The sequence below is a fragment of the Actinomadura sp. NTSP31 genome, from assembly GCF_041951385.1.
Taxonomy (GTDB): domain Bacteria; phylum Actinomycetota; class Actinomycetes; order Streptosporangiales; family Streptosporangiaceae; genus Spirillospora; species Spirillospora napierensis.
In genome coordinates this window covers 1-57,671 of record NZ_JBGNUT010000001.1, presented here as the reverse complement: position 1 = coordinate 57,671, position 57,671 = coordinate 1, and the positions used below count along the sequence as shown (strand labels likewise).

The 57,671-nt window shown below is 72.0% G+C and carries 38 protein-coding genes (1 of these 38 running past the window's edge); 10 read left to right on the top strand and 28 right to left on the bottom strand.

The genetic code is table 11. The annotated features are described in order from the left end of the window. The 5 genes from ACA514_RS00190 to ACA514_RS00170 all read right to left on the bottom strand — a co-directional run. Window positions 1-6,053: the 5' portion of a LamG-like jellyroll fold domain-containing protein gene (locus ACA514_RS00190; RefSeq protein WP_375038872.1), read on the bottom strand. 2,575 nt of this gene lie to the left of the window's left edge; the window shows 6,053 of its 8,628 coding nt (coding positions 1-6,053); its start codon is at window positions 6,051-6,053; its stop codon lies off the left edge, out of view. Window positions 6,054-6,114: 61 nt separating this feature from the next. Further along, complete coding sequence (locus ACA514_RS00185; protein ID WP_375038871.1) at window positions 6,115-16,095, bottom strand: hypothetical protein; 9,981 nt, start codon at window positions 16,093-16,095, stop codon at window positions 6,115-6,117. After that, window positions 16,092-17,732 (bottom strand): phospholipase D family protein, encoded by a 1,641-nt coding sequence (locus ACA514_RS00180; RefSeq protein ID WP_375038870.1) that lies wholly within the window; start codon window positions 17,730-17,732, stop codon window positions 16,092-16,094. Before ACA514_RS00180 ends, ACA514_RS00185 begins: the two co-directional genes overlap by 4 nt. Before the next feature lie 791 nt (window positions 17,733-18,523). Next, entirely contained in the window at window positions 18,524-19,183 is a 660-nt protein-coding gene (locus ACA514_RS00175) for a formylglycine-generating enzyme family protein (RefSeq protein ID WP_375039372.1), read from the bottom strand. 169 nt (window positions 19,184-19,352) lie between these two features. Continuing rightward, window positions 19,353-20,225, bottom strand: coding sequence for an alpha/beta fold hydrolase (locus ACA514_RS00170; RefSeq protein WP_375038869.1), 873 nt, complete (start codon window positions 20,223-20,225; stop codon window positions 19,353-19,355). A gap of 146 nt (window positions 20,226-20,371) precedes the next feature. Here ACA514_RS00170 and ACA514_RS00165 point away from each other — a divergent pair, with 146 nt between their 5' ends. From ACA514_RS00165 to ACA514_RS00155, 3 genes are all read left to right on the top strand, one after another. Next, window positions 20,372-20,605 (top strand): hypothetical protein, encoded by a 234-nt coding sequence (locus tag ACA514_RS00165; RefSeq protein ID WP_375038868.1) that lies wholly within the window; start codon window positions 20,372-20,374, stop codon window positions 20,603-20,605. A 263-nt stretch (window positions 20,606-20,868) separates the two neighbouring features. Next, entirely contained in the window at window positions 20,869-21,252 is a 384-nt protein-coding gene (locus ACA514_RS00160; RefSeq protein WP_375038867.1) for an MMPL family transporter, read from the top strand. A gap of 50 nt (window positions 21,253-21,302) precedes the next feature. Further along, window positions 21,303-21,920 carry an NADPH-dependent FMN reductase gene (locus ACA514_RS00155; protein WP_375039371.1) on the top strand — a complete coding sequence of 206 codons (618 nt, stop codon included), beginning with the start codon at window positions 21,303-21,305 and terminating at the stop codon, window positions 21,918-21,920. Here the strand turns inward: ACA514_RS00155 and ACA514_RS00150 are convergent. Then, on the bottom strand, window positions 21,859-23,121 hold the full coding sequence (locus tag ACA514_RS00150) for an alpha/beta hydrolase (protein ID WP_375038866.1): 1,263 nt from the start codon (window positions 23,119-23,121) through the stop codon (window positions 21,859-21,861). The genes ACA514_RS00155 and ACA514_RS00150 overlap by 62 nt on opposite strands. Window positions 23,122-23,441: 320 nt before the next feature. Here ACA514_RS00150 and ACA514_RS00145 point away from each other — a divergent pair, with 320 nt between their 5' ends. Both ACA514_RS00145 and ACA514_RS00140 read left to right on the top strand, forming a co-directional pair. Further along, complete coding sequence (locus ACA514_RS00145; RefSeq protein WP_375038865.1) at window positions 23,442-24,188, top strand: IclR family transcriptional regulator; 747 nt, start codon at window positions 23,442-23,444, stop codon at window positions 24,186-24,188. A 315-nt stretch (window positions 24,189-24,503) separates the two neighbouring features. Continuing rightward, window positions 24,504-26,069, top strand: coding sequence for an MFS transporter (locus tag ACA514_RS00140; RefSeq protein WP_375038864.1), 1,566 nt, complete (start codon window positions 24,504-24,506; stop codon window positions 26,067-26,069). 770 nt (window positions 26,070-26,839) lie between these two features. Here the strand turns inward: ACA514_RS00140 and ACA514_RS00135 are convergent. Together ACA514_RS00135 and ACA514_RS00130 are read right to left on the bottom strand one after the other, a co-directional pair. Further along, window positions 26,840-27,433 carry a hypothetical protein gene (locus ACA514_RS00135; RefSeq protein ID WP_375038863.1) on the bottom strand — a complete coding sequence of 198 codons (594 nt, stop codon included), beginning with the start codon at window positions 27,431-27,433 and terminating at the stop codon, window positions 26,840-26,842. Between the two features lie 560 nt (window positions 27,434-27,993). After that, window positions 27,994-28,608, bottom strand: coding sequence for a TetR/AcrR family transcriptional regulator (locus tag ACA514_RS00130; RefSeq protein ID WP_375038862.1), 615 nt, complete (start codon window positions 28,606-28,608; stop codon window positions 27,994-27,996). 393 nt (window positions 28,609-29,001) lie between these two features. Between ACA514_RS00130 and ACA514_RS00125 the strand changes: the two genes are divergently transcribed. From ACA514_RS00125 to ACA514_RS00115, 3 genes are read left to right on the top strand one after another with little or no spacing between them, the layout of a single operon-like run. Next, a complete protein-coding gene (locus tag ACA514_RS00125; RefSeq protein WP_375038861.1) occupies window positions 29,002-30,555 on the top strand; it encodes an amino acid permease in 1,554 nt (517 codons plus the stop codon). After that, window positions 30,555-31,664, top strand: a complete 1,110-nt coding sequence (locus ACA514_RS00120) for an alpha-hydroxy acid oxidase (protein ID WP_375038860.1) — start codon at window positions 30,555-30,557, stop codon at window positions 31,662-31,664. Before ACA514_RS00125 ends, ACA514_RS00120 begins: the two co-directional genes overlap by 1 nt. Continuing rightward, window positions 31,652-32,035, top strand: a complete 384-nt coding sequence (locus ACA514_RS00115) for a RidA family protein (protein WP_375038859.1) — start codon at window positions 31,652-31,654, stop codon at window positions 32,033-32,035. The genes ACA514_RS00120 and ACA514_RS00115 overlap by 13 nt, the downstream gene beginning before the upstream one ends. A gap of 102 nt (window positions 32,036-32,137) precedes the next feature. Here the strand turns inward: ACA514_RS00115 and urtE are convergent, their stop codons facing one another. The 20 genes from urtE to ACA514_RS00015 form a co-directional block, all read right to left on the bottom strand. Continuing rightward, window positions 32,138-32,845, bottom strand: a complete 708-nt coding sequence (gene urtE / locus ACA514_RS00110; RefSeq protein ID WP_375038858.1) for an urea ABC transporter ATP-binding subunit UrtE — start codon at window positions 32,843-32,845, stop codon at window positions 32,138-32,140. A gap of 51 nt (window positions 32,846-32,896) precedes the next feature. Next, the gene (gene urtD, locus ACA514_RS00105; protein ID WP_375038857.1) at window positions 32,897-33,715 is read right to left on the bottom strand and encodes an urea ABC transporter ATP-binding protein UrtD; all 819 of its coding nucleotides are present in this window, start codon (window positions 33,713-33,715) and stop codon (window positions 32,897-32,899) included. Beyond that, a complete protein-coding gene (gene urtC, locus ACA514_RS00100; RefSeq protein ID WP_375038856.1) occupies window positions 33,712-34,824 on the bottom strand; it encodes an urea ABC transporter permease subunit UrtC in 1,113 nt (370 codons plus the stop codon). The genes urtD and urtC overlap by 4 nt, the downstream gene beginning before the upstream one ends. Continuing rightward, entirely contained in the window at window positions 34,821-35,699 is an 879-nt protein-coding gene (gene urtB, locus ACA514_RS00095; protein ID WP_375038855.1) for an urea ABC transporter permease subunit UrtB, read from the bottom strand. Before urtB ends, urtC begins: the two co-directional genes overlap by 4 nt. Before the next feature lie 91 nt (window positions 35,700-35,790). Next, on the bottom strand, window positions 35,791-37,014 hold the full coding sequence (gene urtA, locus ACA514_RS00090) for an urea ABC transporter substrate-binding protein (RefSeq protein ID WP_375038854.1): 1,224 nt from the start codon (window positions 37,012-37,014) through the stop codon (window positions 35,791-35,793). A 165-nt stretch (window positions 37,015-37,179) separates the two neighbouring features. Further along, on the bottom strand, window positions 37,180-37,899 hold the full coding sequence (locus ACA514_RS00085) for an urease accessory protein UreD (protein WP_375038853.1): 720 nt from the start codon (window positions 37,897-37,899) through the stop codon (window positions 37,180-37,182). Beyond that, window positions 37,896-38,603, bottom strand: coding sequence for an urease accessory protein UreG (gene ureG / locus ACA514_RS00080; RefSeq protein ID WP_375038852.1), 708 nt, complete (start codon window positions 38,601-38,603; stop codon window positions 37,896-37,898). The genes ACA514_RS00085 and ureG overlap by 4 nt, the downstream gene beginning before the upstream one ends. Before the next feature lie 88 nt (window positions 38,604-38,691). Further along, a complete protein-coding gene (locus tag ACA514_RS00075; RefSeq protein WP_375038851.1) occupies window positions 38,692-39,405 on the bottom strand; it encodes an urease accessory protein UreF in 714 nt (237 codons plus the stop codon). Continuing rightward, window positions 39,405-41,129 (bottom strand): urease subunit alpha, encoded by a 1,725-nt coding sequence (locus ACA514_RS00070; RefSeq protein ID WP_375038850.1) that lies wholly within the window; start codon window positions 41,127-41,129, stop codon window positions 39,405-39,407. The genes ACA514_RS00075 and ACA514_RS00070 overlap by 1 nt, the downstream gene beginning before the upstream one ends. Then, window positions 41,122-41,451 carry an urease subunit beta gene (locus ACA514_RS00065; RefSeq protein WP_375038849.1) on the bottom strand — a complete coding sequence of 110 codons (330 nt, stop codon included), beginning with the start codon at window positions 41,449-41,451 and terminating at the stop codon, window positions 41,122-41,124. The genes ACA514_RS00070 and ACA514_RS00065 overlap by 8 nt, the downstream gene beginning before the upstream one ends. Further along, window positions 41,448-41,750: an urease subunit gamma gene (locus ACA514_RS00060; RefSeq protein WP_375038848.1), complete on the bottom strand. Its 303-nt coding sequence runs from the start codon at window positions 41,748-41,750 to the stop codon at window positions 41,448-41,450. Before ACA514_RS00060 ends, ACA514_RS00065 begins: the two co-directional genes overlap by 4 nt. Before the next feature lie 204 nt (window positions 41,751-41,954). After that, window positions 41,955-43,250 (bottom strand): DUF6379 domain-containing protein, encoded by a 1,296-nt coding sequence (locus ACA514_RS00055; RefSeq protein WP_375038847.1) that lies wholly within the window; start codon window positions 43,248-43,250, stop codon window positions 41,955-41,957. Window positions 43,251-43,254: 4 nt separating this feature from the next. Then, entirely contained in the window at window positions 43,255-44,793 is a 1,539-nt protein-coding gene (locus ACA514_RS00050; RefSeq protein WP_375038846.1) for a GMC oxidoreductase, read from the bottom strand. 46 nt (window positions 44,794-44,839) lie between these two features. Further along, on the bottom strand, window positions 44,840-45,604 hold the full coding sequence (locus ACA514_RS00045) for an ABC transporter ATP-binding protein (protein WP_375038845.1): 765 nt from the start codon (window positions 45,602-45,604) through the stop codon (window positions 44,840-44,842). Then, window positions 45,601-46,383, bottom strand: a complete 783-nt coding sequence (locus ACA514_RS00040; RefSeq protein ID WP_375038844.1) for an ABC transporter ATP-binding protein — start codon at window positions 46,381-46,383, stop codon at window positions 45,601-45,603. The genes ACA514_RS00045 and ACA514_RS00040 overlap by 4 nt, the downstream gene beginning before the upstream one ends. Continuing rightward, window positions 46,380-48,416 (bottom strand): ABC transporter permease, encoded by a 2,037-nt coding sequence (locus ACA514_RS00035; protein ID WP_375038843.1) that lies wholly within the window; start codon window positions 48,414-48,416, stop codon window positions 46,380-46,382. Before ACA514_RS00035 ends, ACA514_RS00040 begins: the two co-directional genes overlap by 4 nt. 38 nt (window positions 48,417-48,454) lie before the next feature. Next, entirely contained in the window at window positions 48,455-49,717 is a 1,263-nt protein-coding gene (locus ACA514_RS00030; RefSeq protein WP_375038842.1) for an ABC transporter substrate-binding protein, read from the bottom strand. A 106-nt stretch (window positions 49,718-49,823) separates the two neighbouring features. Further along, on the bottom strand, window positions 49,824-50,903 hold the full coding sequence (locus ACA514_RS00025; protein WP_375038841.1) for a Gfo/Idh/MocA family protein: 1,080 nt from the start codon (window positions 50,901-50,903) through the stop codon (window positions 49,824-49,826). 194 nt (window positions 50,904-51,097) lie between these two features. Further along, window positions 51,098-52,369, bottom strand: coding sequence for an ROK family protein (locus tag ACA514_RS00020; protein ID WP_375038840.1), 1,272 nt, complete (start codon window positions 52,367-52,369; stop codon window positions 51,098-51,100). A gap of 128 nt (window positions 52,370-52,497) precedes the next feature. After that, entirely contained in the window at window positions 52,498-53,178 is a 681-nt protein-coding gene (locus tag ACA514_RS00015) for a TetR/AcrR family transcriptional regulator (protein ID WP_375038839.1), read from the bottom strand. A gap of 166 nt (window positions 53,179-53,344) precedes the next feature. Between ACA514_RS00015 and ACA514_RS00010 the strand changes: the two genes are divergently transcribed. Next, complete coding sequence (locus ACA514_RS00010; RefSeq protein WP_375038838.1) at window positions 53,345-54,583, top strand: FAD-dependent oxidoreductase; 1,239 nt, start codon at window positions 53,345-53,347, stop codon at window positions 54,581-54,583. A 389-nt stretch (window positions 54,584-54,972) separates the two neighbouring features. Next, the gene (locus tag ACA514_RS00005) at window positions 54,973-57,249 is read left to right on the top strand and encodes a hypothetical protein (RefSeq protein ID WP_375038837.1); all 2,277 of its coding nucleotides are present in this window, start codon (window positions 54,973-54,975) and stop codon (window positions 57,247-57,249) included. Window positions 57,250-57,671 lie beyond the last annotated feature (422 nt).

Below are 57,671 nucleotides of genomic sequence, written 5' to 3'. Positions count from 1 at the left end.
ATGAGTGCCGCGGCCAGCGTCCAGCCGTAAGGCGGCTTGCCGGTCGGCGTCAGGGTGCTCACCGATTGGATCAGCAGCAGCTCGTCCTCGCGCCAGACCGGGTCGGCGTACGGCGAGGGTTCGGTCAGTTCCGGCTGGCCGGACGGCCGGGGCGGGTAGAAGGGACGGCGCGGGTCGAAGGCCTGGCGCAGGGCGGCCGGGCGGCTGAGCCGGGCCGGGGTCTCGGGCAGCGCCGCGAGGACGCTCTGGAGCAGGTCGTCCTGCGGTTCGGGGGGCGGGTTCTGCGCGCGGAACCAGCTCTCCTCCAGCGACGCCGGGTCGAGCCGGGCGAAGCTGCGGCCGACCGCGGTGTCCAGGCCGGCGAGGGTGATGGGCAGCGGCGTGCTGTCGGCCCAGCCGCACAGGGCGAGGGCCAGGGCGGGCAGGGCGGTGGTGGGGGCGCTGCCGCGCAGGCGGGAGATGAGCAGCAGCGGGTCGGTCTGCAGCGGGCTGGGCTGCTGCCCGGCGGGCGGCTGGGCCAGGTCGCGGGAGGTGTCCTGCAGGCGTCCCAGGAACGGCATGGTCAGCAGCAGCCAGCGCGGGTCGGCCGGGTCGCCGGGCGCGTAGTCCGCCGGGCTGCTGAGCAGGGCGCCCTGGCTGCCGGTCGGGAGGTACTGCAGGGTCGTGGCCGCGCTGTCGGGCGCGGGCACGAGCCCGACCAGGTGGTGCCCGCTCGCCTCGATGAGCAGCGTGTCGCGGGGCAGCGCGTCGAGCGCCGCGCCCGGGTCGGCCAGCAGCGCCGACAGGCCGGCGGCCAGGTAGCCGCCGCTGACGCCGCCGAGCGGGCTGACGCCGGTGACGGGGTCGGTGGTCTGGAGGCCGGCCAGGCCCCGCAGGAACTGCGCGGCGCGCTGGGGCGCGAGCAGCCGCACCTCCTGGACGGACGTCCAGCGGGTCTCGCGGCCGAGGGTCCCGCCGCTCCCGCCGGCCGCCGGGGCCACCTCGACCAGCTGGTGTTCGACCAGGGCCAGGGGCTGCCAGCTCTGGCCCGGGGCGAAGGTGAACAGCAGCGGGCCGTCGGCGCCGGTCAGGATGGAGGCGGGCAGCTCGTGCTGGTTCAGCAGTACCCGGATGGTGTGGCGCAGGTGGGTCAGGGGCGGGGCTCCGGCGGCGCGGGCCGCGGGCAGGGTGATGCGCGCGTTGGACGCGTCGTAGCTGAGCTGCTGCGGCCAGGAGACCAGGTCGGTGGCGGTGAGCATCCCGTTGAGCAGGAAGCGCTCCTGCCACTCCGAGCCGTCCAGGCGCGAGGTGTAGCCGATTACGAGGTCGCCGGCCGAGGAGCCGTACAGCTGGGCCGCATCGGCGGTCCGGTTCGGGACGGGGTCCTGCAGCGAGCGGCCCCAGTGGGTGGTCAGTAGAGCTTCGACGAAGGCGCCGGTGAGGGGGAGTCGGGGCAGGTCGTCCGGCCGGGCGGTGGCGCGGAAGGTCACCGTGGCGAAGCCGGGGGCGGCGCGTTCGCCGACCCCGGGCGTCCCGGCGTCGGCGAGGCGCATGCCGGGCAGGAACTGGAGGCCGTCCGGGTGCGGGGCGCTGTAGCCGTTCCACCCGAATTGGAGTGTGGTGTCGCCGGCCAGGGCGGCGGGCGAGCTGTCGGGAAGGGTGACGGCGAGGGTGAGGTCGTCGAACAGGTTCGCGCTGTCGAGCGTGAAGCTCCCCGCCCCGGCCTCAGAGGCCATCAGGTTGAAGGTCAGCGCGGCCGCCAGGGCCTGCCCCCGGGTCGTCATCGGCGCGGAGGCCGCGCCCGAGGCGAAGCGTGCGGCGACCTCCTCGGCGGTGAGGGCGCGGTCGTAGAGCGCGACCATGCGGTAGGTGCCCAGCCAGGCGCGTCCGCCGGTCGTCTCGTCACCGAGGGCCAGCTCGAACCGGTCGTTCCAGGCGGCCAGGCTTCCGCCGACGGTGTGCTCGGCCTTGAGCTGCCCGTTGATGTAGATCCGGGTGCGGCCGTCGGCGGAGCGGGTGAAGGCCAGGTGGGTCAGGGCGGGGCCGAGCGCCGCGGCCGGGGTGGCCAGGTCGGGGCCACCGGTGTCGCCGGTGGCGTCGGTGCGCAGCCAGGCGTCCAGGATGGACGAGTCGGGCGGCGCCTTGCGCTGCTGGAGCGTGACGTTGCGGTGCGCGTCGTCGGAGGAGACGGTGAGGATGTCGAACTGCCCGTTGGGCGGCGGGCCGGTGACGAGCTTCAGCCACGCCTCGACGCTGATCTCGTTGCTCGCCTTCACCGCCGCGGTCAGTTTCGCGGCGGCGGCGCCCGAGCGGATCAGCGTCGGCCTGGTGAGGGTCAGGCCGCCGGCGCTCCAGCTCATGCCCTGGGTCGTGGCGGCGGTCAGGTGCAGCGGCGCGCCGATGCCGGACGAGTCGTGGACGGTCGCGCCGCTGCCCTCGTCGAAGCGGTAGAGGGCCTGCAACCCGGTCGGCGGCCGGCCGACCCGGACGGCGAGGGTGAGGTTCAGGGTGTGCTCGCCGCCGGTCATGTCGAGGCCGAGCGCGACCCGCTGCGGGACGATCGGGTCCTGGGCGGACGCACCGGGCAGGGTGAAGGGCGGCGTGGTGGGGTTGGGGAAGGCGATCGCCGGCAGCGCGACCGTCCACTCCACCTGGAACAGGTGGAAGGACAACCGCACCTGGTCGGCGGTCAGGCCGGTGCCACCGGAGGCCAGGGCGACACTGCCGATCCGCAGGCGCGGCGCGTCCCCGGCCTCGCCGGCCGAGACGGCCAGCGGCCACTCCAGCGCGGAACCCTCCAGCCCGATGGCGCTCAGGCTCAGCGAGGCGCTGCCGGGACCAGCACCGCCGGTGCCGGTGAAGGCCAGCCGTACGCAGTTGCTCAGCTCGGTCTGCTCGTCGGCGGAACCGGCCACCGGAAGCTGCAACCGCCCGATCACCTCGACGGTGGTCACACCGTCGCCGGCGAACAGCACGCGGTCGAGCACCAGCGGGAAGAAGCGCAGGCCGAACAGGTCGAGACCGGGCGCGGACGCGTCGGGACCGTCGTCGAGCGGACGCAGCCGCCACTCGTATCCGGTGCGGTGCTCGTAGTCGCTGCTGCGCGCCTCCGGGTCGTTGCTGTCCAGATCCAGCTCGACGGATCTGGGCGAGCGGGCGGACGCCTTGGTGAAGCTTGAGCCCTGGGCGGGCAGGTCCCGGAACCACAGCCGCCAGGACGCCGTCCCGTGGCCGAGGGTGATAGGGATGCGGGTCGTGGTCAGCTGCACGTCGCCCGCGGTGGGGTGGCTCAGTGGCGTCCGGATCAGGTTGGACGCGGACGCGCTCGCGCCGCGCACCAGCCCGCGCTGGTCGGCGAAACCGGTGCCGCTCACGGCGCGGGCGGCCATGCTTCCGGCCGTCAACCGGTACTGGGCGGTGCCGGCCGGCGCGTCCGCGGGCAGGCGGCGCAGGCCGGTGGCCCCGTCGGCGAAGTCGCCGTCGATCCCGCGCAGGGCCGCCTCGCCGGTCAGCGCCAGCGGGGCGCTCTGCGCGGGGTCGGCGTTGTCCAGGCGCAGCTCGCCGGGGTAGCCGTCCAGGGCGAAGGTCGCGCGGACGGGCCAGGCGCGGGTGGAGGCCAGGAAGCGCAGCACGGTCTGGCCGTCCTGGCGGGCGAGGGCGGTCACGCCGTCGGCGGCGGCGAGGCCGGCGCGCTCGGCGAGGCGCCGCCAGTGCGCGGCGTAGTCCGCGCGGGTGAGCGGGCGCGGCGGATCGGGCCGCGCGGTGTCGGGCAGCGGCGAGCTCTCCCGCGGGTCCTTGGGGATCTTGGGAAGCTGGGCCAGCGCCTGGATCTCGTCGGTGTAGGGCAGGTCGTGCCGGTACTGGACGGCCAGGCCGAGCGCGGGGTCGCTCTGCGGCGGGTCGCCGTCGGGGCGCGGGTCGAGGACCAGCCCGGGCAGCGAGAGCGCTGCCAGGGGCAGGTCGTACAGCTTGTCCGCGTCCGTGCCGAGCCATTCGCGGGCGGGCGCGAAGGCGCCGCCGTAGCGCGGCCATTCGGCGGCGCCGCCGGCGGCGAAGCGCCAGGAGCCGGGCAGGTCCAGGCCGTCCTGGCGGACCACCGGCAGCTCGAACGGGACGAACTGCCGGCCGGCGATCGGCACGTTGGGCGGGTCGATGCTCTGGGTGAGCGCCAGGGCCTGCACCATCGGCAGCGTCGGGTGGCGGCGCCAGACCAGCGGCAGCGCCGCGCTGAGGGTGTCGGGGGCCAGGACCCCGCTGGTCACGAGGGCGCGCAGCAGGACCGGGTCGAGGCCGTACTGGAAGGCCCAGGCGCCCAGGGCGGCCGAGGGCGCGGGGGTGCCGCGCCAGGTGAGGCCGATCGCGTCGAAGGTGAGCCGTACCAGCGGCGCGAACAGTTCGCGTCCGGTGACGGTGTGCAGGGGGACGGTCGTCAGGCCGCCGATCCAGTCGTCCAGGTCGGGCAGGGCGTCGGCCGCGGTGGGCGCCTGGGTGCTCAGCCAGAACAGGCCGTTGAGCGCCACCTCGGGCGCGTCCAGGGTCAGGTCGGCCGACTGGAGCCGGTACTCGGCGCCGACCGGGGCGAGCACCCAGGTGCCGGTCATGTGCTGGGCCGCGGCGAGGGTGAGGCTCCATGGCTGCTCGCCGGGCGCCTGGCCGAGCCCGGAGGAGTCGTCGTTGCCGTAGCTGACGGCGCCGCGCAACAGGTTGGCGGGCGCCGGGACGGGCTGCGCCTGGGCAACGCCCGCGTCGAGGTAGATCTGCTCGGACAGGTTGGGCAGCGGAAGCTGGGCCCAGCCGTCGTCCAACGGCGTGAACCCCCAGAGCACGGGCGGGGTGACGGGAGCGGTGGTCCCCGCCGCCGGCCGGGTCCAGGACGGTTCGGGCTCCTGCAAGATGGCGCGGAGCCGTCGCGCGGCCTCGTTCGGGTCGAAGGCCAGCGTGGTGGCGGCGAGGGTGACCCGCTCGCTCCAGCCGGTGCCGTTGCGGACGGCGTGGTAGCCGAACGTGCCGAGGGATCCGGCGGGCGGGTCGCCGGCCGCCAGTTCCAACCGCAGGTTCGTGCCGTCGGCGGAGACCCGCGCGCCCGCGGGGGTGATCCGGGCGAGCGTGTCGGGCTGCACGGCCGGGTCGTAGGGCTGCCGGTCGCTCAGCAGCAGGCTGAACGTCTCGCCCGGGAAGCCGATCGGACGCGTGCCGGGCTGCTCCCGCCAGGGCGCGATCTCCCAGAACAGGCGCGGGACGGTGAGCGGGTCGGCGAGTTCCAGGGTGGCCCACTGCGGTGCGGGCACCGGCTGGACCAGCCCGTTCAGCGGGTTGTCGGGGTTGAGGAAGCGGTTGAGCCGCCGCCAGGAGGTGAGGAGCGCCGCCTGCTCGGCGTCGGTCAGCCGCTCGGTCTCGATCGTCATCCGGAAGCCGCGCACCGCCGGCCCCGGCGCCGGAACCGGGTCGGGGACGACCCGGGCGAGCTGGAACACCGCACTGACCGGTGCGCTGTCCCACAGCAGGCGGATCTGGCCGAAGGCCGACAGCCCCCCGGAGTGGACGGCCAGGGCGCCGAGCAGATGAGCGGGGCCGGTCCGCTGCGCGATCGCCGCCGGGGCCAGGCCCAGCGCGGTGTAAAGCCGCTGGACGGCGCCGGCCTGGGGCGTCATCGCATCGAGGACGATCTCGCCGCCGAGGCAGGTGAGGACCGGCAGGTTGCCGACGACGCCGGTGGGCCACCCGTCGGCGGGCGCCTGGAGCAGCAGCAGGCCGGCGGTGCCGGCGTTGATCGCCGCGCGGATCGCCTGGGGCGGGAGGTGCCCGTCGGGCTTGGTGCCGCTGCGCGTCCACAGGTACTGCGGCGTGGCGCCGTTCGTCGGGTTGACGGTGACGCTGGTGACGTAGACCAGCGCCAGCAGGGAGCCCGGCAGCAGCACGTTGTTCTCGCCGACCGCCTTGCGCGGCGTGGTGTCCGCGAACAGGGTGCGGAAGGCGAAGTCGGTGACCGGGTCGGCCAGCCGGATCACCTCGGCCTCGGCCGTCCAGAAGGGGCCCGCGATTCTCAGCTTCGGCAGGTCGGGAAGTTTCGCCATCTGCTCCTCCTGGTCCGCTCGTGGCCGGCAGGGACCGCCGGTTCCGGCCGTGAAAGGGCCGTCACAGGTCGGTGGGATCGATCGGTCGCGGGTCGCTCGGCCCGGCGCTGCCGCGCCGGGTCCGGATCACCAGGGACCGGCCGCGCATGCCGCCGCCCTGGCTGGTGCGGTGCAGCCGCCCGAGCGCGAGCCGGTCGGGCCGTCCGGGATAGGACGCCGCCAGCGCGGCCGGATCGTCGGCGCGCATCATGCCGTGGTAACGCATCAGCACCGCGCCGAGCAGCAGCTTGTCGGCCAGGACGCCGCTGAGCGCGGCCTGGGTGGGACGGACCGCGACGGCGAACGGGACGGTGACCGACGGCGGCGGCGGGGTGCCCGCGCTCGCGTCGCGCACGGCCGCGATCAGCTTCTCGACGGCGTCCGCGAACTCGGGGAAGCGGGCCCAGCGGCGCAGCGCGGCGATGTCGTCGCCGCTCATCGCGCCGGTCCAGGTGATGCCGGTGTACTGGGTTCCGGGTGCGTTGCGCGCGAGCCCCACCTTGTCGTGGAGCTCGGCCGGGATCTGCTCGGGCCCGGCGGGGATCCCGACGCGGACGACGGCGTCCGGGCCCGCGCCGGCGGCCCGGGTGATGATCTGCGCGACCGCGCCGGTGAAGGCGCTGTCGCCGGGGAGGCGCCGCAGGTCCGCGGCGGCCGCGTCCGAGGGGCCCTGCCAGACCAGGGTCAAGGTCGGCGCGGGCAGGAAGTCGATGAGCGCCCGGAACCGGTCGGGCAGGTTCGCGGCGGGGGCGCTGACCGGCTCGGTGGTGTACCAGCCGTCGAACAGGTCCCGGATCTTGGCCGCGTCCGGTTCGCGCATCAGCTGGACCAGGGCGTCGCGATCGCCCTTGGTCATCACTCCGGCGAGCAGCAGCCGTCCGTGCGCGTCGACGGCGACCCGGTTGCGGGTGTCGAGCGGCAGGTCGCTGACGTCGTAGCCGGTGCTCAGGTGCTCCTCGCTCACCTGGACGAGGTCGACCGCCAGCGGGAAGTCGCCGAGCGCGCCGGCCGGAGGCGCCAGCGTCGTCCGCGCCACCAGGAAGCGTTTGCCGAGCTGGCGGTGGGTGAACTTCCGCGCTACCGGGTCGTAGAAGCACTCGGCCTGCACCTCGATGTTGCCGCTGAACAGCTCGACGATCTGGTAGACCACCTCGGGGTCGGGCAGGGCGCCCGGCTTGCGCGCCGTGGCGGCACCGCCCGCGGCGTCGGGCGCCTCCGCGGGCCAGCGCTGCTGGGCCTCGTCGGGCAGGCTGTCCCAGAACCGGCGCAGCGGGATCGTGACGGTGCGGACGCGGGTGTCCTGCTGGAACTGGTCGTCGGCGTGCGGCAGGGGCGGGAACGGCGGCAGCCGGTGCCACACGATGTCCGTTCCGCTGACGGTGGCGCTCGGCAGCGGTGAGCGGTAGGTCAGGTCGCGCTGGGTGACGCCGTTGACCGGCGACACGGTGCCGTCGGTCTGGGCGATCACCAGCAGGCGGTGCTCGTAGTAGAACGGCAGGGCCCGCCACTGCAGGGCGAGGACGCCCTGGGAGAAGTCGCCGACGCGCTCGGGCAGGTCGAGGCCGCGCAGCTCGTCCTGGTCCGTCGTGCCGTCCAGGACGAGATGGTCAGGCGCGCCGGGCAGGGCGTCCGGGATGGGCGGGTAGACGTCCTCGACCAGGCGGACGGGCAGCTCGCGCTGGTGGTCCTCGGCGAAGCCGCGCACCCACGCGTACCAGTCCGAGTAGCCGAAGCGGCGCAGCAGGGTGAAGGCGACCTGCCGGAAGGCGAGCCGGCGGAGCAGGGTCTGGTTGCGCTCGGCCAGGGTCTGCTCGTGGTGCTGGGCGACGATCACCTCCCAGATCGCGCCGGGCGCGGGCGGACGCGCCGGGGTGGCCGGCTCGTCCAGCCGCCGCGAGCCGAGGATGAGCGGGGCGTCGACGGCCTGCGTGCGGTCGAGCACCACGTCCAGTCCGCCCGCGGCGGGATCCACCTGCACGGCCGGGGTGTCGGCCTCGGTGGCCGCGCGGCCGGGGAACAGCGTGGGGGAGCGGCGCAGGCTCTGCCACAGGAGGTCGTAGCGGCCGTACGGCTGGAGGTAGTAGCGCAGCGTGTGCGCCCAGCGGTCCTCGATCAGCTGCGTGTAGGTCAGGCGCCCGTCGGCGTCGGGCGTGGCCGGCGCGGGCGAACCGGCGCGCGGGTAGGCCGTGGCGGTCCAGGGACCGGCGCCGGTCGCGCCGAGGCCGTCCGGTCCGACGTCCACCGCGCCGCTCCCGTCGAAGAACCGCGCCGTCCAGGCGAGGACGTCGGGCAGCGCCTTGGCGATCCCGGCCGCGTCGGCGGGGAGGGCGACCCTGCCCGAATCGGGCACCTTGGGGTCGTTGCTGTTCAACGTCTCCAGGTAGTACTTGAGCCGCATCCACTGGACGTGCTCGGGGACGCCGTCGCCCGGCGCGGTGAACGCGGCGGCCAGCGCGTCGGTCGCGACGGTGAAGTGGTGGGTGCGCTCGTCGGTCGGGCTGAAGTCCTCGGTCCGGACCGTCCCGGCCAGGTTCTCCGCGGCCGGCAGGTCGGCCGCGGCGAGCGAGGGGCGCAGCAGCGTCAGCTGGTCGGCGCTGAGCAGGGTGCGGGCGCTGAGCAGCTTGCGGCCGGGGTCGTAGTCCAGCAGCGGCGCGATCGCCGGGTCGAACGGCGTGGGATCGGTGGTCAGCCGGGCCTGCGGACGGACCTCGATCGTCGCGGGCAGCGTGGCGCCGCGCAGCAGCAGGGCCGTCTCGCCGTTGAGCGGCAGCCGGATCGTGCGGGCGATCGGCGCGGGCCGCGGCTCGAGCTCCTGCTGCCCGGCGCCGCCGTCGGGCCGGGTGACCAGGCTGCACGGCGCGGAGAGGGTGAAGCGCACCTCGACGTCGGCGTTGGAGCGTCCGGTGAGGGTGACGGCGCGGTAGCGCAGCCGCTGCCGTACGGCCGGCCGCAGGCTGATCTGGACGAGCGCCAGCAGGTCGTCGCCCGCGGCCGGACGCTCGCCGAGCTGGATGCTGCGTCCCGGCTGGAACAGCAGCTCGACGTGCAGATGCCGGCGCAGTGCGGCGAAGGCCGCGGCGTCGGGGTCGGCAGGGGTGCTCTCCAGGCGTGCGAAGAGTTCCTTGAGCAGTTCCAGCAGTTTCGGGCCGCGCACGGCGCCGGTGCCGGGGTCGTGGAGGCTGAACGTCACCGACAGTCCGAGACGTTGCAGCGCGCCCCAGCCGTAGCGGTCGGCGCCCGGTGGGCAACTGGCCAGGAAATCGGCCAGGTCGTTGGGCAGCGTCGGAGGGCTGAGCTGCAGGGCGGCGGCGTAGCCGTCGGCGACCCGGCCCTGCGGGTCGGTGACGCTGCCGGGGCGCAGCGCGCGCAGTCGCTCCACCAGGCGTTCCAGCAGCGGATGCAGCGGCGTTTCGCGCTTGCCGCCGGGCTGGGTGACGCCCTGCCATTCGGGCCATTCCAGGTAGGAGTCCTGCCAGGAGTACCAGGGACCGCGCTCGTCCTGCACGCCCTGGGCGGACGGGTCGGGCGGACGGCGCCGCTGGACGGCCCCGGGGTACCACGCCTCCCACTGACTGGTGTTGAGCGTGTCGCCGGGCACCAGCGCCAGGTCGTCGGCCGGGAGCATCTGGACCTCCTGCCGCGGCCGCAGCTCGGCGGCGAGCCGGGCGGCGCTGGCGAAGGTGTCGGTGGTGGCCGCGTCGATGTCCAGTTCGTACAGCCGGTAGCCGGCGTTCAGCTCCAGGGGGTAGGCGGCGTCGCCGCTGGGCCCTTGGTTCCAGCGGAACCGGATCGCCCGGATGCCCTGGGGATGCGGCCGGAACCCGACGCCCGCGCCGATGTCGCCGGTGAACACGAACGGCGGCGGGCCGCCGGGTGCGGTGCCGGGCAGCGGCATGGGCGCGTGCGCCAGGCCCGGCTCGGCGCGTTCGTCCTCGGGCCGGACGACCGCGAAGCCGGTCGGGCGCGGCAGCCACTCCAGCTCGGCCGGGCGGCGTTCCTCGCGCGGATTGCCCGAGTGCTCGATGCGGTCGGTCGGCGCGGGCGTGGTGGGCGGCGCGGCGACCGCTTCGGCGGCGAGCAGGAGCTGCACCGGCGCCAGGGCCGACGGCACGTCCCGGTCGGAGATCGTCTGGAAGAACACCCGCCACGCCTCGGGACGCCAGGCGCCGTCCGGCAGCACGCCCGCGTCCCGCAGCGCGGCGACCGGGACCACCGCCGCGCGCGCACCGGGCGGCCCGAAGACATGGTCGAGATCGATCTTGATGTCGGTGGGCAGCGGCCGGGCGTTGGAGGTCGGCAGCCCGGCGGTGCGGCCGCGCTGGGTGGTGCTGTCCAGGCCGTAGGAGCCGATCGGGACGGTGCTCTCGCGGCGGAAGACCAGCCGGTAGGTGCGGATCGGCACGGCCGGACCGTCCTGGCGGGCCGCCTCGCTCCACTCGACGTAGACCTGGCGCGGCTCCATCACCTGCGGGGTCACCGCGCCGGCCGGGGCCAGGTCGGACGGGGCGATGCTGTAGCCGACGGTGAGGTCGCCGTCCACCGGCACCGCCGGGGGTGTGGTGGGGTAGCGGGTCGCGATGAGGGTCAGCGGGCGTCCGGCGTTGCCGGCGAAGTCGACCGGCGTGATGGTGTAGACGTAGCCGCGTCCCTCGCGCGGCAGCGCGGCGCGGTCGGCGGCGGTGTCGGGGAAGTGGTCGACCACCTGGAAGCGCGGCTGGAGCTGCGACAGGGTGTCGGTCGGCGTGACCTGGCCCGCCGCGGCGACGTCGGTGGTGTGGCGGTGCAGCACCTTGACCGGTTTGACCGTGGTGGTGCGCTCGGCCTCGTCACCGTCCAGGGCGCGCCGGCGCACCAGGTAGTGGGCCAGGTGGTGGTCGGGGTCGTTCTGGACGCGGCTGACCCCCGGAAGTGCCTGGCGCTGCCAGCTCAACTCCCAGGCCAGGGCCACGGTGCTCGCGTCGGTGTACTGGCGCACCTGCTGGAACTCGGGCGGGAACAGGTCGAACTGGGCCTGGGCGACGTTGAAGGACCGCACGTCCTTGCCGGTGCCGCCGGGGGCGGTGGCGTCGGGCCGTTCGCGCTGGCTGATGGACGGCTGGGCGTCCAGGCCGGTGGCGACCTGGTCGAGCCAGGCGGGACGGCGGTCGGTGGCGGTGCGCACCGCGAACACCAGGCCCATCTGGAAGGCCAGTGACCCGGCGGCCAGCACGGCGCGCCTGGCCGGGTCGGGCTCGGCGTGGAAGGCGCGCAGGTCGGCGATGATGTCGTGGATGATCACGCCGCGCAGCTGGTGGGCCTGCTGGTCGGCCTGGACGGCGCCGACCGTGCCGGGGTCGCCGTCGTCCTGCGCGGTGCCGTCGGCGGCGTAGATCGTCGTGCGCGGGTCGAACGCGGCCTCCAGCAGCTGCTCGTAGAGCTCCTGCGGGTCGCGCTTGAGGTAGGGCGAGCCGCCGAACTGCTCGTACGCTCCGCGGACGGCCGCCTCGTAGGAGCTGTCCGAAGGGTTCTGCACGCGCGGGTCGTCGACCGGCGGACGGTGGCCGGGCAGCGCACCGGGATCGCCGACCGGGTGCGCGACCGCGGTGTCCCCCGCGCCGGTGTAGGTCTGCTTGAAGGCGTTGCCGAGGTGCTGGGCCAGGCTGAGCCCGTCCTGCAGGGGCGCGGGGTCGCTCGCCTGGCCGGTGGTCGGGTTCACCACACGGCGCTCGGCCGAGCCGCCGGTGTACAGCCGCGCGGCCCAGTTCACCGCCCAGGTGATCGGGTTGCCGGCGGTGACCGCGCCGGTCACGTCGACGAACTGCGGCGTGGGCAGGGGTTCGAAGTGCCGCAGGGTGTAGCTCTCGCCGGCCGCCGGCTTCGGGACGCGCAGCGAGAAGTCCTTGCCGACCGCGGTGCCGTCGGCGGGCGGTGGCGGCAGGAATCCGAGTTCGGGCTCGGCGATCGGGAAGCCGTCCTCGTCCGGGATCAGCCGTCCCTGCGCGTCCCGGTGCAGCCGTTCGGCCTGCGGCAGCAGGACGAAGTAGATCTGGTGGTCGGCGTCCCAGCTCGGCGCGTCGCGCAACACGAACAGGACATATCCGGGCACGTGGAACACATCGGGAACCGGTGCGGCCGCCCGCTCGCCGATCACGGCCGCCAGGGCGCGCGGCGGCAGGGCGGCACGGCGCGCGCCGAGTGCGGACGTGAACTGCGGCGCGGCGTGCATCGCGCCGCCGGTGCCCGGCACCGGCTCGACCTCGGTGGCCTCCAGCCCCAGCGACAGGAACTGCCTGGTCCGGTCGAGGGCCGCCTGGACGTTCCCCTCCTCGAAGGCGATCTTGACGGTGGCCTGCAGGCTGTGGCCGCAGCAGGAGACGCCGACGGTGCCGGTGCCGCGCACGCCGGGGATGCTCAGCCCCTTGACGCCGATCTCCAGGCCCGCGCTGAAGGTGATCTCGAGGCTGAACCGGAACGACAGCCGGATGGTGGTGAACACCAGCGGGATCTTGATCCAGAACTCGATGGCGAAGGAGACCTGCACCTCCAGCCCGATCGCGCCGTAGACGGCCGAGTCGTTCAGCGGGTCGCGGAAGTCGACCACGCCGATGTAGCGCGCCCCGAACGCCACCCGCGCGGTGGCACTGATCCGCACGCCGACCAGCCCGAGGTCCACGCCGGCGCTGAGCTCGAGCCGTCCGCGCGCGAGGAAGCTGGTGCCGAGCACCAGCTCGGTGCTGGAGACGCGGAAGATGAACCCGCCCTCGACCTCGACGGCCAGCGGACCGAGCGTGGTGTGCCAGCGCAGCATGTTGGGCCAGCCGAGCTCGTAGTGGAACAGGCCCGGTTCGATCAGCAGGGTCGCGGAGAAGCGGCTGCTGGCGATCGCGTCGCGGACGAAGTCGGGCAGCGGCGGGTGGACGCCCGGCTTCCCGCCCTCCGGCTTGGAGATGTGGGCCAGGAAGCGCTTCTGCCGCGGGGACAGCAGCACGAAGCCGCTGAGGATCGGGTTCTCGCGGGCGCCGTCCTTGTTGTTGACGTAGTCGGCGTAGTTGGTGTTGAACCAGCCGCGGACCGCCATGAAGAAGGTCAGGTCGCTGCGGAACGCGATGATCGCGTCGACGAGGAAGACGCAGGCCAGGTCGGCCTCGGCGAACGCGTCGTAGCGCAGCGGCGAGACCGAGGCGGAGGTCTGCGAGATCATCGCGCGGAGCACGATCGTCCAGCGCGGGTCCTGGCCGGCGTCCTCCAGGTCCACCGCCCAGCGGTCGCGCTTGGACAGGTCCCCCTGGGTGCGCGAGAGGCCCTCCAGGGTCTTCAGCAGCTTCTTCACATCGTTCTCGGCGTCGGCGGCCTTGATCGACGCGATGGTGAAGCGGTAGCCGAAGCCCATCCCGATCTCGCGCAGGTAGATCTGGATGACCGGGATCATGAAGCTGACCTGGCGGATCTCCAGGTAGAGGAACCAGGCCCGCAGCCAGGGCGAGCCGGGGCCGCGGCGCACGCGCAGGAACCCGAAGCTGGCCGCGATGGTCGGCAGCCCCTGGATCTGCACCATGCCCTCGCCGACCAGCCCGGTCTGGTCGGGCTCGTCCACGAAGTCGACGACGCCGCTCAACCGGAACGCCGCGCCGATGGCGAGGTTCACCGGCAGGCGCGTGAAGTGGATGCGCGGGACGAACTCGCCCGGCGCCGGGAGGCCGACGAACATCTCGTGGTAGTCGGGCCGCGAGTCCGGTGTGTCGCCGGGGCCCTGCGCGAACTTCAGCTGGCCGGTCACCTGCATGGCCCCGTCGCCGTCGAAGAACTCGCACTGCGGGACGAACCCGACCGCGCGCAGCTCCATCTCGAAGCAGCCGAGGAAGTTGAACGTGACCGGCTTGGGCAGCTCGACCAGGAACTTCACGTGCTTGGCGATGACCTTGGCGTCGCCGGTGAGCGGGCACTGGACCAGGTCGATGCGGATCTTGCCGAGCAGCGCCAGCGGCCCGTCGGCGTCGTCGCCGGGGGCCAGGACGAACCGGGCGGAGCCGGTGATGGTGAAGTACAGGTGGAAGGCGCCGTCGTCGACGAACCGCAGGCCCAGCGCGTCCACCGAGAACTGGAAGCGCGTCCCCTTGCAGTCCAGGAGCTTGACACCGCGCAGGTTCGCCGCGCCCTGCACCAGGGTCAGGTTGCCGCCGTCGCGCTGCGCGAACTGCAGGGCGATGTCGGCGGTGGCGTCGCCGACCAGGTCGGGCGGCAGCGGACCCGACCCGGCGAGGGTGAAGTCGGCGATCCGGTTCTCGCGGATCGAGAAGCCGCTGTCGGTGAAGCGGAACCGCGTGCGCAGCCCGTTCAGCCGGGCCGGCCGGTCGGTGACCGTGGCCGAGAGGTTGACGCCCTTCGGCGTCAGGGCGAAGTCCCGGACGCCGAAGGTGATCGGCTCCTCGCTGGCGCGGGTGAAGTCCAGCTCCAGCACCGCCCCGTCCGGCTGCTGGAGCTGGTAGTGGTAGTCCTTGGTGGCCAGGGTGAAGTAGTGGAAGGTCTTGTCGCCCAGGTCCTTGCCCCTGAACCGCCAGCGCAGCCCGAACAGGTCGGGGAACTCCCGCTCGGCCTGCGTCGAGCGCAACGCGATCCCCTGGTCGTGGTCGACCTTGAGCGCGAAGGTGCTCAGGTCGAAGGTCAGCCGGCACAGCAGGTCGAGGCTGAGGCTGAGAACCCGCACCCGCACCCCGAGGTCGAAGCTCACCGCACCTTGCGGCAGCGTGATCGGCAGCCCGGTGAGCGGCGTGTCGGTGTAGAGCTGAAGGAACTGCGAGTCGGTGCCCTGGCCCTGCTTGAGGAACGGCAGGGTGAACGCGCCGCCGCCCGCGTCGATGTTGACGCTCAGCTGGGCGCTCCAGCCGGTCCCGAGGTCGGCCGGGTCGAAGACCACCGGGGTGCACAGGGTGGCCGGGTCGTTGAGGTCCAGCGGTGGAATCGGCGTGGTGAGCTGCCGGAAGAAGCCGGGCAGCTTCGGCGCGCCGAGCGTGACGTCCAGCAGCACCAGGCTGCGCGGCCCGCCCGCCGGTTTGAGGGTGACGGCGAACAGCGGCTTGTCGGGCGGCTGCGGCGGCTCGTCGTTGTGCAGCTCCCGGTCGCCGTCGCGGCCCCAGGCGAAGGTGCTGCCCGCCGTCACCGGGTCGTCCCCGGTGAGGGTGACGACCAGGGCGGCGCGGCTCAGGCTCGTTCCCTGCCGCATGAGCAGCACCGAGAAGCGGCTGGACGACGGGACGGACACGCTGAGGCCGGGGAGCGCGAACGTCGCGCCGGGGGCGGCGGCCTGCCAGTCCAGGCGCACCTCTTCCAGACCGTCCCCGATGATGAGGCGCAGCGTGACCTGCTGGTCGCCCGCCGGGCTGCGGTCGCCGAGGTTGGGGATGAACCGGCCGAGCAGTCCGCTGAGGCCGCCCTCGGTCCACCGCATCACCACGCACGCCTTGCCGCCGGAGCGCTGGAACCCGACCGCGGCGCTGTCGATCACGACCCCGGTGTCGCCGATCGACACCGGGTACGGCAGCTGAGCGGCGAAGGGAGTGTCGAAGGCGACGCCGTCCTTGCTCGCGCGGCCGCTGAGCTTCGGTACCGCGATCTGGACGAAGGGACGTCCGGGATCGGGCTCGTAGCGCGCGTCGCCGCCGGTCGACACCTTGCGCATGGGACGCAGCACTTTGGGATCGAAGCGCAGCGCGACCGGCACGTCGGTCATGCGCAGCACCGTCTGCGGCAGGATGTCGATCTCCAGGCCCAGCTCGGTGGACGCGCCGTCGCCGCTCGTCGGGGCCAGCACCAGGCTCACCGCGTCCACGCCGGGCAGCCCCAGCACCAGTTCCCGCTCGAACAGCAGGCGGGTGGTCAGGTTGACCTCGCCGGGCTTGGCGGTGGTCTGCGGCGGCTCGATCCAGACGTGGTCGAGCACGGCGGGGTCGGACGGCCTGGGCAGGAAGGCCGGCCACTTGCTGCCCATGAACTCGTTGAGGGTGACGAACATAGTGCTGCTGCTCATGGCAGGCACCCTCCCCAGGCCTGGCGCGAATCGACGTCGGCGTAGCGGTCGTAGCGGTCCTGCTCTTTGTCGCTGAGCACCGTCTCGGCGGTGGGGAGCGTGACGGGTGTGACGGTGGCGGGCAGGGTCACCCCGCTGCCGGGCGACCCCCAGGTGCTCTCCCACACGTTGAGGGCCTTGTCCAGATCAGCGATCTTCTGCTGGTCGGCGGAGGTGAGCAGCCCGAAGTGGTCGCTCCACAGCTGCGTCCGGTACTGCTGGGCCAGCACGTCCTCCTCGTCCAGCAGGCCAACCGCGTGCTCGATGTCGCTGTAGAGGCTGCGGCGAAAAGAGTTGGCCGAGCCGATGAGCGCCCAGTGGTCGTCGACGATCGTGCTCTTGGTGTGCACGATCAGGTTGCGGCTGAACATGCGCACCCGGCCGAGCTGCTGGGGATTCAGGTCATGGAGCAGGCCCTTGAACAGCGCGACCTTGGCGTACGGGGGAAAGTGCGGGTCGTTGGGATCGGCTACGCCGGTCACCAGCAGCACCTTCAGGCCGTCCCGGGCCTTGAGCGCCTGGTTCAGCCAGATCATCACCTCGGTCGACCAGAACCCCTGGTCCTCGATGTAGACGTACTTCTCGGCGGTGAGGACGGCGTTGAACCAGGCCGAGTGCACCTCGAACAGCCCGTCCGGCGCGAAGGAGATCTTCTTGTTCTCCGGCAGGATGTTGAAGGTCGTGTAGTTGAACCGCGGCACGGTCCGCAGCGACTGGACGTGGTGCCTGCCCACCGGCGTGGTGGGCAGCGTGCGCGCCGGCGCCTCGGGCGTGGTGGCCATGTGGCTGACGATCTTCTCGTCGCCGTAGCGGAAGGACCGGATCTCCCGCGCCCTGACCTCGTTCCACATGTTGCGGTACAGGTCGTACATCGCCTGCACCGCCGGGCCCTCGACCTTGGCCTGCACGTCGTGCCACTGCCCCTGGGGATGAGGCTGGGAGCCGTGGCGGTCGCCCACCAGGTCGAGCCCGCCGGTGTAGCCGAGGGCGCTGGTGCCGTTTCCGACGAGCACCATCTTGGTGTGCACCGCCCCGGCCGAGTGGGAGATGATGTTCAAGATGGCCTTGTCCGACAGCGCGGGCACCTTGCGCAACTCGCGGATCGAGGCCATGGTGCCCACGTTGACGTCGCGAATCGCGGCCGCGCCCTTCTGGATCGCCGCGGTCAGGACGAAGTAGTCGGCCATGACCGAGAACGAGATCCAGCCCAGCACCCGGACGTCGACACCGGCCGCCGCCTTGGCCTTGAGCACGTCGGCCAGGTGGTTCGCGGCGCCGGGGCCGTTCAGGGAGAACGGGTTCTCCAGCCCGATCGAGGGCCCGACCGAGGCCCCCGTCGAGCCGGGCGCGGGGTTGACCTTGCCGCCCACCAGATGCAGCCACCAGCCGGCGATGTAGACGAACTGCCCGGCGTTCTCGGCCGGCGTCCCCTGGCCCAGGGCGGCGATCTGCCCGGCGAGGTCGGTGAAGTAGGTGGCGCCGTCGATCAGCGGGGTGACCCGGCAGCCCCCGAAGGTGGCCGGGAGCGGCTCCGAAGGGGGAACGGTGTCGTCCGGCTGAACGAAGTACTTCTTCATCAGCGCATCGATATCAGCCACCAGAAAGCCCCCCGAGAGCTATATACGCGACTCCACGATCCAGCATTCGGGCAGCAGAAGACGGCGACCGGTCATTGGTCCCCAGCGGCAGCCGAGCTGCAGGAATGATCAAGATGAAATCAACGGTGAAACAACTTTCACACGTGACCCCCACCCCGGACAACGGTTCGGCCTAATCCGGACGGCGACCATGCCCAGCCGCGCGGCCACGCCAACGTGACCCTCGAGCCGCTTGTTTTCGCGCCGCGCACCCCTTGCCGGCGCGTGGCCTGTTCCGTTGCTCGACAAATACGAAAAACATTTACATAAAAGGACTTTTGATCATGTATCCGCCGGGCCCAGGGAGGTCCCGCCGGGAGGCGGTGCCCGATACCGCCGGCGAGGAGGCGCGTGAATCACTTCCGGCCGGCGCCGCACAGCCCGGCAGGCATTTGATCAACGCGTCGCGTCCGGCGCGGCTGACGGCGAATTCCTGCCGGGCCCATTCCAACGGAGTGCCGAGGTCGCGGCCCCCGTTGAGGATCAGCGTCGGCAGGCGCTCGGACGGGTTGGAGTTGAGCGGCGCAGGCAGGTCTAGACGCCGCTCTGCGGCAAGCGCGACCGCCGGGCGCACCCCACTACCGTCCGACCAACACACCAACCGGCGCCAGGTAAGCCGGGCTTCATCGAACCCCGGGGCAGCTCAAATGTGCCGTGCAAGAGTGACCGGTTCGCCACAGAGGTCGAAGGCGACGAGCGGTCCGCTCCGCCTGGCAAGAGACCGGCTTACTGATCGTTTCAGAATGAGGCTGTCACAGCCGAGGCAGCGGTGTGGAGCGCGCGATGCGGAATCCCACGTCGTCGATCCGGAAGGTCGGGTGGCTGCGCCGCCGCACCGACGCCCGGCAGCTCCAATGCTCGTCGGCCCATCCACCACCACGGAGGACGCGATAGGCGCCATACACCTCGGCGTCGTAGACGTCCCAGCACCAATCCCAGACGTTGCCGAGCATGTCGTACAGGCCCCAGGCGTTGGGCTGCTTGCCGCCCACAGGGTGGATCTGCCCATCCGAGTTGCCCCGGTACCAAGCGACCTCGTCGAGCTGGCCGTACCGCGGGCCGGTGGTGCCCGCACGACAGGCATGCTCCCATTCGGCCTCGGTCGGCAGCCGGTACCCGTCTGCGGAGGCGTCCCATTCGGCCGTCTCAGCGTCGGCATGGAGGTGATACGCGGGCGTCAGCCCCTCACGCTGGGACAACGCGTTGCAGAACTGGATTGCGTCCCACCACGAAACGCCCTCGACGGGCAGCCGGTCGCCTTGGGCGCTACTCGGCCGCTGACCGGTGACCTGTGCGTACCACGACTGCGTAACCGGGAACGCCGCCATCTGAAACGGCGCGACCTCGGCCGGCCAACTGCTCTGCGTCCGCCGGTCCGACAGCGTCACCCGTCCCGCCGGGACGGCAACCATCTCGTTTCTCGTCCCTGCGCCCACAACAGGCCACCCTATTGGCGTCTTCCCATCGCTCTACCGAACTGTCCGAGGGGCGCTGCGGAGGCGACGGAGGCAGATAATGCCGCAGGCCAGTTCCAGCAGAGCTTGGTGAAGGTCGGCTCTGCGTTCGTAGCGGATGCGGCAGTTAGACGAAGGCGTCGAGAAGGCGCGCCAGCTCTACGGGCCTGTCGCCTTGGACCGAGTGGCCCGCGCCGTCCACGGTCTCGATTCGTGCATGCGGGACGAGACGCGAGAACTGAGCGATGTCGTCGGGGGAGACGACACCGGAGAGCGAGCCCCGGACCAGCATCGTCGGCACCTTCACCGTCGTGAGGTCGTCCCAGAGGCCCTCGAAGGCGAGGCGGTCGCCGGGCGGTCGCAGGCGGTCGTACCGCCATTGCCACGTGCCGTCTTCGCGGCGCCCGGCGTTGTGCATGATGCCCCTGCGGAGCGAGCTGACCGATCTGCTCGGGTTGAAGTGGATCGTCCGCTCCAGTAGCTCGTCCAGGGAGGCGAACGTCTGGGGGCCGTCGACGAACGCCGCGATGGGAGCGGCCTTCTCCAGGTTCACCCCCGGCGTGACGTCCACGACGACAAGCTTGTGGACCAGTGCGGGGTAACGCGCGGCCAGGCGGATCGCTGTGAGGCCGCCCAGCGACATGCCCACGACCGATTCGGCCTCCGGAGCGAGCCGTTCGATGACCGTGGCGATCGCCTCGGCGTTGCGGGCGGGCCAGTAGTCCCGGTCCTCGCGCCAATCGGAGTGCCCGTGTCCAGGCAGGTCGATGGCGACCAGAGGGTGGTCGAGAGCCAAGGCGACGGTGTCCCAGGTGTGCGCGTTCTGCGCACCACCATGCAGCAACACGGTGCGAGGAGATCCACCGCCCCAGACCAGGGCGCTCACGCGCTGCCCGGCGCCGACCTCGACGAACTCGCGCCGCACCGTCGGTGGCCCCGTCCAGGGCAGCCCGGCCTCCCGGACGTTCTCCTCAAAGAACCCGAACTCGTCATAGTCCATGTGCCCACTTCATCACGAACCGGCCGTCGGCCGAGGCATGGCTGCCAGGGCGCTGAAGCTCGGCGAAGCCCGATGCCGCACTGGAAGACCGGTGAAGAGCGACTGCACCGAAGTGCACTTCGGCGAGGCAGGAAGGGCCGAGGAAGATGACCGATACCATCCCCGAGCGAGTCACCGTTCGGGTCCTGCTCAACGTCGGCGACACCGCCCTCTTGGTCGCCCCCGACCACGATTACCGGGACCCGGTGCGGGTGCCCGCCGCCGATATCGCGTCCGACGCCGGCCTTCCCAAGAACGAGCTGCCGGGCCGGAGGTTCACCGCCGTGCGGGACGGCGAGGGGTTCCGCTGCTACCGGCTGGTGGACGACCCGCGGCTGTGAGGCCACGGCGCGCGCGGGCCCCCCCAGCTCGTGCCGGTCAGGACGCGCCGACGCCAGTGCGGCAGCCCGCACGCCTCGACGAACCCCGGTATGCGACCCTGAGCCCGCCCTTACGCACCTTCGCGTACGCGCGGCCGAGCAGTTCGGCCGCCTCGACCTCGCCCAGGAGGTGCCCCGGGCGGCGCCGTCCCAGGATTCCTCTCCGCGTCACCTCGGGAGCCAACGCCTTCAGGCTCCCATCGACTTGCAGCGACTCAGTCAAGATGTTTCTGCAGGTCAGAGGGTTCCCGTTCGACATGGAGCTCGGCATGCTGCCGCACTCCGCGATCGCCCCGCTGCTGCTGCTCGGCGCCGTCGTCCTGTCCACCGGCGCTTCGATACTGGCGTTCCACGCGGCCGGGCTGCCGCGCACCGACCCGTCGGTGCTGACGCTCGGGCTGCTGTTCATGCTCGCGCTCGGCGTCGACTACACGGTCTTCCTCATGGGCCGGGCGCGCGAAAAGGTCGCCCGGCACGGTCGCGGCGGGCGGCGTACCGCGCGCGCCCAGCGCCACCGGCACCGCCATCACCGGTGCCGGCCTCGTTCTCGGGGCGACCTTCCTGGTGTTCACCGTGTCCCCGGTCGTGCTGAACATCCCGCTCGCTGACATCCGCCTCCGAGAAATCCTGAGGAAAGTGTCCTTCGGGAGCCTCGCCGATCGACCTGGGGCGCACGCTCGATCGTGTCGACGGCTACATCCTGCTGGTCGGCGAGTACAACCACGGATGCCCCGCCGTGCTCAAGAACGCCATGGATCACACGTTCGTGGAGTGGCGGCGCAAGCCCGTCGCCTTCGTCGGCGGGGCACGCGCGATCGAGCAGCTGCGACAGGTCGCCGTCGAATTCGAGACCGCGCCGCTGCGGCACGCCGTCCACATCCTGCCCGACGTCATGGTCCCCGCCATGCAGGCGACCGACGCCGCCGATGTCACCGCCGCCTTCGCGCCCCTCGGCCCCAACCTCAAGACCCTCGCAGAGGATCTGGCCTGGTGGACCGAGGCGCTCGCGCCGCCCGCAGCCGGGACTGAACCACAACACTTGGGTGCTGTGGCCCGGGCTCATACGGCGGTAGCGCTAGCGGTCCGCGGCGATCACCGGCCCGATTCCCGGGTAGTGACCGCTCCGAATGGTCGGAGCCGACGGCGCGCACCGCATTGGCCAGAACATCGTGGCTCAGCTGTTGGCTTGACGGCTTCTCATCCGCACAGCCGGCCTATGACGTGGTGTCGGCTTTTCGGGGGTGGGGGCGGTGCTCCATATTTCCGGTGGTGGTGACGTACCGGTATTCGCTTTGTGCTTCGCGGCCGGTAATGCGGTCGGCGAGCCAGTCCGCGATGGTGGATCGCCATGGTGGTCCGAGCACTGGTGCCATGGACTCGGTCATGGAGTGCCGGGCGCCTTGGTAAATCAGCAGGGTGGTGGGGGCCGGGCAGGTCGCGGCCAGCTCGTGCACCCAATCGACGGGGGACAGTTCGTCCGCCTCGCCGCCGACGACCAGCCATGGGACGGTCATCTCGCTGACGAGGGGACGCAGGTCGTAGCCGCTGACCATCTGGTCGAAGGCGGCTTCGTCGCTCAGGCCCGCCATCCACATGTGGCGGGCTTTGAAGGTGGGGCAGGCCTGCTCGAAGAGGGTGGCCGCGCCGGGTTCGAAGACCGGCAGGGCTGCCGCGCACCCGAGGAGCGCCGGTTGGGTCGCGGCGAGCTGGGTGATCCAGAAGGAGCCGAAACTCGTTCCCCAGCACACCAGCCGGTCGGCGTCGATGTCGGGTCTGTTCCGTGCCCAGGTCATCAGCGCTTCGCCGGCCTCGATCCAGGCGGTCGGCGTGACGTGTGCGCCGTGTATCGGGGCCTCGCCCTGGCCGGGGCCATCGAAGGCCAGGACTGCGAATCCGCGGGCGAGGAGTCCGTCTTCCTGTCTGGCGACCACGGTTTCCCGGGGAGCGTCCATGCCGCCGCAGGCAAGGACGGTCGGCAGCGGTGTGACGCCGTCGTGGCCGGGCGGGAGGTGAAGCCAGGCCGGCAGAGTCGTGTCCCGGAAAGGAATGTCGACGCGCTCCACCTGGTGGTGGGCGTGGGCGGCCCATTTGAGGTAGGCGGCGTTCTTGCGGGCGTCGATGTCGATGAGTTCTTGGGTGGTCTCCCAGATCGGCCAGCACGCCAGGGACCACAGCAGCGCGGCGGCGAACCAGTGCTCGCCTGCCGTGACGTGGTGGCCGTCGTCTTCGGCGGCCTGGGCCAGGCGCTCGCGCCGCAGGGCCACGGACCTCACGACGGGGACGAAGTCGGAGACCTTCCGCACTCTGGTCCGGATCTGCAGCATGTCCCCGGCGGCGCCGTCACCGCCGACCGGGCCGAGGGTGTAGGCCAGGCGTGGCTGGTCCCATTCGATTCCGCTGTTCCTGATCGCCTCTTCGACCAGCCATCGTTGTTCACGCCACCGGCGCGGCCCGGTGGAATGCGCTTGTGCGGGCAACTGCTCTCCAGACGGTAGGCGGACCCGGGACGGCCCGTCGCGTGCATGCGCCGCCCGCGGAAGGCCGACGAAGTCCGCTGCCGGCGCGCGGCTGCTCTGCATTGCGAATGCACATACTGTGCCTGAGCGGCAACGGAGGCCGGAAATCATTCTCCTGGATGGAGGGCATCTGGGAGACGAATGGTAATGGACCAATGCTGGAAGCATTCGGCTCACCGCATGCGCATTTAATGTCCTGGAGTCGGTTGCAAAGGCGGGCGGGTCATGGTGGGGCGGGACGCGGGTGCTGAAGGCATCGGGTTGCGAGGCGAGGTGTTCCGATGAGCGCGGGGGAGGGCCTGCTGGCCCGGGTGGTCCGCATTCTGGAGGTGTTCGGCCCGGAAGAGCCGGCTTTGCGGGTCACGGTCATCGCTCGCCGCACGGGTCTGCATGTGGCCACGGTGTCGCGGCTGGTGGAGGAGATGTGCCGGCAGGGGCTGCTGTCACGCGACGACGACCGGCGGGTCCGGGTCGGCATGCGGTTGTGGGAGCTGGCTTCCCGCACGTCTCCGACCCTCGGCCTGCGGGAGGCGGCGATGCCGTTCCTGGAGGACCTGCACGATGTCGTCGGTCATCACACGCAACTGGGAGTGCTCGAGGGGCGCGAGGCGCTGTTCGTCGAGCGTCTGTCGGTGCCCGGGTCGGTCGTGAGCGTCACGCGCATCGCGGGCCGGCTGCCCCTGCACGCCTCATCCGCAGGGCTCGTCCTGCTGGCGTGGGCCGCTCCGGAACTACGGGAGCAGATCCTTGCCGGACCGCTGAGGCGCTATACCGCGCAGACCCCTGACACGCCGGGCAGATTGCGGGCGGTCCTGGCGGACGTCCGGCGCGCAGGGTACGCGTTGTGCTCCGGCTACATCGACGAGCGGGCCACCGGGATCGCCGCCCCCGTCCGTGAGGCCACCGGCCGGGTCGTCGCCGCCCTGGGAGTGATCATCCCCAACGATCAGCAGGCTCGGGTGCACGTTCCCGCCGTCCGCGCGGCCGCCCGCGGAGCGTCCCGTGCGCTCGGCGCGGACCCCCGTTGATCTGCGCCATGTGACCGCAGTCACGACAATCCCTATCGCTGAGTGAGAATCCTATGGCCGACCCGGCGATTCCGGCCGCATTCTCGGTGCCAACCACCGCACCGAGGAGACTCGATGGTCCACATCCTCATGTGATCACCGCAGCACCCACCCCCATTCCGCGCCACCCCGACGCGGCCCGCTGATCGACAGATCGCATCGCTCCGGCCGGTTATCCGACCGGACGGTGGCGGCGCACTCCCTAATGGCCGTTCGGCTCGCGACCGCACACCGTCAGTCACGTAGTGCAGTCGTTTCATCGCACAAGGAGATTCCTTGAGTCGTTCTCCACAGGCTGCCCGGCTGGGCACCCTGATCGCCGCCTGCCTGGCCATCTCGGTCTCGCAGATCGCCAACGTCGTCCCCGCCCCGATCGTCGGTGAAGTCCAGCACTCCATGGGCGCCGACGGCGTCGCCTTGGCCTGGGTGACGTCGGCGTTCCTGCTGCCCACGGCGATCCTCGAACTGAGCTTCGGGGTGCTGGGCGACCTGTTCGGCCGCAAGCGCGTCCTGATGCTCGGCGCCCTCCTCATGGCGGTAGGCGGGCTGGTCAACGGCAGCGCCACCGATGTGCACCAGCTGTGGGTCGGTCAGGCGATCACCGGAATCGGCGCCGGCGCGGTCATCCCGACCTCGCTGGCGATCGCCATCGCCAGCGCCGCCACGCACGCGCGACGCTCGCGGGGCGTGGCGACCTGGACGCTCAGCCTGTCCACCGGCACGATGCTCGGCGTCCTGATCAGCGGCGCGCTGGCCGAGAAGATCTCCTGGCACGCCTCGTTCTACGCCGTCACGCCGCTGGCACTCATCGTCCTGGTCGTCACCGCGGTTCTGGCCGCCGATTCCAACGCGCCCGAGGGGCGGTCGCTGGACTGGGGCGGACAGGCCGCGATCGGCGTCGGCCTGTTCTGCCTGCTCTACGGTGTCGTCGAGGGCACCGGCAAGTCGTGGTCGTCGGCGCATGTCATCGCCGCCCTGGTGGTGGGAGTGGCCGGTCTGGTCGCGTTCGTGGCCATCGAGCAGCGGGTGACCGCGCCGATGCTGCACCTGGACGTCTTCAAGATCCCCGCGTTCTCCGCCGCCGCGGGCGCCGCGGTGATCGGCATGTTCTCCTTCATGGGCAGCGTTTACGCCCTGAGCATCAGGCTCGGCACGCTCCAGCACAAGACCGCTCTGGGCTCGGCGGTGTTCTTCATCGTCCTGCAGGGCATCCCGTGCCTGGTCGGCCCGGTCCTGCCGCGCATGATGACCCGCTTCGGCGCCCGCCGGCTGGTCACCGGAGGCCTCCTGCTTCTCGCGGCCGGCCAGTTCTGGCTCGCCGGCCTGTCGCTCCGGCAGTCCTCACTGCTGGACCATCTCGGCCCGCTGCTGCTGGAGGGCATCGGGTTCCTGTTCGTGGTCTCGGCGATGACCTCGGCCGCCGTCGAAGCCGTCCCCGTGTCCCTGACCGGCATGGCGAGCGCAGCGATCAACACGGCCCGCGACTTCGGCATGTGCATCGGCCCGGCCATCATCAGCGCCCTGGCCCTGCGCGCCGCGACCGCCGACCTCCCGTCCCGGCTCACGTCCTCCGGAATGACGCCCCAGCAGGTCGGGACGGTCACGCACATCGCCAACGAGGGCGGCCCCTTCGCCGTCCTCGGCGTACCGCTCGGCCCGCTGACGCCCAGGGCCGTCGGCTCCGCCCTCAGCGCACTGTCACACGGCTTCTCCCTCGGCCTGGTGATCTGCGGATGCGCCGCGCTGGTGGCGGCAGCCGCGACCGCCCTGTTCCTGCGCCAGTCCGGCGATCGCACCGCCGCGGCCGCCCCGGCCACCGCCGAAGCAGGCGCCGCGATCTGACGACGCTGGACCGGCAAGGCCAACGGAAACCCCAGGGCCGGGCGTCGTTCCAGACGCCCGGCCCACCTGCGTCCCACCCGACAAGCCCGAGCCTGCCCCGCGCCGTTCGACGACGTTGAGGGCTGCAGCGCTGTTGCAAGTCGATCCGGGCGACGAAAGCGCCGCCTCTCCTGTGCGGAGGGTGCCACCGACTTGTTCGCGAGGGGTGTCAGGGAATCTGGGCCACCAGCCGTCACCAGTGCACGCGGGATCAAGACGATCGGTCACCTCGGAGGTGGGCGGGGAGAGGGCCGCCGCGTTCTCGACCAGCTCGGCCAGGAGGTGGACCATATCCGCGACGACCGAGCCATCGACCGCATCCGGCGAAGACCCGCCAGTCCTTCGGCGTACTGGCGGTGCAGCGCTTGTTCCGGTTCCTGGACCGCTTCGAGCGGCGGGACGGGCGATGGCGCATCGCGCACCGGCTGGTGGTCAGCGGCGGCTACGAGCGCTGGGAGCCGGCCGCCCCGTCGCCGTTCGCGGGCCTGGCCAGCCCCGAACTGGCCAGCAAGTACCACCCGGACGACCTGTGCACGGCATCCGGAAGTGCCTGCGGCCCGAGGCGGTCGCCGAGCGGACAATCGAGGAGGAGCCGCTGTACCTGCAGGGCGAGGCACAGTGACCGGAAGGAGAGGCGCTCGCGCTGAACGGGTCTGCATGCGGCCTCGTGTGGTCGGCCCGCGAGAGGCGTACCGGTCACGCCCTGGACGCGGAGTCCTCCTGCCCGCGGGTCAGCGCCATCCGTGCGCATCCGGCCGATAGGGGCGGTAGGGCCTCGGTCCGGCGAACGGAGCCGGTGGCACCAGGCCCTCCCCTGGCCAGAACGGCGCTCGCGCCGCGGCGGCACGGACGCGCTCTTCCAGGTCGCGCAGGCGCACCAGACGCTCGGCGCCGTCGTACTCGGTGCTCGTCCCGTTCGGGTGGTGCATCGTCAGCTTTGTGTTCGGGCCGTTGGCCAGCAACGTCGCCGACAGCTGCGGCAAACCCAGCGGCATCGCATCGCACTGGCCGGCGCGCGCGAGTGCCACCACGGCGTTGGTCACCCGCTCCCAATCACCCACGGCGCCCCACAGCCGGCCGCCGTTCAGCTCGAACGTGAGCGTCGAGAGCGGCACTACGCATCCGGGGCTGCGGTCGGGGAACTCGGTCAGGCACCGGTACATGCGGCCGCCGTCGGGCTGCGGCACCGACGGATGCAGGAGCGTGGCCGCGTGCACGATCGTGGCGTTGATCGGCACCGGATGCCGCTCCTCCTCATAGGGCTCGTGCAACGTCAGCAGGTACACCTCGACGAACTCGCGATCACCATTGTCCAGGCCAGCCATGCGCGGCACAGTAGCGGCAGACGCCGGCGCGGACCATGCCGGCGTGCAGGTGGTGCTGATCGGGCTGCGAATGCCGAGGATGAACGCGGTGATGGAGCGGAAGTCCGCTACTGGTGTTCACCGGCAGTCGTGCACTGTCCGGTCGCGCCACGGTCAAAGCGTTCCTGTTCTGTGGCCTCGCCTACCTGCTTACGCGGTGCTCAGACCGCCCAGGGCGTCACCGAGACCGAGTTGCTGGAATAACGCGGCGTCCGCGCCGCGATGCTTGAGGCGAGGAGGCCGATCATCGCCAGTGCCGCGAAGTCGATCGCGCCTAGCTGGGGGCCACGTTCGGGAGAAGACCGCCTGCCCCGAGCGAAGTCGCCCGCCACGGGCCGCCTCGCCCGCCAACCCTATGCCTCTCACCTGCGCGGGCGTGGTTCTCGGCGAGCACAACGCCTTCCCGAATCAGACGGGAAGAAATTCTCGAGAACGACGTGTCGCAACCTGAGCTTGCGCGCATGCAGGTGGTGCTGGTGATCGCGCCGTGGGCGGTCGGACGGCTGTAACGGGCTGGGGCGTCAGGGAGGGGGCGGCGCATCGTCTGCGGCGCCCTGCCAGGCGCCCAGGAGGGATGTGGTGAGGGTGCGCGCGATGCGGCGGGCCGTCCAGCCGGGGACGGCGGTGAGGTCGGCGATGACGCGCTCGTCGAAGAGGGTGATCCACAGCAGGATGGCGTAGTCGATGTCCTGGTCGGGGATGATCCGCTGGGCGACCAGCTCCGTCACGGTCGGGGCGAGGCCGTGGTACAGCGCCGAGGTCGGCGGGTCGCCTGCGCGGACGCGCTCCAGGAATCCCTCCGGCCTGCGAATGTGGGTGGCGGCGCGGCCCCAGTGGACGGCCAGCGCCACCCAGCGCTCGCCGATCAGCCGTAGCCGCTCGACGCCGTGGTGGCGGTCGGAGATGTCCTCGAGCTCGGCCACGAGCTCGTCGACCATCCGGTGGTAGAACTCGCGGTGGACGTCGTGCACCGAGGCGAAGTGCCGGTACACCGTGGCGGTCGCGACGCCGCTGGCGCGGGCGAGGTCGGGCAGGCTGAACTCGGTGCCGCGGCCGGCGAGCAGTTCGCCCGCCGCGTCCAGGAGCCGGTCCCTGGTGCGGGCGGTGTCGCGGCGTAGCGGTGCTCTGGCGTGCATGTGACCCCACGATCGTCTGTTACGGCGAGAATAACTTCTCACCGTCATTGTTAAATCAAGAATAACTTCTCATCTCCGGCATTGACGCCATCGGCCACCGCTACTGAAGATCGACACATGGGAATTTATTCTCATATCGAGTTCTGTCCGATGGCCGGACCCGGCGCCGATCGCCCGGTCTCCCTGATGAGAGGAAGCCCTTGCCATGACGAGACCCGCGCCCCCTCCCGGCGCCGCGGCCGGATCGCCTGCCGGCCCGCGACCGCTCCACGAGGTCGACCTCGCGTTCCGGCAGGGGTTCGCGGCGCCGCTCGCCACGTCGATGCCCGCGACCGGCGAAGGCCGTGCGCCCGCGCAGGCAGGCCACGGCGCCCGGTCGGCGGGTGAGCGTCGATGAGCGCGCTGGACACCCTCGCCCGCGCATGGACGAGCGGGCGGCGGCTGCCGTCGCCGGAGGCCGCGGCCGGTGCGGGGACCGGGGACGCGGCAGGCGGCACCGGGTTGCGGCGCGGTCTCGGCCGCCTCGACCTCACCGCCATGGGGGTCGCGACGATCGTCGGCTCCGGCATCTTCGTCATGACGGGGGTCGCCGCCGCGACCAAGGCGGGGCCCGCCATCACCCTCTCCTTCGCCCTGGCGGGTTCCATCTGCCTGCTGGTCGCGCTGTGCTACGGCGAGCTGGCGGCGATGGTGCCGGTCTCGGGCAGCGCCTACACCTACACCTATGCGACGGTCGGCGAACTGCCCGCCTTCCTGGTGGGCTGGAACCTGCTGCTGGAGTTCGTCGTCGCGGGCGCGGCGGTCGCGATCGGCTGGTCGGGGATGTTCCGCGCGCTGCTGGACTCCCTCTTCGGCGCCTCGCTCCCGGACGCGATCAGCGCCGGGCCGTCCGCGGGCGGCGTCGTGGATCTGCCCGCGGTGCTGATCGTCGCGGTGGTGGTCGCCGTGCTGGCGGGCGAGGTCCGGCTGACGGCCCGCCTGACGACGGTCCTCGTCGCGGTCACGCTCGGTGTGCTGCTCACGGTCGTGGTGGTCGGCGGCGCGCACGTGGACCCCGGCAACTGGACGCCGTTCGCGCCGTTCGGGGCGCATGGTGTCGTGTCCGGGGCGGCACTGGCGTTCTTCGCCTTCCTCGGATTCGACGTCGTGGCGACGTCGGCCGAGGAGAGCCGCCGCCCGAGCCGCGACCTGCCGTTCGCCATCATCGCCACCGTCGGTATCGCGACCGTCCTGTACGTGCTGGTCTCCGGGGTGCTGACGGGGGTCGCGCCGTTCGCGTCGCTGAACAACGAGGCGCCCGTCGCCACTGCGTTCAGGGCGTTCCACGCGGGCTGGATCGGCGACGTCGTGCTGGCCGGCTCGCTGGTCGCGCTGACCAAGGGCCTGCTGATGGTCGTCTACGGCCAGTCGCGGCTGGTGTTCGCGATCTGCAGGGACGGGCTGCTGCCGCCCGCGCTGGCGCGCACCACCCGGACGGGCGCGCCGCTTCGGGCGACGGTCCTGCTCGGCGTCGTCGCCGCGCTGATCGCGGGCCTCGTCCCGATCGACGTGGTCGCCGAACTGGTCAACATCGGCGGGCTCTTCGCGTTCGCGGTCGTGAGCGCCGGGGTGCTGGTGCTGCGCGGCGTGGAGCCGGACCGCGCGCGGCCCTTCCGGACGCCGTGGGTGCCCGTCGTGCCGCTCCTCGCCCTCGCCGGATGCGTCCTCCTCGCCACCACGCTGGCGGGCCTGACCTGGGCGCGCTTCGCGGCATGGGTCGTCGTCGGCCTCGCGCTGTACGCCGTCTACGGACGCCGCCATTCGCGGCTGGCCGGGGCCGTCCCGCCCGGTCGCGACGCACCGGAGGCCCCGCTGGACGAGGCGCCCGCATCGGGTGCCCCATTCGTCGGCACACCGGCCGCCGCACCCGCGGCCGCCGAGACCGTCTCCGAAGGGAGTGATTCTTGATGTCCGACCTCGCGGACATGGCACCGCCCGCCACGATGTATCCCCAGGACGTGGAGTTCGCCGCCCTCACCGAGATGCGCCGGACGGCGCTTCGCGTCCTGCCGGACGACGTCGCCGACTTTCTGGAGGGCGGCGCCGGGGCCGAGGTGACGCTCCGCGCCAACCGGAGCGCGTTCGAGCGGTGGGCGGTGCGGCCGCGCCCCATGAGCGGGGTCACCGCGCCGCGCACCGGCACCACCTTCCTCGGGATACCGCTGGACGTGCCGGTGCTGACCGCGCCGTTCGGAGGCGACGCGCTGTTCCACGAGCAGGGCCACCTCGCCGTCGCGCGGGCCTGCGCCGCCAACGGGACGGTGTCGATCGTCCCGGAGGCGGGGACGTTCTCCTACGAGCAGGTCGCCGACGCCGCCCCGACCGCGGCGCGCATCGCTCAACTCCACCCGTTCGACCACTTCGACGCGGTCGCCGGGCGCATTCGCGACGCCGGGTACGCGGCGCTGTGCGTGACGGTCGACTGCCCCACGGCCGGGTTCCGGGTGCGGAACCGGGTCAACCGATTCGCGCCCGACATGACGTACTTCGCCGGGAACCTGGTCGGCGAGGGAACGCCGGACGTGGCGGAGATGTTCGGGCGCCTGGCCAGCCACGACAGTCCCGCCTGGGACTGGGGCCGGCTGGCCCGCGCCACCGCGCGCTGCGGGCTGCCGTGGATCGCCAAGGGCGTCCTGACCGCCGAGGCGGCCGAGGCGGCGATCGCGGCCGGCGCGTCCGCGCTGGTGGTGTCGAACCACGGCGGCCGCCAGCTCGACCCCGCGCCAGCCGCTCTGGATGCGCTGCCGGAGGTCGCCGCCACGGTCGCGGGCCGCGTGCCCATCGCGGTCGACAGCGGCATCCGGTCGGGCGCCGACGTGTTCGTCGCCCTGGCGCTCGGCGCCGACGCGGTGGTCATCGGGCGGCTCGCCGCCTATGGGCTTGCCTGTGGCGGCGAGACCGGCGTCCGCCGGGTGATCGAGCTGCTGGCCGAGGAACTGCGCACACTGATGATCCTCGCGGGCGTGCCGGATGTGGCCGATCTCGGGCCCGGGACGGTGACGCGATGCGACCGGTGACCCCCGAAAGGCCCGACCCGCCGGCCTTCGCCCCGTACGGCACGGCCGCCGCCGGGAGGGCGGTCATCGCCACCGCCGGGATCGCCGCGCTCGACCCGGTCACGATGCGGCCGGTGCACGAGGACTTCGACGTCCAGGCACGCTGGGTGCTGGACCGGCTCGACGCGGTGCTCGCGGACGCGGGGGCGACCCGCCACGACCTGCTGCGTGTCGAGTGTTTCCTCGCCGACCGCAGCCTGTTCGGCCGGTGGAACGGCGTCTTCGCCGAACGCTTCGGCGAGCGTCCACCGGCCCGCACGACCCTGGTGTGCGGGCTCCCGGTGCCCGGCCTCCTGATCGAAGTCCAGGCGCTGGCAACGTCCGGACCGTGAAGCAACGCGACATGAACAGATCACGGCGGTCACCCGACTCCGGAGGCCGGCCCTTGCGTGGCATGCCGGCGATCGGGCCGCAGCCGCGGGCGGTCCATTCCCTCAGACGGCGAGGAGGTGTTTGACCTCGTCGGTGTGCAGGTCGGCGGCCGTTCCGGAGTGCCGGACCGTGCCGCCGTCCAGGATCACGAAGGCGTCGGCCAGGCGGAGGGCCAGGTCGAAGTACTGCTCGACGAGCAGGACCGCGAGGTCGCGTTCCCTGTGGAGCGCCTCGATGGCCTCCTCGATCTCGCGGATGATCGACGGCTGGACGCCCTCGGTCGGCTCGTCGAGGATGAGGAGGCGCGGCCGGGTCACCAGGGCGCGGGCGATCGCGAGTTGCTGCTGCTGCCCGCCCGACAGGAAACCGGCCCGGCGCTTCAGCAGCTCGGTCAGCCGCGGGAAGACCTCCAGGGCGTCATCGATGGCGCTCCGGTCGGTCCGCCCTGTGGCCTCCAGGGTGACCTGAAGGTTCTCCCAGACCGTGAGTTGCGGGAACGTCTCGTGACCCTGCGGTACGTAGCCCATGCCCGAGCGGACGCGCTGGAAGGTCCGCGTCCGTGTCACGTCGGTGCCGGAGAAGGTGACCGTGCCGGCCGTCGGGGGGATGAGGCCCATGATCGCGTTGAGCAGGGTGGTCTTCCCGACTCCGTTGCGGCCCATGACGGTGACGAGTTCGCCCTGTCGTACCGTCAGGTCCACTCCGAACAGCACCTGCGACCGTCCGTACGCGGCCTGTAGCCCGCTGACCTGGAGCATCGCCTCGGTCATGTCCTCTCCCCACTCCTGTTGCGGCTGCCGCCCGTTCCCCGAAGCCTCTGTTCACGGCGCCTTCTCGTCTCTCGAGCGGCCGAGATACACCTCCTGGACGCGGGGATCGGCCTGCACCTCCGCGACGTCCCCTTCCATGAGCACGCGGCCCTCGTGCAGGACGGTCACCTGGGACGCGTATCGCCGGAGGAACTCCATGTCGTGCTCGACGACGATGACCGTGTGGTCTTTCGCGATCTCGGTGAGGAGTTCGCCCGTCCGCTCGCGTTCGTTGCGGCTCATTCCCGCCACGGGTTCGTCGAGCAGCAGCAACCGGGGCCGCTGCGCGATCAGCATGCCGATCTCCAGCCACTGCCGCTGGCCGTGCGACAGCACTGCGGCGGGCCGCTCCGCCATGCCGGCCAGCCCGGTCCGCTCCAGCGCCGTCGCGACGGCTTCGGACGTGCCGCGCCGCCGGCGGAGCAGCGTGGGCAGCGGGCGGCGGAAGCAGGCGGCCAGGTCGATGTTCTCGGCCACGGTGAGTTCCTCGAACACCACGGAGGTCTGGAACGTCCGCCCGATTCCGAGCCGCACGATCCGGTGCTCCCGCCGTCCCAGCAGCGACGTGCCGGCGAAGCCGACCGATCCGCTCGCCGGCCGGGTGAGGCCGGTGATCACGTCGATCAGCGTCGTCTTCCCGGCCCCGTTGGGCCCGATCAGGAAGCGGAGTTCGCCCTGCCGCACGGTGAGGTCGACGCCGTTGAGGGCGCGGAACCCGCCGAAGACGACCTCCAGCCCGCGGATCTCCAGGAGAGCGGGAGCCTTCGGGTCCGCGGGGGCGTCCGACGCGGGTGCTTCGGTGGCATCGGCGGGCGGGAAGGGAGACGTCATGGAGCGGCCACCTCCTTCTTTCCGTGCGCGGTGGGCTCCGCCGGTTCCGGGGCGGAGGACGGGCCAGGGCCCGTCCGGCGCCGTGCGATCGCCTCGCCGGCCCAGCGGGCGGCACCGGCGACGCCGCCGGGGGCCGCCATGATGACGAGGATGAACATCAGGCCCTGCAGATAGACCCAGCCGCTCGGGTACTGCTCGCTGAAGGTGGTGTGCGCCCAGTTGAGCAGGACGCCGCCGAGGGCCGCCCCGGCCAGCGAGAACCGCCCGCCGATGGCGACCGCGACGACGAGTTCGATGGACGGGACGACGCCGAGCAGCGAGGGCGAGATGATGCCGACGACCGGCACGTACAAGGCGCCGGCGATGCCCGCCATGGCGGCGGAGACGGCGAAGGCCACGGTCTTGACGGTGGCGGGGTTGTAGCCGAGGAACCGGACCCGGTCCTCGCCGTCGCGCACCGCGACCAGCAGCCGCCCGAAGCGGCTCTTCACCAGCTGGCGGGCCAGCAGGTACAGGGCGCCCAGCACGACGGCCACCACGAAGTAGAAGACGCGCTTGGCGCCGTCGGTCTCCGGGTCCCGGCCGAAGACGTCGTAGAAGTGGGTGAGCCCGTTGGTGCCGCCGGTGAGTCCCTGCTGGCCGACGAGCCAGATCGTGAAGGCGGCTGCCAGCGCCTGGCTGAGGATGGCGAAGTAGGCGCCGCGCACGCGCTGGCGGAACACCAGGAGTCCCAGGAGCGCGGCCGCGGCGGCGGGCACGACCACCGCGGCGGCGATGGCGAACACCGGACTGGAGAAGGGCTTCCACAGCACCGGCAGCCGCTCGACGCCGCTCCAGACCATGAAGTCGGGGAGGGCGCCCGGACCGGCGTCGTGGAGCTTGAGGTACATCGCCATCGAGTAGCCGCCGAGCCCGAAGAACACGCCCTGCCCGAGGGTGAGCATGCCGCCCTGTCCCCAGGCGAGGCCGATGCCGAGCGCGGCGATCGCGAAGCACAGGTACTTGGCGAGCAGGCCGAGCCGGAACGGGTCCAGGACGGCCGGCGCGACCACGAGGACCAGCAGGGCGACGGCCGTGAAGAGCGCGGGCCCGCGCATCCGGGCGGTCATGTCAGCGCCCGGCTGCGCAGGACGAACAGGCCCTGCGGGCGTGCCTGCAGGAACACCACGATCGCCGCGAAGCCGATCACCTTGGCCAGGCTGGCGTCGGTCCAGAACTCGGCGTAGGAGTCCAGCAGGCCGAGGGCCAGCGCGGCGATGACGGCGCCGCGGAGGCGGCCGAGGCCGCCGGCGACGACGACCAGGAAGGCGTCGACGATGTAGTAGGTGCCGAGGTTCGGCCCGATCGGGCCGATCAGCGTCAGCGCGACGCCCGCGACTCCGGCGAGCCCGGACCCGATGAAGAAGGTGAGCTGGTCGACCCGTCCGGTGTTGATGCCGCTGCACGCGGCGAGCTGGCGGTTCTGCATCACCGAGCGCATCCGCCGGCCCTGCCGCGTCCGGTTCTGGTAGGCCCAGATCGCGAGCGCGGAGACCGCGGCGAGGACGATGATGAACAGCCGGGTGTAGGGCAGCTGCGACCCGAACATCCGGACGCCGCCGTCCAGCCACCCGGGGGCGCGCACCTGGACGTTGGGCGCGCCGAAGACGTCGCGCGCGAGTTGCTGGAGGACCAGGCTGACCCCCCAGGTGAGCAGCAGCGTGTCGAGCGGCCGGCCGTAGAAGCGGCGGACGGCGACCCGCTCCAGGACCAGGCCCATCGCGCCGGCGACGGCGAACGCGACCGGGAGCGCCGCCAGGACCGCCTCCCGTCCGGTCCAGTCCTGCAGGACGTACGCCGTGTAGGCGCCGGCCATCATGAACTCGCCGTGGGCCATGTTGATCACCCCCATCTGGCCGAAGGTGAACGTCAGGCCGAGCGCCACCAGCATCAGGACGGCTGCGATGCTGAGGCCGATCGGCAACTGGCTGAGCAGGGCTTCCATGCGACTCCTCGGTGCCCTTGGTCGACGGGCCCGCCGGGCCGGGACGTCACCGGGCCGGCCGGGGCCGGTCCGGTGACGGCGGCGGGACGGGTCAGGACAGGCCGGCGGCCCACGGGTAGCTCTTGAGGTAGGGGTCCGGGGCGACCGGCTTGCCGGAGCTCCACACCTCCTTGATCGTGCCGTCGGGCTGGATCACGCCGATGCGGGCGGTCTTGTACATGTGGTGGGTGGCGCCGTCGATGGTCACCTTGCCTTCGGGCAGGTCGAGGGAGATGCCGCCCGCGGCCTTCTTCACCGCCTCGACCTCGGTCGTCCCGGCCTTCTGGACCGCCGCCGCCCACAGCTTGACGGCGTTGTAGCCCGCCTCCATGGGGTCGGAGGTCACCTTGTCGGCGCCGTACTTGGCCTTGAACGCCTTCACGAACGTCTCGTTGGCCTTTCCCGGCGTCGTCATGTAGTAGTTCCAGGCGACGAGCTGCCCCGCGATGTTGTCCACCCCGATGCCCTTGACCTCCTCCTCGGCGATGCTCACCGACATCACCGGAAGGGAGGAGGCCGTGGCGCCTGCGCTCTTGAGCTGCTTGAAGAACGCGACGTTGCTGTCGCCGTTGAGGGTGTTGAAGACCGCGTCCGGCTTCGCCTGCATGACCTTGTTGACGAGCGTGCTGTACTCCGTCGCCCCGAGCGGGGTGTACTCCTCGCCGAGAATGGTCATGCCATTGGCCTTGGCGTAGGCTTTGATCTCCTTGTTCGCGGTGCGCGGGAAGACGTAGTCGCTGCCGACGAGGAATATCTTCTTCTTGCCCTTCTCCTTGAGGTAGTCCAGGGCGGGCACGATCTGCTGGTTCGTGGTCGCGCCGGTGTAATAGATGTACGGCGAGCTTTCCAGGCCCTCGTATTGCACCGGATACCACAGCAGTGCCTTGTTGCGCTCGAAGACGGGCAGCATCGCCTTGCGGCTGGCCGACGTCCAGCCGCCGAATACGGCTGCGACCTTGTCCTTGCGGATGAGCTTCTGGGCCTTCTCGGCGAAGGTGGGCCAGTCGGAGGCGCCGTCCTCGACGACCGGCTGGAGCTTCTTGCCGAGGACTCCGCCCGCGGCGTTGATCTCGTCGATCGCCATCAGCTCGGAATTCTTGACGGTGACCTCGCTGATGGCCATGGTCCCGCTCAGCGAGTGGAGGACACCGACCTTGATGGTGTTCCCGCTCGCCGCCGCCGTTCCGCCGGAGGATTCCGACTCGCCGCAGGCGGCGAGGGACAGCAGCGTCGCGGCGGCCACCGAGGCCAATACCGGCAGAGATCTCCTGAGCACGTACCACTCCTTGCGGACAGGCCCCGAAACCGGCGGGCGGATACGCCCACCGTGTGAGTCGGCCTAATGCAAGCCGCGTGCTGTGTCCTCGGCAATTCTGCTTTGTATCCGGTGCGTCAAACGAACCTCACCGCCGGTGCCTGCCCGGTGTGGGGCCCGGCTTTCTCAACCGCGCGCGAGACTCTCGCCGTGGACGAGCCGGCGGCGGAGCGCCGCGGAGTCGGCCGCGAGCGCGGCGACCAGAACTCCCGGTCCCGCGAGCGCCATGACCGCGAGCCCTTCGGCGGCATGGGGTTCTTTCGCGAGTCCGGGGCCGACGAGCAGCACGCTTCCGGTGCACCGTGCGCCGCCCAGGACCGCGCCGCTGGTGTGGAGCGTGCGGTCGGGCAGCCGCAACTCGTGCCGCAGGACCGGGCCCCCGCCGCTGGTGACGTCGAAGCGGGCGGTGTAGCGGCCGGGCGGTTCGCCGTGGCGGCCCAGGACGAGCTCCTCACGCCATCGCAGGGTGGCGCCGTCCGCGAGCGCGATCTCGGTGACCGAACGGTGGTGGCAGCCCGCCGTCGCGACCGCCGGCTCCAAGGCGAGGTCCAGGTGCCCGCCCGGCCCGACCGCGGCCCGCACGTACGCTCGCGACTCGCCGCCGCCGGGGAGCAGCAGCGCGCTCGCGACGGACCGGACGGCCAGGGCGGCGCCCGCCGCGACCTCCAGTTCGAGGTGCAGTTCGTCCCCTCCGAGAGGCCCGGCGGCGGCCCCTACCAGGTAGACGGCGTCCGGCGCGGCGCGCAGCGCGTACGGCCCGTCGGAGCGCAGCGTCGCCAGCCGGGTCCGCCCGCCGGTGTCGAGTTCGGCATGGACGGCGGCGTGCGCCGTGTAGTGCCGGGTCACGGAGCCCCGGGCGCGACCGCCGGTCGTGCGGCGCCCGCCGCGGACCGGGCCCCCTGCGTCTCGGCGAGGACGGACCGGACCCAGCCGGCCACCTCCGGAGCGCCGGGACGCTCGCGCAGCGAACTGAAGATCACCGGCTTTCCGCGGCGCACCCGCGCCGCGTCGCGGTCCATCACGCCGAGGTCCGCGCCGACGAGCGGGGCCAGATCGGTCTTGTTGACGACCAGCAGGTCCGCGCCGCTCACTCCGGGCCCCCCTTTGCGGGGGACCTTGTCGCCGCCGGAGACGTCGAGGACGAAGATCTGCCGGTCGACGAGCCCCTGGCTGAACGTCGCGGTCAGGTTGTCGCCGCCGCTCTCGACGATGATGAGGTCGAGCGGTCCGTGCCGCTGCTCCAGCGACTCGACGGCGTCGAGGTTGGCGGAGATGTCGTCGCGGATGGCCGTGTGCGGGCAGCAGCCGGTCCGGACGGCGGCGATCCGGTCGTCCGACAGCACCGCGTTGCGCCGCAGGAAGTCGGCGTCCTCCGTGGTGTAGATGTCGTTGGTCACGACGGCGAGGCGGAGGTCGTCGCGGAGCGTCCGGCACAGCGCCGCCACCAGCGCGGTCTTGCCGCTGCCGACCGGCCCGCCGACGCCCAGCCGCAGGGCCCGCCCCTGGGCCGGCGGCGTCGGGTGGGGATCGTGATCGTGGTTCGCGCCCATCGCGACTTCCTCTCTGGCGGCGGGCCCGGTCGGGACGATCGCCGTCTTGCTCGTGGTGGCCGTGGCTCGTGGTGGTGTCTGCCGTGGGTCAGGATTCGAACAGGCGCAGGTCCGCCTGAAGGTGCAGTTCGGCGAAGATGTCGAGGGCGGGCGCCGAAGCGGCCGGAAGGTCCCGGGGATCGCCGCCCGCGTGCCCGGTGGCCTCGGCGGCGACCGCATCCACCTGCGGAGCCAGGTCCGCGAGCGCGCGGTGCACGGCCAGTGGATCGAGTCCGAGCAGGCGCACGGCCGCGGACGCGGGACCGGAGACCGCCCCGTACGCGCTGATCGAGGCGGCGTCCGCGGGGGAGCCCCCGGTGACGGCGACGGCGGCGCCGAGAACGAGCGGGTGGTGCGGTATCGGGAACGCCGCGAGCACGTCCAGCACCGGGTGCGGCGACATGGCGCGGACGGCGCGCAGCAGCGATCGCCCCTGGGCCCGGGAGGCCCGGCGCCCGGCGGGCGACGGCATCCTGGCGTCGGCTTCGGCGTCCAGCACCGACCAGGTCTCGTCCTCGTTGGGTTCGCCGTACGCACGCGCCGTTCCGTTCACGGCGCGGGCCGCGTGTGCGCAGGCGGCGGCCGAGAGGGCGGCGGATACCAGGCCGGTGGTGGCGAGGCGCCCGCGCAGGAAGGCCGCGAGCGTCGGGAGGTCGGTGACCGCGCCGGCCTCCGCCGCCGGCTCCAGCCCGCCGGAGTGGGCGTGGCCGCCCGCCGGGAGCCGGGAGTCGGCGAGGAGCAGCAGCGGTGCGGGCAGGCCCATCAGAACAGGAAGTAGCGCTGCGCCATCGGCAGCTCGGTCGCGGGGGAGGGCTCGACGTCGTCGCCGTCGATCGACACCGTGAAGGTGTCGGGGTCGACGTCGATCCGGGGGAGCGCGTCGTTGAGCACCATGTCCGCCTTGCCCACCCGGCGGGTGTCCTTGACCGGCACCAGAGCGCGGTTCACCGCGAGCCGGTCGGCCAGGCCCGCCTCGATGGCGGCGGGCGCCACGAAGTGCACCGAGGTGGCGGCGGCGGTGGGCGGCGCGGCGCCGAACATCGGCCGGGGCAGCACCGGCTGCGGCGTCGGGATCGAAGCGTTGGCGTCGCCCATCGCCGCCCACGCGATCATCCCGCCCTTGACGACCACCTGCGGGCGGACGCCGAAGAACGCGGGATGCCACAGCACCAGGTCGGCGAGCTTGCCCGGCTCCACCGAGCCGATCTCGCCTTCGAGGCCGTGCGCGATGGCCGGGTTGATCGTGTACTTGGCGATGTAGCGGCGGGCCCGCAGGTTGTCGGCCGGTTCCGCGGCCCCGCCCTCGCCCGGGGAGCCGCGGCGGAGCTTCATGACGTGGGCGGTCTGCCAGGTGCGGATCACCGTCTCGCCGATCCGTCCCATGGCCTGCGAGTCCGAGCCGATCATCGCGATCGCGCCGAGGTCGTGCAGGACGTCCTCGGCGGCCATGGTCGTCGGCCGGATGCGCGACTCGGCGAAGGCCAGGTCCTCGGGCACCGACGGGTTCAGATGGTGGCACACCATCAGCATGTCGAGGTGCTCGTCCAGGGTGTTGACGGTGTGCGGCCGGGTCGGGTTGGTGGAGGAGGGCAGCACGTTGGGGTGCGCGGCGATGGTGATGATGTCGGGCGCGTGCCCGCCGCCCGCGCCCTCGGTGTGGTAGGCGTGGATCGACCGGCCGGCGATGGCCCCGAGCGTCGACTCGACGTACCCCGCCTCGTTCAGCGTGTCGGAGTGCAGGGCGACCTGGACGCCGGACGCGTCGGCGACCCGCAGGCAGGCGTCGATGGCCGCCGGGGTGGAGCCCCAGTCCTCGTGCAGCTTGAAGCCGGACGCGCCGGCGCGCAGCTGCTCCCAGAGCGCCTCCTCGCCGACCGTGTTGCCCTTGCCGAGCAGCGCGACGTTCACCGGCCAGGAGTCGAGCGACTCCAGCATCCGGGCGAGGTACCAGGTGCCGGTCACGGTGGTGGCCTTGGTCCCCTCGGCCGGGCCGGTGCCGCCGCCGATCACCGTGGTGACCCCGGCGCCGAGCGCCTCCTCCAGCAGCTGGGGGCAGATGAGGTGGACGTGGGAGTCCACCGCCCCGGCGGTCAGGATGCGGCCGTTGCCCGCCAGCACCTCGGTGGACGGCCCGATCACCAGGTCCGGGTGGACGCCGTCCATCGTGTCGGGGTTGCCGGCCTTGCCGAGCGCGACGATCCGGCCGTCGCGGATCCCGACGTCGGCCTTGACCACACCCCAATGGTCGAGCACCACGGCCCCGGTGACGACCAGGTCGAGGGCGCCGTCCGCGCGCGTGGTGCGCGCCTGCCCCATCGACTCGCGGATCACCTTGCCGCCCCCGAAGACCACCTCGTCGCCCGCTCCCGCGCCGCGGCTTCGGTCCTCGGTGACCTCGATGAACAGGTCGGTGTCGGCCAGCCGAATCCGGTCTCCGGCGGTGGGGCCGTACAACTGCGCGTACCGGGCCCGCGACAGCTCAGCCATCCAGCGCTCCGGCCTGTTCGGGCCGCAGCCCCGGCACGACCCGGTTCCCGGCCAGCGGCACCAGTTCGACCTCCCGGGTGAGACCCGGCTCGAACCGCACCGACGTACCGGCCGGGACGTCGAGACGGTGTCCCCAGGCCGCGGACCGGTCGAACTCCAGCGCCGGGTTCGCCACCGCGAAGTGGTAGTGCGACCCGACCTGGACGGGCCGGTCGCCGGTGTTGACGACGGTGACGGCCGTGCGTGGCCGGCCGGGGTTGAGGGCGACCGGCGGGCCGTCACCCGGGACGACCTCGCCCGGAACGAGCGGTCGCCCGCTCACGGGATCGGCCGGTGGACGGTGACGAGCTTGGTGCCGTCGGGGAACGTCGCCTCGACCTGCACCGAGTCGAGCATCTCCGGAATGCCTTCCATCACGTCCTCCCGTGTCAGCACCGCCCGGCCGGACTCCATCAGCTCCGCGACCGTCCGCCCGTCCCTCGCGCCCTCCAGCACGTGGACCGCGATGACCGCGGTCGCCTCCGGATGGTTGAGCCGCAGACCGCGAGCGCGGCGTCCCTGCGCGACCGACGCGGCGACGTGCAGCAGCAGGCGCTGCTGCTCATGTGGGCTGATCAGCACGCTCCGGACCTTACTGGCCGGAAGGGGACACGGCACCAGGTGAATTGCGGATTTAACAGCGAGTTAACGTGCTCGGCGCCGAAGGGGCGAGGCCCGCTCCAAAAGAAGCAACAGAGCCATTCTTGGCACCTATGAGTGCTCTTGACAGGTAATAGATCAATCCTTTATCGAGGAGTGTGCCTGGATTTTTGCGGGGACCAGTGGTCACCGCCCAGCAGCGAGGCCGCGCAACAAGGCGTGCTGCCGGCGGACCTGGTCGCGGCCCCGATAGGGCTCGCGCAGGCCTTCGTACTCGCTGGACAGGTAACCGGACCACCCCGCCTGCTGGAGTGTCGGAATGATGTCGCTCCACGGCACGTGCAGGTCGTTGAGGTCGTCGTCGATCGAGAAGAACTTCGCCTGGATGAAGTGGGTGTGCGGCAGGACCTCGACCAGGTCGGCCATCGGCACGGCGAGTGGCCGCAGGTGCGCCGGCACCTCCTCGCCCTCTTCGGCCTCGATCTCCTCGGCGTAGTCGCGGACTGCCGCGGTCTGGAAGATGCCGGTGTCGATGAGCAGCTTGAAGTGCTTGGTGCCGGTGCGCTCGATGAAGTCGAGGTAGCCCTGCGTCACCGGGTGCCGGATCGGGGTCGGGGCGTGGATCTCCGGGCAGATGACGATGTCCAGGTCGGCGGCCAGGTCCAGCGAGCGCTCGACCGCCCCCTCCCAGATCGGGTGCGGGTCCAGCTCCCAGGACGTGACGCCGAACTTGGGGCGCACCGAGGTGAATCCGAGCCGGTGGGCGAGTCGCAGGTCCAGTTGGAGCTGTTCTGCGCCCTCCTCCACCGTGAGATCGCGGTCGTGCCACCGCGTGGTGTCGACCCACGAGCCGAAGTTGGTCGCCTCGAGGCCGTACTTCTCCAGCAGCCCGCGCCAGGCGTCGATCCACCCGGGCTTGGGTGACGGGTAGCCGGCGACGTTGCCTTCGCCGAGGATCTCGATGCCCGTGGCGCCCAGGTCGGCGATGTCGGCGAACACGTCTTCGAGGGTCATCGAGGTGTAGAGGTCGCCGCTGTAGCTGTAGGTGGAGACGCCGAAGCGCAGCCCGCCGTCGGGCACCGGCGGCACGATCACGCCGGTTCCGGTCGAGGTGAACGGCGTGCGCGCGATCAGCGGCGGGAAGTACGAGCGGCGCAGATGCACGACCACTTCGAGCTGGTGGACTCCCCCCGACAGGCCGCCGGCCTTCGGGACGGTAATGGTGGCCGGCTCGTCCAGGTGCCAGCGCACGTCGGTCGAGGCGCGCAGCTCATCGAGGGTGAAGGTACGGCCCTGCAGCGTCCACAGCGGCACGTGGTCGGGGATGCGTTCGCCGTCGACCACGACGTCCACGCCGTCGAGCAGGCTGGCCGCGACCCCGCGGTAGTTCGGGTTGCGCAGTTGGAAGGAGAAGCCGGTGATCCGGCCGTCCTCGAACACGTTGCGGAAGCCGCGTCCTTGGATGGTGGGGAAGTCGAGCATGGCGTCAGTTCCTCTCGGCGGTGAGGTCGGCGGCGATGGCGCGGGCGCCGGCGACGGCGAGGGCCACGGAGGTGAGGGTGGGGTTGCAGGCGGTCGCGGTCGGGATGACGCCGTTGCCCGCGACGTGCAGGCCGGTGACGTCCCAGACCTGCGAGGCGGGGGAGCAGACGGAGGTGCCGTCGTCGCGTTCGCCCATCCGCACGGTGCCCTGGTAGTGCAGGGACGCACCGGGATCGAAGGTCAGCGGGGCGTCGTCCAGAGGTTCGCCGAGGGCTTCGGCGGCGCGGCGGACCGCGTTGCGGGACGCCTCGATCGCCGCGTGGTCGCGTTCGGTGAGCCGGTAGTGGATGCGCATGGCGGGCATGCCGTAGGCGTCGCCTTCACGGTCGTCGAACTCGATGCGGTCGGATTCCTGCAGGTCCTTGGCGCAGAACCAGCCGAGGCCGACGATGGTGCCGGGCAGTGGCTCGTCGGCGTCGGCCAGTGGCACGGGCGAGGCGTCCAGCTGCATGACCTGCCCGTGGAAGGGCTCGTCATCGGTGAACGGGACCCAGCTGACGCCACTCTGCGGGACGATCTCGGCCTTGTCGCGTGGGTCGGTTTCGGCGGCCGGGTCGGGGGCGATGTCGCGGAGCCGGACGGCGAACACGGTCTGCGGCTGGTCGTTGAGGTAGCGGCCGAGAGCGCGCGGCCGGATCCCGGACGCCCACAGCAGCTGCGGGGTCCGGAGGCTGTCGCCCGCGACCACCACGTACCGGGCGCGGACGTCGTGGACGGTCCCGTCGCGCATGTCGCGGATCTGTACGCCGCGGACGCGGTCGCCGTCCACGAGCACGCGGGTCACGAGCGCTTGCGAGTGCAGGCTGAAGTTGGGGTTGCCCCGGGTCGGCTCGCCGAAGACGACGTCGGCGCCGGACCAGGTGACGCGGCCGCCGGCGTCCTTGCGCACGGCCAGCGGCATGGGCTGGACGCGGCGGTCGCCGCCGCGCCCGGCGTCGATCGCGGCGCCGAGGCGCTTGCGGACCTCGGCGGCGAACGGCGCGTCGTCGAAGGCGTGCGCGTCGACGCACAGGAGCCGTTCCGCCTCGGCGAGCAGGTCGTCGAGGTCGGGGACGAAGGCGATCCGCTCGGAGCCGCCGGGGCGGGGGCAGGCGCCGGTCCAGTGGGCGCCCATGCCGCCGACGTTGCTCGACATCGCCGCGCCGGGGAGGCCGTCCTCTCCTGGCTGCCGGTACCCCGAGGGGAGCAGGAAGGTGCCGGGGCGTGCGAGACGGGGCGCGTCGTCGGCGTACCCGTCCATGGTGTCGGTGGAGGCGGCGCCGTCGCGGGGCGCCGGGCCTTCGGAGAGCCGCTGCGCGCGGGCGCGCTCTTGCGCCGAGGCGATGTTCTTGACGTGGACGCCGGGCGGGTCGGCCAGCAGCGGGCCGACCTCGAACGTCGCGATCGACGCCGTGGGCGCCCGCTCGCTGAGGACGCGGGCGTACGCGGCGCCGCAGGGGCCGCTGCCGACGATGGCGACGTCGACGTGCTCGGGGAATCTCATGGAGTCCTTCTCATCTGTACGGGCTCGTGCGGGTCACTCGGCGTCCTCATGTCCCGGTCCCGGTGTCCGCTGTCCGCGACTCTTCCTGGGCGGGCGCGATCTCGTTCTCACCGAGGTAGCTGGCGGTGAGCAGGTGCCGGTCGCGCAGCAGACGGCCCGCGTCGCCCTGCAGGACGACGTCGCCGTGCACGAGTACATATCCGCGGTCGGCGATCGACAGGGCCATCTGGACGTGCTGCTCGATCAGCAGCACGCCCGCGGCGGTGTCGTCGGCGTAGCGGCGCAGGATCGGCAGGAGCCGCTTGACGATCACGGGGGCGAGGCCGAGGCTGAGCTCGTCCACCATGAGCACGGTGGGGCGGCGGGCCAGCGCGCGGCCGAGGCCGAGCATCTGCTGTTCCCCGCCGGAGAGCAGGCCCGCCCGCCGCTTGGCGAGCTTGCGGAGCGCGGGGAAGTACTCGTAGGCGATGTCGCGGTCGAGTTTCTGCCCGCGGTGCCCGAGGCGGAAGTGCTCTTCGACGGTGAGCCCGCGGAAGACGCTGCGGGCGTCGGACATCTGCACGAGGCCCGCGCGGGCGACCTGCACGGCCGAGCGTCCGGTGATGTCGTCGCCGCGGTAGCGGATCGCGCCGGACATCGGGTCGAGCAGTCTCGACACCGCGCGCAGCGTGGTGGTCTTGCCCGCGCCGTTGGGTCCGAGCAGGGCCACGACCTCGCCGGGCGCGACGGTCAGGGACATCTCCCGCACCACGGGGGAGGTGGTGTAGCCCAGGGTGAGCCCGTCGAGTTCGAGCAGCGGCGTGCCGGTCACCTCGCGACCTCCTGATCTGCGGATTCGGTGGTGTCGTCGCCCTCGCCGAGGTAGGCCTCGATGACCTGCGGTGAGCGGCGGATCTGCGCGGGCGTCCCCTCGGCGATGACGCGGCCGAGGTCCAGGACGTAGATCCGGTCGCAGACGCCCAGGACGAGGCCCATGTCGTGGTCGACGAGCAGCAGCGACGTCCCGCCCGACACCAGCCGCCGCAGCCGCTCCCCGAGGGCGAGGCTCTCCGCGGAGTCCAGGCCGGCGGCCGGTTCGTCCAGGCACAGCACCCGCGATCCGGTGGCGAGGGCGCGGGCCACGTCCACGGTCTTGCGCTGGCCTTGGGACAGGTCGTCGGGGTCGCGGTCGAGGACCGCGCCGAGGCCGAGCAGCCCGGCCGCTTCGGTGACCGAGGGAAGGTCGGGCGCGCGGCCGGTGACGATCTCCTTGAGCGACTGGACGAGCGACGGGCGGTGCGCCCCGACCTCGAGGTTCTCCCGGACGGTCAGCTCGTCGTAGAGTTCGGCGCCCTGCCAGGTGCGGCCGAGGCCGGCGCGGGCCCGCCGGTGCGGCTTGGCGCGGCTGATGTCGGTGCCGTCCAGTTCGACGGTGCCGGTGCTGCGGGTGAAGCCGGTCAGCGCGTCGATGAAGGTGGTCTTGCCGGCGCCGTTCGGACCGATCAGCCCGACCAGCTCGCCTTTCCCGATGCGCAGCGACACCGCGTCCAGCGCGAGGTTGCCGCCGTAGCGGACGGTCAGGTCGCGGGTGCTGAGGACGTCGTTCATCATCGCGCTCCCTGGGTGGTGGCGAGCTGCTTGTCGGCGGCCGCGGGAGCGTCGCCGGACGGGCCGCCGCGCACTCGCCGCACCAGCCGCCCCGGCCATTTCGGCGGGGGCGCGAGCGCGATCCCGTCCGGGTTGGTGATGACCGTGAACACCAGCAGGAACCCGGCGAGGACGAGCTGGAAGTTCACCGAGATGCCCAGGTAGTGGTTCAGCGCGTAGCTCATCAGTCCCTGCGTGATGAGCAGCCCGCCCATGACCGCGCCGCGGACGGTGGTGATGCCGCCGAGGTAGGCGAAGGCGATCAGGCTGAGGGTGTTGAACACGGTGAAGCGGGTCGGGTCGAGCGAGCCGAAGTTGTAGGCGTACAGCACCCCGGCGAACGCCATGATGACCGTCGCGACCGCGAAGGCGATCAGCTTGACCTGCGCGGGCGAGACGCCCGCCGACGCCGCGGCCCGCTCGTTGGAGCGCACCGCGAGCATCCGCTTGCCGAGGCTGCCGCGGCGGATCCCCGCGACGAGCAGCGCCGCGGCGATGAGTACCAGCAGCACGACCGCCCCGAACAGCGGGCTCGGGCGCGCGCCGTCCAGCCCCCGCACGGGCGAGTCCGTGCCGATGGAGAAGCCGAGCACGGTGGGGGCCGAGACCGGCGCGCCGGACGCGGGCACCCCCCATCGGGTGTTGCCGAACCCGAAGGAGTTCAGCGCGACGGCCCCGGCCAGCGTGAGGATCGCGAGCTGGACGCCGCGGACGCGCAGCGCGGGCAGCGCCGTCACCAGCCCGATCACCAGCGCGCCGAGCACACCGGCCACCAGGGCGAGCGGCCAGGGGACGCCCGCGTCCGCGGTGAGCTTGGACAGCACGACCCCCGCGACTCCGGCCAGGCCGAACTGGAGCAGCGACACCTGCCCGACCAGTCCGGTCACCACGACCAGCGACAGGCACGCGATGGAGCCGATCAGCGAAAGGATCAGCGCCTGCCGCAGGTCGTAGGGCAGGACGAACAGCGCGACGAGCGCCACCGCACCGGACATCACCGCCGGACGCACCACCCGCTCCGGCGCGGGTGCGCGCGGCAGGCGCGGCTCCACCAGCGTCCCCCGGTCGGGCAGGCTCTGCCCCCGCCACAACAGGGCGACGACGATGACGGCGAAGTACAGCAGGTCGGTCACGCCCGGCCACGCCACCCCGTCGGAGGTGGGGAACCACGGCCGGCTCTGCGCGTAGGTCACCAGCGAGGCGATGATCCCCATGCCGATCCCGGCGGCGGCCGCGACGGTGAACGAGGTGAACCGGGCCAGCAGCGCCGCGCCGAGGGCGGGGACGACCGCGAGCGCGATGGTGCTGGGATCCACCTGGGTCAGCGGCGCGACGACGATGCCGAGCCCGCCCGCGATCAGGGCGGCGATCACGGTGTTGGCCAGGGCGAGCCGTCCTGCCGCAAGGCCCGACAGCGCCGCCTCCCGCTCGCTCTCCTGCGCCGCCCGCGTCGCCAGTCCGAAGCGGGTGCGGCGGTAGGCGAGCGCGATCGCGCCGGTCAGCACCACCACGGACGCGAACAGGTACAGCCGGTTGGCGGGCACGGTGCCGCCCAGCAGCCGCACCGGGTCGGTGGGCAGCACGTCCGGCGCGGCCTTGCCCTGCGAGCCGAAGGTGATCAGGACGTACGCCTGGATGATCAGCAGCACCCCGACCGAGGCGACCAGCTTGGCCAGCGCGGACTGGCGGCGCAGCGGATGCAGCACCAGGTAGTGCAGGGCGACGCCGAGCACCGCGCAGACCGCGAGCGTCATCAGCACGGCCGGCAGCAGCGGGACGACCATGCCCTCGGCGCCCGCCACCCGCAGCGCGGGGAACAGCAGGTAGCCCTGGCCGCGCAGCCCGTAGAACACGTAGGCGCCGAACATCGCGATCGCGCCGGCGGCCACGTTGATCGTGCCCGAGCCCCGGTAGGTCGCGACCAGGCTCAGGGCCAGCCCGGCGATGAGCGCCCCCGTGCCGAGGCCCAGCACCGCGAACAGCAGGATCTGTTCCATGCGGCTTTCTCACCTTCTCCCAGCGGAACCGGTCGGCGTCACTTCGGCAGGTTCTGCCACGGGCCGACCTCCCACTTGCCGCCCTGGTAGGTGTAGAACCGGTCGGCGACTCCGCTGAGGGTCGGCATCCCGGGCACCGATCCGAAGGCGACCTTCGGCGTGCCCAGCAGGACGCCGCCGCTGTAGTCCTTGAGCGCACCCGACACCGCCTTGGGCGTGACCTTGTCGGCGCCGAGCGTGTTCAAGACCTTCGCCAGCAGGAACGCCGCACCGAACGCCTGCGGCGCGTCGATGCCGAGCTGGGCGCCCTTGCCCGCGTACTTGGCCATCACCGCCCGGTAGAAGGCGAGCTGGCCGGTGTCGTCGGGGGCGAACAGCGACAGCACGCTCGACTCGTACGACCACTTGGGGAAGTCGCCGAACGCGGCCTTGATCTGCTCGGTCGCGCACAGCGCCGAACCGACGACCGGAGTCGTCGTCCCGAGCGACTGCAGGGCCTTGGCCGAGGACAGGCAGTCGGACGTGGTGACCGTCGTCGGAGCGAGGGCGTCCGGCTTGCCGGACAGCGCCGAGGTGTAGGTGCCGGTCAGGTCCGTCGTGCCGGCCGGGAACGTGGTCACCTTCGACGACAGGCCGCTGCCGCTGAAGATCTTCTGGGCGGTCTGCCCGATCGCCAGGCTCCCCGGGTCGCTGGCCGTGACGATGCCCAGCGACTTGTAGCCCTTCGACCGCGCGTAGCTGGCGACGCCGGGCAGCGACGCGACGACACTGGGATTGACGGCGAAGGCGTTCTTGGCCGTGGTGTCCGGGCCCGGGTTCGCCATCATGATGACCGTGGGCTTGGCGCCGTTGATCGTCTGGTGCACCGCGTTGGCGCCGACGTTCAGGCCGCCCTGCAGGATGACGTCGACCTTGGTGTCGTTGAGGAACCGCTGAGCGCACTGCTGCGCCGACTCCTCGGTGGCGGTCACCTTGCAGACCTCGGCCTTGAGCGGGTGCCCGCCGATGCCGCCCTGCTCCTTGTTGATGTAGGAGAAGGCGGCCGAGACCGCGACCGTCACCTCGGGGTCGGAGACCTGGCCGCCCTCCTGGTTGATCAGGCCGATGGTGATCGGTTCGCTGGAGGAGGCCGCGCCGGGCTTGCCGCCGCTGAAGGTGGAGCCGATCGCACCGTCGATCGCGGCGGTGGTCGGTGTGCCGTCGGTGCCGCCTGAGGTGGACGCCGATTCGCCGCAACCTGCGAGCGTCAGTGCCAGTGCCGTGACCGCGCCGATCGCGGGCAGGCCGAAGGAACGCTTCATGATTTCCTCGTTCGGTGGGGTGGTGATCCGTTGCCGGCGGGGGGTCAGGCGACCAGCGGGGGCCGCGGGGTGTCGCGGGCGATCCGCAGACCGGTCCAGGCGCGCTTCACGACGCCACCTGCACCCATTCGCCGCGCTTGGAGGCGTCCAGGACGGCCGCCGTCAGCCGCGCGGCGCGGAGCCCGTCGGCGAAGGTGGGCAACCCGTCGGGGGCGTCGCCCGCCAGCGCCGCGTAGGTGTCGGCGACGAAGGCGTCGAAGCAGTCCTGGTAGCCCTGCGGATGCCCGGGCGGCAGGACCGAGTACCGCTCCGCCGCATCGGAGGCCCCGGCGCCGCGCAGGAACCGGCGGTTGACGCTCCGCCCGCCGACCCACAGCGAGTCGGGGTTCTCCTGGTCGAAGACCAGGCTCTCCTTGGCGCCGTCCACCGAGAACCAGAGCCGGTTCTTGCGTCCCTGGCTCACCTGGCTGACCGTCAGCGTGCCGGCCGCCCCGCCGTCGGTCTCGAAGGACACCACCGCGGCGTCCTCGGTCTCCACGCGCCGGCCGCCGCGCGACGGCACCGCGACCGCGGTGCGGGCGGCCAGGCGGACGATGCGGTGACCGGTGACGAACTCCACCAGGTCGCACCAGTGGACGCCGATGTCGGCGAACGCCCGCGACGGGCCGCCCCGGCCGGTGTCCACCCGCCAGTTGTCGTCGGTCGCCTCGGCGAGCCAGTCCTGCAGGTAGGAGCCGTGCAGCAGGCGCAGCGGCCCGGCCGACCCGTCGGCGACGCGGCTGCGCGCCTCCCGGACGCTGGGGTAGAAGCGGTAGACGAACGGCACCGTCGCGATGACCCCGGCCGCCTCCGCGCGGCCGAGCAGGTCGGCCGCCTCCTCCGCGCTCACCGCGAGCGGCTTCTCGCAGACCACGTGCTTGCCCGCGTCGATCGCGGCGCGGACCAGGCCGGCGTGCGTGCTGTTCGGGGTGCAGATGTGCACGATGTCGACGTCGTCGGCGCTCAGCACGTCCTCGGCGGCGCCGGCCGGGAACTCGGCCGCGAACCGCTCGGCCGCCGCCTGCGACGACGCCGGCGTCGACCCCGCGACGCGGGACACGACGCCCCCGCTGCGCCGGATCGCACGGGCGTGCACGGTGCCCATGAACCCGACACCGATCACACCGGCACGGACGCGGTCGGCCATTGGCCCTCCTCGGATCTGCTGTGGCAGGAGCCACACTCGACGCAATAAGCACCTTCTTCCTGACATCGGACGAAGTCAATGAATGGGCGACATAAGCGCGATCGGTATTCCGGATGCACGCCATCCATCGCACGAATACCCGGCGCCACACCCATCCCGTGCGAGCAAGCGGCAGAGCTGGAACGGCCGTCAGGTCAGGCGGAGCCGACCGTCCGCGCGGGCTCGGCGATCTCCGGGTGCCCGGCCGGCGAGCCGTAGGGCAGCCACACCGACAACCGGTCCTTGGTGAACAGCTCGTCCATCACCAGGTGCGCCGCTCCGACCAGGCCGGCCTCGCCGCCGAGAGGGGACGGCTCGATCCGCAGCGTGCGCGTGGCCAGCGGCAGCGACCGCCGGTACACCGACTCCCGGATGGCGGCCAGGACATGGTCGCCCGCGGACACGACGCCGCCGCCGAGCACGACCATGCCGGGGTTGTAGAAGCTGACCAGGGTCGCGAGCGTCGCACCGACCAGCCGGCTCGCCCGGGCCAGCAGCGCCCGCGCGGCCGGATCCCCCCGATCCGCCGCGAGCGTCACGTCCGCCGCGGTCAGCCGGCCGTTCGCCGCCAGCAAACCGGCCATCACCGGACCGGCGCCGCTCTCGGCGAGCCGCCGCCCCTCATGCGCCAGCGCCGCGCCGCCCGCGATCGCCTCCAGGCAGCCGGTGTTGCCGCAGCGGCACACCACGTCGTTGCCGTCCGCCACGGCGATGTGCCCGATGTCTCCCGCGCAGCCGTTCGCGCCGCGATGCGGCCGGCCGTCCGAGACCAGACCCGCCCCGATCCCGGTGCCGATCTTCACGTACAGCAGGTCCCCGACGCCGGCGACCGCGGGATTGCTGCGGATCTCGCCGATCGCCAGCAGGTTCACGTCGTTGTCGACCCAGGTGGGAGCCGAGAACCGCGCGGAGAGCCGGGCGCGGATCGGATAGCCGTCCCAGCCGGGCATGATCGGCGGCGCGATCGGCAGCCCGGTCTCGAACTCCACCGGCCCCGGCACCCCCACCCCGACGCCCCAGACCGGGGCCGCCGGCGCGAGGTCGCCGAGCAGGCCGTCCACCACCTTCTCGGCCCGGGACAGCACGGCCTCCGGCCCGTCGGCGATGTCGATCGGCTCCTCGGCACTGCGCAGCACCGCGCCCGCGAGGTCCGCGACCCCGACCGACATGCTCGTGGCGCCGAGGTCCACGCCGATCACCAGGCCCGCCTCCGCCCGCAACCGCAGGCGGCGGGGCGCCCGCCCGCCCGTCGACGCCCCCAGCCCGTCCTGCACGACGAGCCCCGCCGCCTCCAGTTCCGCCACGCGCGTGGCGACGATGCTGCGACCGAGCCCGACCTGCCGCGTCAGCAGCGGCTGGGTCACCCCCTCCGCGGCCCGGACGGCGGCGAGCACCGCTGCAAGACTGTCGATCCGCTCGGCGGGCACCTGAAGCCTCCTGGGGGCAGAGGAAGACGTGATCACCGGAGTCTAGTTCTTCTACCGAACTCCAACAGAAGCCGAGCCGCAAGCAGCAGAACCCTGAACCCCCATGCGCTGCCGCGAGAAGTGATCCCTCAGCGGCTCGCAGTTCCCCCCTCGACCGGCGGGTTCAGCAGGTAGCCGGTCGCGATCTGGACGAGCTGGCCGGTGAAGACCTCATCGGTGGTCGCCGGTGCGGCGAAGCCGGCCCCATAGGCGACACGCACTACGAGCGCGGAGAACAGCGTGGTGAAGCAGGCGTGGACCGCGGCGGCCGGGTCGGGATGGGCGATGCGGTCGGCGGCGCGCAGCACCACGGCGGTGAACTCCTCGCCCAGCCGGCGGGAGTGGGCCGATCCCCGGCGCTCGACCTCGGGATGGGCGCCGGAGATCAGGACCACGGCCCGCAGGAAGCGTGCATGGCGGAAGAACAGCCCGGCGAGCTCGGTCACCGCCTCGCCCACCAGGCGCTCGGGTGCCAGGCCGTCCCAGCGCTGCTGATCGGCGAAGACCGCCTGGTCGGCGTTGAGCCGGGCGATGCCGTGCTCGTAGACGGCCAGGAACAGGGCGTCCTTGGTGTCGACGCGCGCGTAGACCGTGGGCGGCGCGACGCCGGCGCGCTCGCAGACCGCGGCGATGGTGAACGCCTCGTACCCGCCCTCCTCGACGATCCGCACGCCGGCGTCCAGGATCCGCGCCCACACCTGGCGGCTGCGCTCCTGCCGCGGCGGGCGGATCCGCAGGTCGGCGGCATCCATGGCGTTCTCGGACGTCATGGCGGCCATTGTCGCGCATCGGCGGTCTCCGCCGAGGCCGGCGGGTTGACAGGCGTGTGACCCGGGATACATCATCCTCAAACATTAGTGCGCACTAAAGTTTCAGGGGGATCGGCCAGGCCGCCGCTCCACCTGCCGATTTCGCGCCACATCCGAGGAGGTACCCATGGCATCCACCCCGCGCGGACGGGTCGCCGTCATCGGCGCCGGACCCGCCGGCATGGCCACCGCCCTGTCGGTCCACCAGGCAGGCCATGACGTCGTCCTGCTGGAGCGCTACCCCCAGGCCCGGCCGGCGGGCAACATCCTCAACCTGTGGCCGCCGCCCATCAAAGCGCTCGGACTGATGGGCGTCGACATCGACGACCTCGGCTCACCGTGCCACACCGAATTCCGCAACATCGCCGGACGCCGCCGGGTCGCCGTCCACCTTCCCGAGGACGTCGTCCGCGACTACGGCGGCGGATTCATCGGGCTGCTGCGCCCCGCCCTGTACGAGCGGCTGCTGGCCGCACTCCCGCCCGGCGTCCTGCAGGTCAACCGGCGCGTCGAGCGGCTGGAGCAGGACCAGGACGGGGTGCGCCTGCACCTGGCAGACGGCGAGATCCACGAATGCGACGTGGTGGTGGGCGCCGACGGCATCGACTCCCTGGTGCGCCGCACCCTGTGGGGAGACGCCCCCAAACGCGAGCACAACCTGCACATCTTCGGCGGGTTCGTTCTGGACGCCGACGTCCCGGCCCAGCCCGGGCTGTGCATCCTCACCCACAGCCGCACCACCCAGGGCGCTTGGACCTCGATCCGCCACAAGGGCCGCGACGGGTTCCAATGGTGGGTGCTGACCGCCCACGACGCCCGCCGCGAGTTCACCGGCGACCTGCACGCCACCGCGACCGGCCTGGCCCACGGCTTCCCCTCGCCGCTGCCCGAACTGATCGCCGCGACCGACCCCGACGACGTGCAGCGCTGGCTGCTGCGCGACCGCAAACCCCTCAAGCAGTGGTCCAAAGGCCGCGCGACCATCGTCGGGGACGCCGCCCACCCGACCTCCCCCTACGCCGCCTACGGCGCGGGGATGGCCACCGAGGACGGCTACTTCCTCGGCCGCCGCCTGGCCGGGGTCGACCTTCGCGACCACACGGCGGTCCGCGGCGCGCTGCAGGCCTTCGAGACCCCGCGCAAACCCCACACCGCCCGGCAGTCGCAGCAGGCGTTCGTGCTCGGCAAGGTCTTCCACCACGCCCCGCCGCCGCTGCGGATCGTCCGCGACCTCATCCTCGACCGCACCCCGCTGCTGCAGAAGGCCGTCGGCGAGGCCTCACCCGCAGAGATCGTCAAGCAGATCGCCGAGATCGACACCGCCGAACACGCCTTCCGCGCCGCCCTGGGACGCGCAGCGGGCTGAGGACGCGCCGGCCCAACACGCCAGGCGCGATGCCTGAGGTGAGGACCCCTTGCCCAGACGGGGGTTGACGGTGCCGAGAGGTCAATTTACGCTCCAGAAAGCGTTCTCTGAAAGCGCTTTCTAGGAGGGCCGATGCAGGTCTCCATCGCACCCCGCGCTCGGGGCCGCCGCAGGCCGGGCCCGGCCTGCGACGAGGGCTGACCGGGTAGCAAAGGAGCGGGACGATGGAAACAGGACGGCGCGTGTTCATCGCGGGGACGCTGGGGACCGCACTGGCAGGAGTCGTGCCCGGATGGGCGGCAACCGCATGGGCGGCGCAAGGACCGGCTGCAGGGGCGCTCCATCTGGACTTTGGCGGCGCGACGCCGCCCGCACCGGGCTACGTGCGTGTGGGAACTGAGGCGTACACCGAGGCGCGCGGTTACGGCTGGGTCTCGGCGGCCGGACTCGGTATCCGCGACCGGGGCGGCGACGCTCCGCAGCGCGATTTCGTGGTCGGTACCGCGGCGCACGTGTTCCGGATCGGGAACCTGGCGCCGGGCCGTTACCGCCTGCGCATTCTGTCCGGTGACCTGACGTTCGCCGACCACTTCACCCGGCTGCGGGTGTCCGGGATGGACGGCGGCGAGCCGCCGGTGTTGCATCCGAGCTACGCACAGTTCGCCGAGCTCACCGCGACGCTCGTCGTCCCGGAGGGCGGCACCGGGGTCGACATCACGATGGACACGGCCGCGAACAACTGGGTCGTCAACGCCCTGGTCCTCGAACCGGCCGCGGAGCCGGAGCCGGTCCGGGTCACCTTCACCGATGCCCCGATCCGGAGCACCTGGGGGCCGATCCTTGCCTCGCCGGACCCGACGGCGCCGCTTCTCGACGGCCACCGGTCGCGGTCCGCGGGCGATCACGTCCGGCCCACCGGTCTCCGGCGGGCCGAATACCTACGGCTGATCGCGAGCGAGGTGGACTTCTGGAAGACCAGGCAGGACACCGCCGGCGCGATCATCGACCCCTACCGGAACCGCGAGGTCCAGTACAGCACGCCCGCCTTCGCCCACGCCGCCGCGGCCCTCGTCGCGTACGCCGGACGACAGGACCTCCTGGAGGCGGCCGCGCTCGCGGTGGACCGGGCGTCCTTGGAACTCGCTCAGCGCACCGCCGCGGATTCCCACGAGGATTTCTTCGCGCCGATGCTCGCCCACGCGATCCGCCTGCTGGAGCCGCACCTGCCCGCCGCCCGGTCGGCGGCCTGGAAGCACGACATCGGCCGGTTCGAGCCGTTCCTCACCTACCGGTCGGCCGTCGGAGGCAACAACTGGAACATCGTCGCCGCGAGCGGCGAGGCGCTGTTCCAGAAGATGGGCCTGCGCGTGCCCTCCGATCGCTACCCCGAGGCGAGCTTCGCCGCGCAGGGCCAGCACTTCGACACCTCCTACGGGCTCTATCTGGAAGGCCCGATGCCCTACGACCACTTCCCGCGCCTCTGGCTCGCAGACCTCATCGGGCGGGGCTACGCCGGGCCGTACAAGGCCGAGCTGACCGAGGCCCTGCGCCGCGCGGCCATCACCAGCCTGTTCATGCAGTCGCCGAACGGCGAGCTGCCCGCCGGTGGCAGGTCGGCTCACCACCAGTGGAACGAGGCGGAGCAGTGCGTGACCTACGAGGTCTTCGGGGCACGCGCGCTGGCCGCCGGCGACAGAGAACTCGCGGCGTACTTCAAACGGGGCGCGCACCTCGCGCTGCGCTCCATGTTCCGCTGGGTGCGCCCGAGCGGGGAGATGCAGGTCGTCAAGAACTGGATGGACCCGGCGCAGAGCTTCGGATTCGAGTCCTACTCCAGCCACTCCCAGTACAACCTGCTGCCGATGTCGATGCTCGCCCTCGCCTACGAACACGCCGCCACGACCGAGAACGTCAGCGAACGGCCCGCCCCCGCGGACACCGGTGGCCACCTGCTCCATATCGAACCCCTGCACAAGGTCTTCGCGAACGCCGGTGGCGCCTACGTGGAGATCGACACCGCCGGCGACCACCACTACGACGCGACCGGGCTCATCCGAGCGCACTTCTCGGGTCACTCGCCCCAGCTCGGATCGAGCGACTCCCTGCTGGCCGAGCCGAGCTATCGGGTGCCGGACGGCCCCAAGCCGCCGACGACCGGGATGGGCGTGGCATGGGAGATCGCCCCCGGCGAGTGGCGCCACTTCGGCGAACTCGAGCCGAGCCTCACCCAGGACGTCGTCGTACATCCGACGCGGCTGCGAAGCGACCGCGTCGAGTTCACCGTCCTCTACACCGGCGACTTCGGCGGTGGCGTCACAACGGTCGAGGATCGCTTCACCATCAAGCCGCAGGAGATCCGGGTCACCACGACCCTCCGCGGCTACGCCGGGCCGGTGCGGCGCGTAGCGCCGGTGCTCTCCCACGACGGCCGCACTCCCGGCACGATCCAGGTCCATGGAGACGAGGTGCGCGTCTGGCAGGAGGGCGAGCACGGCACCTCCAGGCTCGCCTACACCATGCCCGGCGCCACGTCGGTGCTGGTCGGCAGCGAAGAGTACGGCAACCACAACGGCCTGATGAGACTCGCCGTCGGTGAGTACGCCGCCGGCATGGGCGCCCAGGGCATCACCCTCGTCATCGCCCCACAGGGCAACGGCCGCCTCTAGCCTCCCGGCGAAGCCCTTCGCAGCGCCGCACCGGCGACGGTAAAACCGATCTTGTCGCCACCACCCGTGAGGGTTACCTGTTTGCGTGGGCAACCGCAGGTAAAGCCGGGGACCCGCAGTGGTCCACCTACCACCACGATGACCGGCGTACCGGGCGTTACAGCCCCCCGGATTGACCCGCCGAGGCCCCCGCATCCCTGCGGGCCCGAGATCGTCCGAACTTTTTTTGGTGCCGGCGGACTGGCCTGCAGCCGGTGCGTGGTGGGGGTTTTGGGTTGTCTTTGCTGGTGGGCTCGTGGTTTGGGGTGGGCTTGACGAAATATGGGGTGGGTTGAACCTGTTGTGGATGTGTGACCGACGGGGAAGCCCGTCCGGGGCGCCCGCTTCGATCTGACGAAGGGCGCATCGAGTCCCTGATCATC

Bases quoted from the DNA above. Each gene is read 5' to 3' on its own strand.
- ACA514_RS00185 (WP_375038871.1), bottom strand. From the start codon at position 16,095: ATGAGCAGCAGCACTATGTTCGTCACCCTCAACGAGTTCATGGGCAGC.
- ACA514_RS00175 (WP_375039372.1), bottom strand. From the start codon at position 19,183: ATGGTTGCCGTCCCGGCGGGACGGGTGACGCTGTCGGACCGGCGGACG.
- ACA514_RS00170 (WP_375038869.1), bottom strand. From the start codon at position 20,225: ATGGACTATGACGAGTTCGGGTTCTTTGAGGAGAACGTCCGGGAGGCC.
- ACA514_RS00165 (WP_375038868.1), top strand. From the start codon at position 20,372: ATGACCGATACCATCCCCGAGCGAGTCACCGTTCGGGTCCTGCTCAAC.
- ACA514_RS00160 (WP_375038867.1), top strand. From the start codon at position 20,869: ATGTTTCTGCAGGTCAGAGGGTTCCCGTTCGACATGGAGCTCGGCATG.
- ACA514_RS00145 (WP_375038865.1), top strand. From the start codon at position 23,442: ATGAGCGCGGGGGAGGGCCTGCTGGCCCGGGTGGTCCGCATTCTGGAG.
- ACA514_RS00135 (WP_375038863.1), bottom strand. From the start codon at position 27,433: ATGGCTGGCCTGGACAATGGTGATCGCGAGTTCGTCGAGGTGTACCTG.
- ACA514_RS00130 (WP_375038862.1), bottom strand. From the start codon at position 28,608: ATGCACGCCAGAGCACCGCTACGCCGCGACACCGCCCGCACCAGGGAC.
- ACA514_RS00125 (WP_375038861.1), top strand. From the start codon at position 29,002: ATGAGCGCGCTGGACACCCTCGCCCGCGCATGGACGAGCGGGCGGCGG.
- ACA514_RS00120 (WP_375038860.1), top strand. From the start codon at position 30,555: ATGTCCGACCTCGCGGACATGGCACCGCCCGCCACGATGTATCCCCAG.
- ACA514_RS00115 (WP_375038859.1), top strand. From the start codon at position 31,652: ATGCGACCGGTGACCCCCGAAAGGCCCGACCCGCCGGCCTTCGCCCCG.
- urtE (WP_375038858.1), bottom strand. From the start codon at position 32,845: ATGACCGAGGCGATGCTCCAGGTCAGCGGGCTACAGGCCGCGTACGGA.
- urtD (WP_375038857.1), bottom strand. From the start codon at position 33,715: ATGACGTCTCCCTTCCCGCCCGCCGATGCCACCGAAGCACCCGCGTCG.
- urtC (WP_375038856.1), bottom strand. From the start codon at position 34,824: ATGACCGCCCGGATGCGCGGGCCCGCGCTCTTCACGGCCGTCGCCCTG.
- urtB (WP_375038855.1), bottom strand. From the start codon at position 35,699: ATGGAAGCCCTGCTCAGCCAGTTGCCGATCGGCCTCAGCATCGCAGCC.
- ureG (WP_375038852.1), bottom strand. From the start codon at position 38,603: ATGGGCGCGAACCACGATCACGATCCCCACCCGACGCCGCCGGCCCAG.
- ACA514_RS00075 (WP_375038851.1), bottom strand. From the start codon at position 39,405: ATGGGCCTGCCCGCACCGCTGCTGCTCCTCGCCGACTCCCGGCTCCCG.
- ACA514_RS00070 (WP_375038850.1), bottom strand. From the start codon at position 41,129: ATGGCTGAGCTGTCGCGGGCCCGGTACGCGCAGTTGTACGGCCCCACC.
- ACA514_RS00055 (WP_375038847.1), bottom strand. From the start codon at position 43,250: ATGCTCGACTTCCCCACCATCCAAGGACGCGGCTTCCGCAACGTGTTC.
- ACA514_RS00050 (WP_375038846.1), bottom strand. From the start codon at position 44,793: ATGAGATTCCCCGAGCACGTCGACGTCGCCATCGTCGGCAGCGGCCCC.
- ACA514_RS00040 (WP_375038844.1), bottom strand. From the start codon at position 46,383: ATGATGAACGACGTCCTCAGCACCCGCGACCTGACCGTCCGCTACGGC.
- ACA514_RS00035 (WP_375038843.1), bottom strand. From the start codon at position 48,416: ATGGAACAGATCCTGCTGTTCGCGGTGCTGGGCCTCGGCACGGGGGCG.
- ACA514_RS00030 (WP_375038842.1), bottom strand. From the start codon at position 49,717: ATGAAGCGTTCCTTCGGCCTGCCCGCGATCGGCGCGGTCACGGCACTG.
- ACA514_RS00025 (WP_375038841.1), bottom strand. From the start codon at position 50,903: ATGGCCGACCGCGTCCGTGCCGGTGTGATCGGTGTCGGGTTCATGGGC.
- ACA514_RS00015 (WP_375038839.1), bottom strand. From the start codon at position 53,178: ATGACGTCCGAGAACGCCATGGATGCCGCCGACCTGCGGATCCGCCCG.
- ACA514_RS00010 (WP_375038838.1), top strand. From the start codon at position 53,345: ATGGCATCCACCCCGCGCGGACGGGTCGCCGTCATCGGCGCCGGACCC.